General features: G+C 35.6%; 50 protein-coding genes, 1 tRNA gene and 1 pseudogene (1 of these 52 running past the window's edge). 30 read left to right on the top strand and 22 right to left on the bottom strand.

The genetic code is table 11. The features are described from left to right. On the top strand, positions 1-513 hold the 3' portion of the coding sequence (locus Q0Q99_RS12630; protein WP_293896599.1) for an NAD-dependent epimerase/dehydratase family protein. It extends 483 nt beyond the left edge of the window; the window shows 513 of its 996 coding nt (coding positions 484-996); its start codon lies off the left edge, out of view; the stop codon is at positions 511-513. On the opposite strand, the gene Q0Q99_RS12625 is transcribed toward Q0Q99_RS12630, so the two are convergent. Genes Q0Q99_RS12625 through Q0Q99_RS12615 form a run of 3 tightly spaced genes read right to left on the bottom strand, consistent with a single transcriptional unit; the run spans position 514 to position 2,996 of the window. Beyond that, a complete protein-coding gene (locus Q0Q99_RS12625; protein ID WP_293896596.1) occupies positions 514-918 on the bottom strand; it encodes a DUF4296 domain-containing protein in 405 nt (134 codons plus the stop codon). It lies immediately after the preceding gene. 10 nt (positions 919-928) lie between these two features. Beyond that, the gene (locus Q0Q99_RS12620; RefSeq protein ID WP_293896593.1) at positions 929-2,269 is read right to left on the bottom strand and encodes a dihydroorotase; all 1,341 of its coding nucleotides are present in this window, start codon (positions 2,267-2,269) and stop codon (positions 929-931) included. Between the two features lies 1 nt (position 2,270). Beyond that, positions 2,271-2,996: a polyprenol monophosphomannose synthase gene (locus tag Q0Q99_RS12615; protein ID WP_293896723.1), complete on the bottom strand. Its 726-nt coding sequence runs from the start codon at positions 2,994-2,996 to the stop codon at positions 2,271-2,273. A 101-nt stretch (positions 2,997-3,097) separates the two neighbouring features. Between Q0Q99_RS12615 and Q0Q99_RS12610 the strand changes: the two genes are divergently transcribed. Beyond that, complete coding sequence (locus Q0Q99_RS12610; RefSeq protein ID WP_367175047.1) at positions 3,098-3,787, top strand: DUF4271 domain-containing protein; 690 nt, start codon at positions 3,098-3,100, stop codon at positions 3,785-3,787. 10 nt (positions 3,788-3,797) lie between these two features. Further along, a complete protein-coding gene (locus tag Q0Q99_RS12605; RefSeq protein WP_293896717.1) occupies positions 3,798-4,547 on the top strand; it encodes a uroporphyrinogen-III synthase in 750 nt (249 codons plus the stop codon). 71 nt (positions 4,548-4,618) lie between these two features. Here the strand turns inward: Q0Q99_RS12605 and pckA are convergent, their stop codons facing one another. Both pckA and Q0Q99_RS12595 read right to left on the bottom strand, forming a co-directional pair. Further along, positions 4,619-6,244 carry a phosphoenolpyruvate carboxykinase (ATP) gene (gene pckA / locus Q0Q99_RS12600; protein WP_293896590.1) on the bottom strand — a complete coding sequence of 542 codons (1,626 nt, stop codon included), beginning with the start codon at positions 6,242-6,244 and terminating at the stop codon, positions 4,619-4,621. 81 nt (positions 6,245-6,325) lie between these two features. Then, positions 6,326-6,712 (bottom strand): DUF423 domain-containing protein, encoded by a 387-nt coding sequence (locus Q0Q99_RS12595; protein ID WP_293896587.1) that lies wholly within the window; start codon positions 6,710-6,712, stop codon positions 6,326-6,328. 137 nt (positions 6,713-6,849) lie between these two features. On the opposite strand from Q0Q99_RS12595, the gene Q0Q99_RS12590 reads away from it, so the two are divergent. From Q0Q99_RS12590 to Q0Q99_RS12575, 4 genes are all read left to right on the top strand, one after another. Continuing rightward, positions 6,850-7,611: a DUF3108 domain-containing protein gene (locus Q0Q99_RS12590; protein ID WP_293896584.1), complete on the top strand. Its 762-nt coding sequence runs from the start codon at positions 6,850-6,852 to the stop codon at positions 7,609-7,611. 2 nt (positions 7,612-7,613) lie between these two features. Further along, on the top strand, positions 7,614-7,940 hold the full coding sequence (locus Q0Q99_RS12585; protein ID WP_293896581.1) for a hypothetical protein: 327 nt from the start codon (positions 7,614-7,616) through the stop codon (positions 7,938-7,940). A gap of 11 nt (positions 7,941-7,951) precedes the next feature. Then, positions 7,952-9,325: a saccharopine dehydrogenase family protein gene (locus Q0Q99_RS12580; protein ID WP_293896578.1), complete on the top strand. Its 1,374-nt coding sequence runs from the start codon at positions 7,952-7,954 to the stop codon at positions 9,323-9,325. A 139-nt stretch (positions 9,326-9,464) separates the two neighbouring features. Beyond that, complete coding sequence (locus tag Q0Q99_RS12575; RefSeq protein WP_293896575.1) at positions 9,465-9,935, top strand: Lrp/AsnC ligand binding domain-containing protein; 471 nt, start codon at positions 9,465-9,467, stop codon at positions 9,933-9,935. Here Q0Q99_RS12575 and Q0Q99_RS12570 read toward each other — a convergent pair whose 3' ends face one another. Beyond that, positions 9,936-10,514 (bottom strand): hypothetical protein, encoded by a 579-nt coding sequence (locus tag Q0Q99_RS12570; RefSeq protein WP_293896572.1) that lies wholly within the window; start codon positions 10,512-10,514, stop codon positions 9,936-9,938. 605 nt (positions 10,515-11,119) lie between these two features. Further along, positions 11,120-14,005 carry a leucine--tRNA ligase gene (gene leuS / locus Q0Q99_RS12565; RefSeq protein ID WP_293896569.1) on the bottom strand — a complete coding sequence of 962 codons (2,886 nt, stop codon included), beginning with the start codon at positions 14,003-14,005 and terminating at the stop codon, positions 11,120-11,122. 372 nt (positions 14,006-14,377) lie between these two features. On the opposite strand from leuS, the gene Q0Q99_RS12560 reads away from it, so the two are divergent. From Q0Q99_RS12560 to Q0Q99_RS12525, 8 genes are all read left to right on the top strand, one after another. After that, positions 14,378-15,253: a permease-like cell division protein FtsX gene (locus tag Q0Q99_RS12560; RefSeq protein WP_293896566.1), complete on the top strand. Its 876-nt coding sequence runs from the start codon at positions 14,378-14,380 to the stop codon at positions 15,251-15,253. Positions 15,254-15,307: 54 nt separating this feature from the next. Then, the gene (locus tag Q0Q99_RS12555) at positions 15,308-15,553 is read left to right on the top strand and encodes a DUF3098 domain-containing protein (protein ID WP_293896563.1); all 246 of its coding nucleotides are present in this window, start codon (positions 15,308-15,310) and stop codon (positions 15,551-15,553) included. Further along, positions 15,553-16,350: an undecaprenyl-diphosphate phosphatase gene (locus tag Q0Q99_RS12550; protein ID WP_293896560.1), complete on the top strand. Its 798-nt coding sequence runs from the start codon at positions 15,553-15,555 to the stop codon at positions 16,348-16,350. The genes Q0Q99_RS12555 and Q0Q99_RS12550 overlap by 1 nt, the downstream gene beginning before the upstream one ends. Next, positions 16,350-17,051, top strand: a complete 702-nt coding sequence (gene truB, locus Q0Q99_RS12545; protein ID WP_293896557.1) for a tRNA pseudouridine(55) synthase TruB — start codon at positions 16,350-16,352, stop codon at positions 17,049-17,051. Before Q0Q99_RS12550 ends, truB begins: the two co-directional genes overlap by 1 nt. After that, positions 17,041-17,595, top strand: a complete 555-nt coding sequence (locus Q0Q99_RS12540; RefSeq protein ID WP_293896554.1) for a hypothetical protein — start codon at positions 17,041-17,043, stop codon at positions 17,593-17,595. Before truB ends, Q0Q99_RS12540 begins: the two co-directional genes overlap by 11 nt. A 79-nt stretch (positions 17,596-17,674) precedes the next feature. Beyond that, positions 17,675-18,382, top strand: a complete 708-nt coding sequence (pyrH, locus tag Q0Q99_RS12535) for a UMP kinase (protein WP_293896551.1) — start codon at positions 17,675-17,677, stop codon at positions 18,380-18,382. 6 nt (positions 18,383-18,388) lie between these two features. After that, positions 18,389-18,949: a ribosome recycling factor gene (gene frr, locus Q0Q99_RS12530; protein WP_293896548.1), complete on the top strand. Its 561-nt coding sequence runs from the start codon at positions 18,389-18,391 to the stop codon at positions 18,947-18,949. Positions 18,950-19,052: 103 nt separating this feature from the next. Then, positions 19,053-21,539: a DUF5686 family protein gene (locus tag Q0Q99_RS12525; protein WP_293896545.1), complete on the top strand. Its 2,487-nt coding sequence runs from the start codon at positions 19,053-19,055 to the stop codon at positions 21,537-21,539. Here the strand turns inward: Q0Q99_RS12525 and Q0Q99_RS12520 are convergent, their stop codons facing one another. Continuing rightward, positions 21,540-23,810 carry a cation:proton antiporter gene (locus Q0Q99_RS12520; protein WP_293896542.1) on the bottom strand — a complete coding sequence of 757 codons (2,271 nt, stop codon included), beginning with the start codon at positions 23,808-23,810 and terminating at the stop codon, positions 21,540-21,542. Between the two features lie 183 nt (positions 23,811-23,993). On the opposite strand from Q0Q99_RS12520, the gene Q0Q99_RS12515 reads away from it, so the two are divergent. The 4 genes from Q0Q99_RS12515 to Q0Q99_RS12500 all read left to right on the top strand — a co-directional run bounded on the left by Q0Q99_RS12515 (position 23,994) and on the right by Q0Q99_RS12500 (position 30,062). Further along, the gene (locus Q0Q99_RS12515) at positions 23,994-26,432 is read left to right on the top strand and encodes an MMPL family transporter (RefSeq protein ID WP_293896539.1); all 2,439 of its coding nucleotides are present in this window, start codon (positions 23,994-23,996) and stop codon (positions 26,430-26,432) included. Positions 26,433-26,462: 30 nt separating this feature from the next. Continuing rightward, entirely contained in the window at positions 26,463-27,896 is a 1,434-nt protein-coding gene (asnS, locus tag Q0Q99_RS12510) for an asparagine--tRNA ligase (protein ID WP_293896536.1), read from the top strand. An 84-nt stretch (positions 27,897-27,980) separates the two neighbouring features. Beyond that, positions 27,981-29,450: an RNA polymerase factor sigma-54 gene (rpoN, locus tag Q0Q99_RS12505; protein WP_293896533.1), complete on the top strand. Its 1,470-nt coding sequence runs from the start codon at positions 27,981-27,983 to the stop codon at positions 29,448-29,450. A gap of 6 nt (positions 29,451-29,456) precedes the next feature. After that, positions 29,457-30,062 carry a hypothetical protein gene (locus Q0Q99_RS12500; protein WP_293896530.1) on the top strand — a complete coding sequence of 202 codons (606 nt, stop codon included), beginning with the start codon at positions 29,457-29,459 and terminating at the stop codon, positions 30,060-30,062. Here Q0Q99_RS12500 and Q0Q99_RS12495 read toward each other — a convergent pair. The 5 genes from Q0Q99_RS12495 to Q0Q99_RS12475 form a co-directional block, all read right to left on the bottom strand. Next, positions 30,057-30,773 carry a porin family protein gene (locus tag Q0Q99_RS12495; protein WP_293896527.1) on the bottom strand — a complete coding sequence of 239 codons (717 nt, stop codon included), beginning with the start codon at positions 30,771-30,773 and terminating at the stop codon, positions 30,057-30,059. The two genes, Q0Q99_RS12500 and Q0Q99_RS12495, sit on opposite strands and share 6 nt — an antisense overlap. Before the next feature lie 23 nt (positions 30,774-30,796). Then, a tRNA-Ser gene (locus Q0Q99_RS12490) sits at positions 30,797-30,881 on the bottom strand. Positions 30,882-30,939: 58 nt separating this feature from the next. Then, positions 30,940-31,968, bottom strand: a complete 1,029-nt coding sequence (locus Q0Q99_RS12485; protein ID WP_293896524.1) for an asparaginase — start codon at positions 31,966-31,968, stop codon at positions 30,940-30,942. Then, entirely contained in the window at positions 31,958-33,094 is a 1,137-nt protein-coding gene (locus tag Q0Q99_RS12480) for a 1-acyl-sn-glycerol-3-phosphate acyltransferase (RefSeq protein ID WP_293896521.1), read from the bottom strand. The genes Q0Q99_RS12485 and Q0Q99_RS12480 overlap by 11 nt, the downstream gene beginning before the upstream one ends. Positions 33,095-33,159: 65 nt before the next feature. Further along, positions 33,160-33,930 (bottom strand): TatD family hydrolase, encoded by a 771-nt coding sequence (locus tag Q0Q99_RS12475; protein WP_293896714.1) that lies wholly within the window; start codon positions 33,928-33,930, stop codon positions 33,160-33,162. Between the two features lie 112 nt (positions 33,931-34,042). Between Q0Q99_RS12475 and Q0Q99_RS12470 the strand changes: the two genes are divergently transcribed. Then, on the top strand, positions 34,043-34,480 hold the full coding sequence (locus Q0Q99_RS12470) for a retropepsin-like aspartic protease (protein ID WP_293896518.1): 438 nt from the start codon (positions 34,043-34,045) through the stop codon (positions 34,478-34,480). Here Q0Q99_RS12470 and Q0Q99_RS12465 read toward each other — a convergent pair. Continuing rightward, positions 34,443-35,690 (bottom strand): TCR/Tet family MFS transporter, encoded by a 1,248-nt coding sequence (locus Q0Q99_RS12465; RefSeq protein WP_293896515.1) that lies wholly within the window; start codon positions 35,688-35,690, stop codon positions 34,443-34,445. The two genes, Q0Q99_RS12470 and Q0Q99_RS12465, sit on opposite strands and share 38 nt — an antisense overlap. 144 nt (positions 35,691-35,834) lie before the next feature. On the opposite strand from Q0Q99_RS12465, the gene Q0Q99_RS12460 reads away from it, so the two are divergent. Next, a complete protein-coding gene (locus Q0Q99_RS12460) occupies positions 35,835-36,263 on the top strand; it encodes a hypothetical protein (protein ID WP_293896512.1) in 429 nt (142 codons plus the stop codon). Between the two features lie 69 nt (positions 36,264-36,332). On the opposite strand, the gene odhB is transcribed toward Q0Q99_RS12460, so the two are convergent. Both odhB and Q0Q99_RS12450 read right to left on the bottom strand, forming a co-directional pair. Beyond that, positions 36,333-37,559 (bottom strand): 2-oxoglutarate dehydrogenase complex dihydrolipoyllysine-residue succinyltransferase, encoded by a 1,227-nt coding sequence (gene odhB / locus Q0Q99_RS12455; RefSeq protein WP_293896509.1) that lies wholly within the window; start codon positions 37,557-37,559, stop codon positions 36,333-36,335. Between the two features lie 123 nt (positions 37,560-37,682). Beyond that, positions 37,683-40,466 carry a 2-oxoglutarate dehydrogenase E1 component gene (locus Q0Q99_RS12450; RefSeq protein ID WP_293896506.1) on the bottom strand — a complete coding sequence of 928 codons (2,784 nt, stop codon included), beginning with the start codon at positions 40,464-40,466 and terminating at the stop codon, positions 37,683-37,685. A gap of 116 nt (positions 40,467-40,582) precedes the next feature. Between Q0Q99_RS12450 and Q0Q99_RS12445 the strand changes: the two genes are divergently transcribed. From Q0Q99_RS12445 to Q0Q99_RS12435, 3 genes are all read left to right on the top strand, one after another. Further along, a complete protein-coding gene (locus Q0Q99_RS12445; RefSeq protein WP_293896503.1) occupies positions 40,583-41,131 on the top strand; it encodes a hypothetical protein in 549 nt (182 codons plus the stop codon). A 241-nt stretch (positions 41,132-41,372) separates the two neighbouring features. Continuing rightward, positions 41,373-42,755: a tyrosine-type recombinase/integrase gene (locus Q0Q99_RS12440; protein ID WP_367175046.1), complete on the top strand. Its 1,383-nt coding sequence runs from the start codon at positions 41,373-41,375 to the stop codon at positions 42,753-42,755. Positions 42,756-42,856: 101 nt separating this feature from the next. Next, positions 42,857-43,477 (top strand): recombinase family protein, encoded by a 621-nt coding sequence (locus tag Q0Q99_RS12435; RefSeq protein WP_293896500.1) that lies wholly within the window; start codon positions 42,857-42,859, stop codon positions 43,475-43,477. 21 nt (positions 43,478-43,498) lie between these two features. Here Q0Q99_RS12435 and Q0Q99_RS12930 read toward each other — a convergent pair whose 3' ends face one another. After that, on the bottom strand, positions 43,499-43,702 hold the full coding sequence (locus Q0Q99_RS12930; RefSeq protein ID WP_367175048.1) for a helix-turn-helix domain-containing protein: 204 nt from the start codon (positions 43,700-43,702) through the stop codon (positions 43,499-43,501). Between the two features lie 207 nt (positions 43,703-43,909). Here Q0Q99_RS12930 and Q0Q99_RS12430 point away from each other — a divergent pair, with 207 nt between their 5' ends. Next, the gene (locus Q0Q99_RS12430) at positions 43,910-45,886 is read left to right on the top strand and encodes a kelch repeat-containing protein (RefSeq protein ID WP_293896497.1); all 1,977 of its coding nucleotides are present in this window, start codon (positions 43,910-43,912) and stop codon (positions 45,884-45,886) included. A gap of 120 nt (positions 45,887-46,006) precedes the next feature. On the opposite strand, the gene Q0Q99_RS12425 is transcribed toward Q0Q99_RS12430, so the two are convergent. Together Q0Q99_RS12425 and Q0Q99_RS12420 are read right to left on the bottom strand one after the other, a co-directional pair. Continuing rightward, positions 46,007-46,363, bottom strand: coding sequence for a hypothetical protein (locus Q0Q99_RS12425; RefSeq protein ID WP_293896494.1), 357 nt, complete (start codon positions 46,361-46,363; stop codon positions 46,007-46,009). Further along, positions 46,356-47,330: a polyprenyl synthetase family protein gene (locus Q0Q99_RS12420; RefSeq protein WP_293896491.1), complete on the bottom strand. Its 975-nt coding sequence runs from the start codon at positions 47,328-47,330 to the stop codon at positions 46,356-46,358. Before Q0Q99_RS12420 ends, Q0Q99_RS12425 begins: the two co-directional genes overlap by 8 nt. A 145-nt stretch (positions 47,331-47,475) precedes the next feature. Between Q0Q99_RS12420 and Q0Q99_RS12415 the strand changes: the two genes are divergently transcribed. The 4 genes from Q0Q99_RS12415 to Q0Q99_RS12400 are packed head-to-tail and all read left to right on the top strand — an operon-like array spanning position 47,476 to position 54,032. Continuing rightward, positions 47,476-48,072 carry a TetR/AcrR family transcriptional regulator gene (locus Q0Q99_RS12415; RefSeq protein ID WP_293896488.1) on the top strand — a complete coding sequence of 199 codons (597 nt, stop codon included), beginning with the start codon at positions 47,476-47,478 and terminating at the stop codon, positions 48,070-48,072. A gap of 9 nt (positions 48,073-48,081) precedes the next feature. Next, positions 48,082-49,428 (top strand): TolC family protein, encoded by a 1,347-nt coding sequence (locus Q0Q99_RS12410; RefSeq protein WP_293896485.1) that lies wholly within the window; start codon positions 48,082-48,084, stop codon positions 49,426-49,428. A gap of 10 nt (positions 49,429-49,438) precedes the next feature. Further along, on the top strand, positions 49,439-50,578 hold the full coding sequence (locus tag Q0Q99_RS12405) for an efflux RND transporter periplasmic adaptor subunit (protein ID WP_293896482.1): 1,140 nt from the start codon (positions 49,439-49,441) through the stop codon (positions 50,576-50,578). A gap of 4 nt (positions 50,579-50,582) precedes the next feature. Further along, positions 50,583-54,032 (top strand): efflux RND transporter permease subunit, encoded by a 3,450-nt coding sequence (locus tag Q0Q99_RS12400; RefSeq protein WP_293896479.1) that lies wholly within the window; start codon positions 50,583-50,585, stop codon positions 54,030-54,032. A gap of 65 nt (positions 54,033-54,097) precedes the next feature. On the opposite strand, the gene Q0Q99_RS12395 is transcribed toward Q0Q99_RS12400, so the two are convergent. Both Q0Q99_RS12395 and Q0Q99_RS12390 read right to left on the bottom strand, forming a co-directional pair. Next, positions 54,098-54,442: a membrane-binding protein gene (locus Q0Q99_RS12395; protein ID WP_293896476.1), complete on the bottom strand. Its 345-nt coding sequence runs from the start codon at positions 54,440-54,442 to the stop codon at positions 54,098-54,100. Positions 54,443-54,634: 192 nt separating this feature from the next. Beyond that, positions 54,635-55,627: a TlpA disulfide reductase family protein gene (locus Q0Q99_RS12390; RefSeq protein ID WP_293896473.1), complete on the bottom strand. Its 993-nt coding sequence runs from the start codon at positions 55,625-55,627 to the stop codon at positions 54,635-54,637. Positions 55,628-55,775: 148 nt separating this feature from the next. Here Q0Q99_RS12390 and aspS point away from each other — a divergent pair, with 148 nt between their 5' ends. Further along, positions 55,776-57,527, top strand: coding sequence for an aspartate--tRNA ligase (gene aspS / locus Q0Q99_RS12385; protein WP_293896470.1), 1,752 nt, complete (start codon positions 55,776-55,778; stop codon positions 57,525-57,527). Between the two features lie 24 nt (positions 57,528-57,551). Here the strand turns inward: aspS and Q0Q99_RS12380 are convergent. Continuing rightward, positions 57,552-57,671 (bottom strand): annotated as a pseudogene (locus Q0Q99_RS12380) (IS982 family transposase); the annotation flags it as partial.

The raw sequence follows: 57,671 nt of genomic DNA, 5'->3' as shown, positions 1-57,671 counted from the left end.
GAGATTTGGCGTGGTCAACAGGAAGGCTTGGATGTGGTAATTGTAAACCCGGGAATAATTTTCGGAGGCGGTTTCTGGAATCAGGGAAGTGGATTATTTTTCAGTGCTGTAAAAAAAGGATTTCCGTTTTATACTAACGGTTCTACAGCTTATGTTGGCGTTACTGATGTAGTAAAAATCATGATTCAATTAATGAAAAGCAATATTGCAGGTGAACGGTTTACGGTTGTTGCTGAAAACCTGACTTTCAAAGACGTTATTTCCCAAATTGCTGAAAATCTAAATGCTAAAAAACCTAAAATTGAAGCGAAACCTTGGATGACAACTGTAGCTTGGCGATTGGACTGGGTTGTTTCTAAAATTTTCAGAACCAAAAGAAAGCTATCAAAATACAGTGCAAATTCAATGCATTCTTCTGAATTTATCTCCAATGAAAAAATAAAAAATGCTTTGAGTTTTGAATTCCAAAGCATTGATAAATTAATTAAAGAAGTTATTTCTTTACAACAATAATTATTGCACTTGTGGCGTATCTGAATTTGAAGTGCTGTTTGGATTTGGCGGAACAGCTTGACCATTTTTCTTCAATTTGCCATCATTTTTCAAGGTTTCTGCATTCAGTTTTTCTTTAACTTTCTCAAACATTTTTTTGTATCCTTCAATATCGGAAGCATAATATTTATTGCTTTTGGCAAATTGAATACTGTCAATTTTATATTTTTTATAAATATAATCGTTCCCCATTTTCACAGTTATGCCACCATTGATATTTTGCGTTTTGATAGCTTCCAATAAAGATATATCATATAAAATATCAACCATTTTATCTTTAGCAATAAGGTTTTTGGGCTTTTCAACTGAATTACTATTGCAGCCAAAAAACAGCGCTGATAAACCTAAAAGAAGAATTTTTTTCATACTAAATTTTTTATCTGTCAAAAAGCAAACGCTTTCCAAATGGAATATCTTTTACTTTAAAATTTTGATAAACCAACTCGCCGTTCACAAAGGTATGCGTAATTCTTGATTTAAAATTATATCCCTCAAATGGCGACCAGCCACATTTAGCCAGTATATTTTCTTTCTTAACATTCCATGGCAAACTTGGATTTACAATGGTTAAATCAGCATAAAATCCTTCTTTTATAAAACCGCGTTTTTCAATTTTAAAAATTTTTGCCGGATTGTGGCACATTTTTTCTACAATTTTTTCTACAGAAATCTTTCCTTGATGATTGGCTTCAAACATAGCAACCACAGCATGCTGAACCAATGGTCCGCCAGAAGGTGCTTTTAAATAGTTTTGCTGTTTTTCTTCCAATGTATGTGGCGCATGATCAGTCGCAATAACATCAATTCGGTCATCAAGTAACGCTTCCCATAAAGCGGTTCTGTCTTCAGCAGTTTTTATGGCTGGATTCCATTTGATGAAATTGCCTTTTGTTTTATAATCTTCGTCTGAAAACCAAAGATGATGCACGCAAACTTCGGCAGTAATTTGCTTTTCTTCTAACGGAATTTTATTGGTAAACAATTCCATTTCTTTTGCTGTAGAAAGGTGAAAAACATGCAATCTAGCACCCGTTTTTTTGGCTAAGGCAATCGCTTTGGAAGATGAAATATAACACGCTTCGGCGCTTCTTATCAAATGATGAAATTCAATCGGAATGTCTTCACCAAACTGTAGTTTGTATCGTTCTAAATTGCTTTTTATAGTTGCTTCATCTTCACAATGCACCGCAATCAGCATCTTAGTTGAAGAAAATATTTTTTCTAATGCTTCCTGATTATCAACCAACATATTTCCTGTTGACGAACCCAGAAAAAGCTTAATTCCGGCAACATTCTTTGGATTTGTTTTTAGGATTTCCCCTAAATTGTCGTTGGTTCCGCCCATCATAAACGAATAATTGGCATAAGATGTTTTAGCGGCAATTTGATATTTTTCTTCTAAAATTTCCTGAGTAACCGCATTCGGAATAGTATTGGGTTGTTCTATAAAAGAGGTAATTCCACCGGCAACAGCAGCACGACTTTCAGAAACGATATCGCCTTTGTGAGTTAAACCCGGTTCGCGAAAATGAACCTGATCATCAATTGCTCCGGGAATAAGATAACTTCCTTCGGCATCAATTATTTTACAGTTGGATTTTTTTGGGCTAATACTTTCGGCAATTTCAACAATAAATTCGTTTTCAATCAAAACATCGCCTTCAAAAATAATTCCTTCGTTAACAATTTTGGCATTTTTAATTAAAACCGTATTCATATTATAATTGATTTAAAAACTTCTTAAACCGTAATGAAATAACTCCAAAAATAGCTTCTTTAATAATAGAGCCGCTCATTTTGGATTGTCCTTTTGTTCTGTCAGTAAAGATAACCGGAACTTCCTGTATATTAAAATTTTTGGCAAAAGCCCTGTATTTCATTTCAATTTGAAAAGCGTAGCCAATGAATTTTATTTTATCTAAATTTATTTTTTCCAATACTTCCCTGTGATAACAAATGAATCCGGCTGTAGCATCCATAATTTTCATTCCGGTAATCATTCGAACATACACGGAAGCAAAATAAGAAAGTAATACTCTGCTCAAAGGCCAATTTACCACATTTACACCCGTAACATAACGCGAACCAATAGCTAAATCTGCACCATTAGAATGACAAGCATCATATAGTTTTTCTAAATCATTTGGGTTATGTGAAAAATCAGCATCCATCTCGAAAATGTATTCGTAATGATGCTTCAATGCCCATTTAAATCCATGAACATAAGCTGTTCCCAGACCTGATTTTTTCTTTCTGACTGATAAAAATAATTTGCCTTGAAATTCATTTTGCAATTCGTTTACTTTTTCAGCCGTTTTATCTGGAGAATTATCATCGACAATCAAAACATGAAACTGTTTTTGTACCGAAAACACAGCACGAATAATACTTTCAATGTTTTCAATTTCGTTATACGTTGGAATAATTACAATGCCGTCGTTCATATTAACAGTAGTCAAACTTGGTTGCAAAAATAAACTTTTTATTAGTGTTGTATCTTAATAATTTTATAATAATTTAACAACTAAAAATTAGTAATTTTGCCATGATTATGATAGAAATTGTTTTACAGCCCAGAATTTTGGAACCCAAAGATTGGGCAACATGTCTGTTTGTTTTTTCGTTTATTTTAATTGCAATTACTAAAACTGCTTTTGAAACACGGTTTAGCGAGTTTTTGAGGATTTTAGTTTCTGATAAATATGTCAAAGTATATAAAGACACTTCCCACCTGATGAGTGGCTTTACAATATTACTTTTCCTGGTTCAAATAATTTCGTTTTCTTTTTTTATTCAACTTGCACTTTATCATTTTGGTTATGTGTCGAAAATGGAAAAAACCGATTGGGTCATTTTTCTGCGGATTTTTACTTTTTTCGGAATATTTGTGCTTTCTAAGTTTTTGATTGAAAAGATTGTTGCCGCCATTTTCAACATTGAAGAATTTGCGGAGCAATTTAATTTGCAGAAAGTGAGTTACCGAACTTTTGTTGGAATGATTTTACTGCCAATAAACATCTACCTATTTTACAACAATACTTCATCAAATATTTTGATTTACTGTATTATCATTGGGATTTTAATAATTAATTTGTTTTCTTATTTAGTTTCATTGAAGATTTATCAAAATTTACTCATAGGCAACTTGTTTTATTTTATTTTGTATCTTTGCGCACTCGAAATAGCGCCCTACTATTTTATATATTATTTGATTACAAAAAACTTAGCACATTAGAATGTCCAATTTGAAAGTGAAAACAATTTTGGTGTCACAGCCAGAGCCAAAAGTAGAGAATTCTCCTTATTTTGAATTACAACAAAAGCATAAGGTAAAAATTGATTTCCGCGAATTCATACACGTAGAAGGTGTAAGTGCAAAAGATATCAGAGCTCAGAAAATAGACCTTAATAACTTTACGGCAATCATTTTAAACAGCCGAAATTCTGTGGATCATTTTTTTAGAGTGGCGGAAGAAATGCGTTATAAAGTTCCCGAAGATTTAAAATATTTCTGCCAATCAGAAGCAATTGCCTTTTATTTGCAAAAGTATGTGGTTTACAGAAAACGTAAAATTTACGTTGGACAAAAAGACTTCGTGGACTTATCTCCATTAATCAAAAAATATAAAGAAGAAAAATTTCTTTTACCCGCTTCTGATCAATTAAATTATGATGTGCCCCAAACTTTAGACGCATTAAAAGTAGATTGGACGCAGGCAACTTTCTATAAAACCGTAATGAGTGACTTGTCTGATTTAGCAGATGTGTATTATGATGTGTTGGCATTTTTTAGTCCAACAGGAATTAAATCATTATTCAAAAATTTTCCAGATTTTAAACAAAACGATACCCGTATTGCTGTTTTTGGAAGCACTACCCAAAAGGAAGCTTTGGAACACGGATTGCGGATTGATATTTTAGCACCAACACCGGAAACTCCATCAATGACAATGGCTTTAGAAAGATATATCGCTGACGCCAACAAAGGAAAATAAACATAAATTTACAGTATAAAAAAAGCCATTCACGTAATTGAATGGCTTTTTCGTTGGTTAGGCTTGTTGATCTATAATTGCGGTCCGGCCTTTATTAAACTTTGGCCTTCTTCATTATCAATATACTGTTCAAAGTTTTTAACAAATAAGGATGCTAAGTTGCTTGCTTTCTTATTCCAATCTGTAACATTTTCGTAAGTATCTCTAGGATCTAAAATTGAAGAATTCACATCATGCAAAGAAGTTGGGACTTCTAAATTGAAAACCGGAACTGTTTTGGTTTCAGCATTTTCAATCGAACCATCTAAGATAGCATCAATGATAGCGCGTGTATCCTTTATAGAAATCCGTTTTCCTGTTCCGTTCCAGCCTGTATTAACCATATAAGCTTTAGCTTGGTTTTTCTCCATTTTCTTAACCAATTCTTCTCCATATTTTGTTGGATGCAATGTCAAAAATGCTTTTCCAAAACAAGCAGAGAATGTTGGTGTTGGTTCTGTAATTCCACGTTCTGTTCCGGCTAATTTAGCTGTAAATCCGGAAAGAAAATAATATTTAGTTTGTTCCGGTGTTAATTTTGAAACCGGAGGCATTACACCAAAAGCATCTGCCGTAAGGAAAATAACCTTATTGGCATGACCCGCTTTTGAAACTGGTTTTACTATATTGTGTATGTGATAAATTGGATAGGAAACCCTCGTGTTTTGAGTTACTGAAGTGTCTTTGAAATCAATTGTTCCATCTGTATTAACGGTAACATTTTCTAATAATGCATCTCTTTTGATTGCACCATAAATATCTGGTTCGTTCTCCTTGCTCAAATCTATGGTTTTAGCATAACAACCGCCTTCAAAATTGAAAACGCCTTCGCTATCCCAACCGTGTTCATCGTCACCAATTAATTCACGTTTTGGGTCGGTAGACAAGGTTGTTTTTCCTGTTCCCGAAAGGCCAAAGAAAACTGCTACATCGCCATCTTTACCTTTATTAGCCGAACAATGCATCGAAGCAATTCCTTGTAATGGTAAATAATAATTCATCATGGCAAACATTCCTTTTTTCATTTCGCCGCCATACCAAGTACCACCAATAATCTGAATTTTTTCAGTTAAATTAAAGGCAACATATACTTCGGAATTTAATCCATGAGCTGCGTAATCTTTAAAAGAAGTTTTAGAACCATTCATCACAATAAAATCAGGCTCACCAAAATTTTCAAGTTCAGCTTCTGTTGGACGAATAAACATATTGATAACAAAATGCGCCTGCCAGGCTACTTCCATAATAAAACGCACTTTTAATCGCGTATTCTCATTGGCGCCACAAAAGGCATCAACCACATATAATTTCTTGCCCGATAATTGATTGGTCGTGTTTTCCTTTAATGCTTCCCAGGTAGTTTGGGTTATAGGCTTATTATCGTTAGCTGCTTTATCTGAATTCCACCAAATAGTGTTTTCAGTAATGCTGTCCTTGACAATATATTTATCCTTTGGTGAACGGCCGGTAAAAACACCAGTCATAACATTTACAGCTCCAAGTTCTGTTAATTGACCTTTTTCAAAACCTTGTAAATTTGGATTTAATTCATCATTGTATAACTGTTCGAATGACGGGTTGTGAATTATTTCTTGGACATTTTTAATCCCATATTTCTCTAACGAAATCGATTTCGTTATTTGAGCGTAGTTCTCCATAGAAATTAGTTTGCGTTGCATAATCAATTAGGTAACAAATGTAAAAATTAAAATTTAGAAACTATTTTTTTTATTAAAATATTATTTTTTTGCTTTTATAATATTCCAAAACAGAATGCTCCAAGCCAGTATTAATAAGGCGCCGCCAATGGGTGTAACCAATCCAATAACCTTAAAATCAACTCCTGTTATTGCTTTTGTAGTCAATAAATAAATGGAACCAGAGAAGAAAATTACCCCAAAAATTACCAATTGAAAAACGATTTTTTTTGCTTTTTCATCAAGCAAAATATTTAGACCTAAAAACAATAGAAACAGTGCGTGATACATTTGATATTTTACTCCGGTTTCGAAAGCGTTAAGCTGGTCAACCGATAACTGTTTCTTTAATTCATGAGCTCCAAAAGCGCCTAGAATTATTGCTAAAATTCCCATAAAGGCTCCAACACTTGTTATTTTTCTTTCCATTCCTATAAGTCTATTACTAAAGCGCTAATTTATTCGTTATCTCAATACCATTGAAGAAAATTTCACGTTTCTTTTGTCTCGAAATTTCCATACTAACATTTTAAAAATTTTATATTTGCACCAATCAATTTTCAATCATGAAGAAAATATCTTTTATATTTTGTTACTTTTTTGTTTTCTGTTCTTTAGCAACCATGTATAGCCAAACTATAAAATCAGGCGAAAAACTGGTTTTTGCAGGTTCTTATAACATGAGTGGTTTGATGACGCAATTGGCGCAAGTTACAATGTCTACCGAAAATGTTACGACTGCCAAAAATACTTATTTACACCTGAGTTGCGAATTATCAACGTATAGCAAATGGGATTCGTTTTTCAAAATCAGGGATTTATATGAAACTTATGTAAATCCGGCGACTTTAAAACCAAGTTTATACAAACGAAACATTGACGAAGGTGGTTGGACCAAAAAAGAAAAATATGTATTCAAAGGCAACACGGTTAACAGCACATCGAAGAAAAGAAACAGGCCAGAAACTCAAAAAACATTTACCATTGGAGCATCAACACAAGATGTAATTTCTTTACTTTATAAAGTCAGAACCATGGATTTGAACAAGTTCAAAGTCGGGCAAACCCAAGCCTTAATGATTGTTTTTGACGAAAAGCAAATCCCTGTTACATTAAAATATATGGGAAAAGAAACCATAAATGCGGGAAATTTAGGCAGCAAAGAATGTTACAAACTATCAATTGGCGCTAAAACCGATGCCTTGAAAGGAAAAGACAAAAATTTAATCTGGCTTACCGCCGACTCAAAAAAAGTTCCGGCTTTGCTAAAGTTTAGCATTCCGGTTGGAACTGGGCAATTAACCTTAACCTCAGCAAGCGGAATTTAATCATGAGAAAGATACTTGTTGTTTTAGGAATTGTTTTGACTATACTAGCAATCATTTTTTCGGTATTTCCGCTTGATACTATTGCTTTTTTACCAATTGGATTGGCTATGATTTTTTGCTTGATACTGCTTAAAAAATCGCCGACAAATCAAAAAAAACTACCGAATATTTTATTACTTTTATGTGTACTTGCATCCTTATTTGTATTAGGGAAAACACTTTTGGTGAAAGACGAAGTGGTGAAAGATATCAAATTCGAAAAAGAAAAAATTGAAACCAAGAAAGAAGCAAAAAAAGAACTCGAAGATTTAGAAAAGGATTTGGAATAAAAAACAACAAGATGAGAAACATTTTAATCATTGGTGCCGGGCGTTCAGCGTCTTCTCTAATAAAATATCTTTTAAGAAAATCTACCCAGGAAGACTTAAATGTAACCATAGCAGATTTATCAATTGAATTAGCCAGAAGGAAAACATATAATCATCCAAATGCCAACCCAATTGCATTAGACATTAATAGTGTCGAACAACGCCAGGCCGAAATTCAGAAAGCAGATATCGTTATTTCAATGCTGCCCGCTCACATGCATATTGAAGTGGCAAAAGATTGCGTTACTTTCAAGAAAAATATGGTAACTGCCTCGTATGTTTCGGACGAAATGCAAAGTCTGGATGAAGCAGTAAAAGCCAACAACCTAATTTTTATGAATGAAGTTGGGCTCGATCCTGGTGTTGACCACATGAGTGCCATGAAAGTGATCCATGAAATTGAAGCCAAAGGTGGTAAAATGATTTTATTTGAATCATTTTGTGGCGGTTTGGTAGCTCCTGAATCAGATGATAATCTATGGAATTACAAATTTACGTGGGCGCCTCGAAACGTGGTGTTAGCAGGTCAGGGTGGTGCTGCCAAATTTATTCAGGAAGGAAAATACAAATATATTCCGTATCACAAATTGTTCCGCAGAACAGAATTTTTCCATGTGGAAGGTTATGGTAAATTTGAAGGATATGCCAATCGGGATTCATTAAAATACAGAAGTATTTATGGCCTTGATGATATTCTGACTCTGTATCGGGGAACAATCCGTAGGGTTGGTTTTTCTAAAGCGTGGAATATGTTTGTGCAATTAGGCATGACTGACGATTCTTATGTGATGGAAAATTCGGAGACGATGAGTTACCGTGATTTTATCAATTCCTTTTTACCGTTTCACGCATCCGATTCGGTTGAATTAAAAACGCGAATGTCACTTGGTATTGAACAAGACGACATCATGTGGGACAAATTGATGGAACTCGATATCTTTAACAAAAAGAAGATAGTTGGACTCAGAAACGCTACTCCGGCACAAATTTTAGAACGCATCTTAAACGACAGTTGGACATTACAAACTGAAGACAAAGACATGATTGTGATGTGTCATAAATTTGGTTACGAACTTGATGGCGAACGCAAACAAATAGATAGCAAAATGGTTTGCATAGGCGATGACCAAATTTATACAGCAATGGCAAAAACCGTGGGTTTACCAGTTGCGATAGCAACCTTGCAGATTCTGAATGGCAACATTAAAACGCCCGGCGTACAATTACCAATCAGAAAAGAAGTCTACGAACCTATCTTGAAAGAGTTGGCATCACATGGCATCGTTTTCCACGAAACGGAGATGCCTTATGTGGGTTATAATCCTGATAAATTGCTAGGTAATTAACAGGCCGTAAAAAAATTGACCACAAATTCCCAAATTTAAACAAATCAATAATTTGCGAATTTGCGATTATTTACTTTATAATGATATTAAGTTAAACATTTGAAGTAATATGCTACTTTTGATTTTCAAATGTAATCTAATGAAAATAAATCAACTACAAATAGAAATTGACGGCATCGATAAAGAAATCCTTCGCGATTTAATGGAAGACGCCCGAAAGCCGATATTGCAGATTGCCAATAAGATTGGTATTTCCGGCGCGGCTATTCACCAACGTTTGCGAAAGCTTGAAGATGCAGGCGTAATTGCCAGTTCGAAACTAATTGTAGATAATAAAGTTTTAGGTTATAAAACCATGGCATTTATTGGAATTTATCTCGAAAAAGCATCGAGTAATTCGGAGGCGGTGAAAGAACTTAAGAAAATACCGGAAGTTTTGGAATGCCACTATACAACAGGAAACTGGAGCATCTTAATCAAAATGATTTGCCGCGATAACGAACATTTGATGCAGCTCCTTAACAAAAAAATCCAACCTATTAATGGCGTTTCGAGAACTGAAACCTTTATTTCACTTGAGCAACAAATTGAAAGACAGATACAATTGTAATTAAACTTTAATGTGCCCCCAGTTTTCGCCGCGTTTAATTCGGCTAATCTGCATTTCACTTATTCCAAATTGTTTCGCTAACATCTTCATCCTCGTATTTTGATTGGGTTTATTCAGCAGCTTTTTTAGATAAATAACTTTTGTAGTAGTTAATTTTCTCCCATCTGCTTTTATGTTATGCTCAATTAGATTTCTCATTGAATTAATTACATGAGGGCTTTTCTTATAGTGTGCAAGCTTCTCTTCGTATGTTGCCCATTTTAGATTTTTTATCAAGTCATTATCCCGAACATAATCTAAATGCAATACATATTGTTGCTCTTCAGAAGTTTTTGGTATAAAAAGTTGTGCTACCAGTTTGTATATAAATACTGTCTTGTAACTTCTTTTTCCATTCACCGACTTTCCGTAACGAAAGGTCTTATAGCCATCTGAATAAGATCCTTTTAATTCGTTTGCATCTTTTAAGTTCTCAGAAAAACTTATGAGCCGTCCTCTGTTGGAAACAGCGTACCTAAATTTTAATGGAAAATCAGTTTCGATTTCCCGAAATTCTTCGTTTGTATAAAGTATAATCATCTATTTGTGGTATTTAGATATTCAAACTTACGAAAAAATTATTCTTTTAGGGTTAAATATCTTGAATAAACTCGCGAATAATGAGGCCTGCGGGAAATAGATTGTTAAAAGCATTCGATGAAATTCGTATTTTCTGGATTGTATTGGTTATTTCTTATCATTATAATGCCCTATCAATTACAAAAAACGCAACATATTGGATAAAAACCCCAATTAACCGCAAATAACCCCAACAAATAATAAAAAACCCCTTATCATTCGCAAAAAACCCCTGTTAAATACTTTTTCACCCCTATTAGATGGACAAAAACCCCAACTAATAAGGAAAAACCCCTCCTATCTCCTAAATCACCCCTATTATATTCTCAATCACCCCTACTAATTGAAAGAAACCCCTATTAAATCTTCATTCACCCCTATTGAATGGAGAAAAACCCCGGTTCGTTATTCTGTCACCCTAACTGATTAGTCTGCCACCCTAATTGGAGAGCATAAAATTTCGACTATGCTTGGGGTTATTTAGGATAGCCAACAAAAAACCCAAACTCTTTTGGAATTTGGGCTTCAATACTTCGCAAGCCAGTACAATGAGTGTGGCTTTTTATTTATCCTACCAGATTAATTACTTTTCCGGGAACGATAATCACTTTATTCGGTGTTTTGCCGTCTAATTGTTTGATGGTTCGTTCATCTGCCATTACGATTTCCTCTATTTGCTTTGGAGATAAATCCAATGGCAGTTTGATGGTAAAACGCATTTTCCCGTTGAAGGAAACCGGATATTCTTTTTCGCTTTCCATTAAATATTTCTCATTTACAATTGGAAAAGGAACTGTAGAAATCGTCCCGAAGCTTCGGGATTCGTGGCTTAATTGCGACCAAAGTTCTTCGGCAATGTGTGGTGCATAAGGAGAAATAACGATTGACAATGGTTCCAATATTTTTCTGTGGTTGCATTTTAGTGCTGCCAATTCGTTTACACAAATCATGAATTGTGATACTGAAGTGTTGAAGGAGAAATTCTCGATGTCTTCGGTAACTTTTTTGATGGTTTTGTGTAGTGATTTGTACATTTCGGCTGTTGGTTCATCGTCAGACACATTCAGACCTGTGTTGTCATCAAAATACAGGCGCCATAGTTTTTTCAGGAAGCCTGAAACTCCTGTGATTCCTGCAGTATTCCACGGTTTTGCCTGCTCTAACGGACCAAGGAACATTTCGTATAAACGCAAAGTATCGGCACCGTAATTGTTACAGATGTCGTCAGGATTGACAACATTGTATTTAGATTTGGACATTTTTTCGACTTCGCGGCCGACGATGTATTTGCCATTTTCTAATATGAATTCGGCATTTTTATAATCAGTATACAATGGATGATTTTTGAAAGCTTCGATGTCTAATTCGTTAGTGATGTCGTTTATAACCGCAAGATCTACGTGAATTGGGTGAACTTTTTCGGTGCCAATTAATCCTTTAGAATATAATTTCTTTGAATCTTCACTTCGATATACAAACGCACTCATCCCCAAAATCATTCCCTGATTGATCAGTTTTTTGAATGGTTCTTCGGTTGGTGCGTAACCCATATCCTTTAGGAACTTGTTCCAGAAACGGGAATATAGTAAATGTCCCGTTGCATGCTCGCTTCCGCCAATGTATAAATCTACGCTTTCCCAGTATTGTAATGCTTCTTGGCTTGAAAATTCGGCATCGTTGTGCGCGTCCATATAACGCATCCAGTACCAGGAGCTTCCTGCCCATCCCGGCATTGTGTTTAACTCTAATGGGTAAACTCCGTTTGAAGATAGCCCTTCTGCTGCGCTCAGGGTGACAAGTTCATTGGAGACAATTTTGTTGTTGATAGAATCCCAAGCCCAATCCGTCGCGTTTCCTAATGGTGGTTGTCCGTCTTCGGTTGGAAGGTATTTTTCTACTTCGGGTAAGATGATTGGTAAATATTTGGAGTCAATCATTTGCGGCATTCCGTTTACATAATACACCGGGAATGGTTCGCCCCAATATCTTTGTCGGGAGAAAACAGCATCGCGCAAACGGTAATTGGTTTTGCCTTTTCCGTGATGGATATTCTCTAGTTCTTCGATGATTTTTTTAGTTGCTGCTTTGTAGCCTAACCCGTTAAGGAAATCCGAATTTAAAAGTTCGAATCCTTCCTTATTCCCAAAAGCAGCTTCAGAAATATCTTTATTGAAAATGTTTTTGATTTCGGGCATTCCGTTTTGTCCGTTGAAGAAGTTTGCAAATGCATAATCCCTTTCATCCCCGGCAGGAACAGCCATTACAGCACCGGTTCCGTAACCTGCTAAAACATAATCGCCAATCCAGATGGGGATTAGTGCCTTAGTAAAAGGATGTTCGGCGTACGCTCCGGTGAAAACTCCGGAAATGGTTTTTACATCCGCCATTCTTTCGCGTTCGGAGCGCTTGGTCGTAGCTTCTACATAGCTTTCAACTGCGGCATTTTGTTCGTCAGTTGTGATTTGAGAAACTAATTCGTGCTCGGGAGCTAAGGTCATAAACGTAACTCCGAAAATGGTATCAGGACGGGTTGTGAAAACTTCGATTGTGGCTTGCGGATGGTTATCCTTTGACGGCACAGTGAACTTCACAGTTGCGCCAACAGATTTTCCAATCCAGTTGCGTTGTGATTCTTTTATAGATTCACTCCAATCGATGGTCTCCAATCCTTGCAATAATCTTTCGGCATAAGCTGAAATCCGCATCGACCATTGTGTCATTTTTTTACGAATAACAGTGTGACCGCCACGCTCGGAAACGCCGTTTATGATCTCGTCATTTGCCAAAACAGTTCCCAATGCTGGGCACCAGTTTACTTCGGTTTCGGCCAAGTAGGTTAATCGGTATTGAAGTAGTATTTTTTGTTTTTCTTCTTCTGAAAAAGCATTCCATTCGTTTGGAAAAAATATTGCAACATTATCATCACAAACCGCATTAACATTAGTATTGCCTCCCATTTCAAAATTTGAAATCAAAGTTGAAATGTCTTCTGCTTTATCGGTTTCCTTATTATACCAAGAATTGAACAATTGGATGAAAATCCACTGTGTATGTTTGTAGTAATCGGGATTGGATGTACGCACTTCACGACTCCAATCGAATGAAAGACCAATTTTGTCCAATTGCTCCCGGTAACGCGCAATATTTTCACGAGTTGTTTTTTCCGGATGTTGCCCGGTTTGAATTGCGTATTGCTCTGCGGGAAGCCCAAAAGAGTCGTAGCCTTGCGGATGCAGCACATTAAAACCTTTATGACGTTTGAAACGCGCGACGATATCAGATGCTATATATCCTAATGGATGGCCAACATGTAAGCCGGCACCTGATGGATATGGAAACATGTCGAGCACATAATATTTTGGTTTATCGGAATCATTAGAGGCAGCAAAAGTTTGATTTTCAGCCCAATACTGTTGCCATTTTTCTTCGATTTTTTCGTGGAAGTATTTCATTCGTCGTTAATATTGTTTTTTATCGGTCGAATGCTGTCGCTCTTCGAGCTCGAGTCATTTGAGTTACACAAAGTCGCAAAGTCGCAAAGTTGCTGGTGTTTATAAATAGTCAATTCGTTTACTTTTTTAGCCCCGATGGTAGTGGAAATCCTGTCATTGCGAAGACAATCATGATTAGATTTGCTTCGTTCCTCGCAATGACAGATTGCAACGGACAGCGGGAAAATGGTTTGCTGAAACTACAACAAACCATTCGCTGCTACAAAATTTAAGCGGCAAATTTACGTTTATTATAATAAAGTTAAAAGTTTGTACGTTATAAAGAAGAAAAACAATTTTCTTTATTATTTTTACCACATCAAAATCCAATTTATGTTATCATCATTTGAAAAATTTCAGAAACGCAGAGTTATTACCTCCTATTTTTCGGTTGTGTTGAGTATCTTTTTAGTGTTGTTTTTATTAGGGATTTTGGGACTTTTTGTAATTAATTCAAAACGATTATCAGATAATTTCAAAGAAGAGATTGCCATGACCGTTTTCTTTAAAACCGAAGCGGCCGATTCAACTATTGCAGCTTTTACAAGCGAATTGAAAACGGCAAAATTTGCGAAATCCTTTGAATATGTTTCAAAAGAAGCAGCAGCTAAGAAACACATGAAAGTAATTGGCGAGGATTTTATGCAGTTTTTGGGCGTTAATCCGTTGCAAAATTCTTTTGATATTCACCTGAAAGCAGAATATGTAACCAATCAGGGAATTGCAAAAATAGAAAACCGCCTGCGTAAAAACGAAATGATTGCCGACATTGTTTATGACAAGCAGTTAGTAACTTTGGTCAATGATAATATCAAAAATATTAGTATGTGGATTTTGATTATCAGCTGTGCTTTTGCCTTTGTTTCAGTATTGTTGATTAATAGTTCGTTGCGTTTATCAATTTTTGCCAACCGATTTATTATCAAAACCATGCAAATGGTTGGTGCCACTAAGTCATTCATCCGAAAACCGTTTATTCAGCGAAGTGTTTTTTTGGGGTTGATTGGTTCAGCATTGGCAATAATTGCTTTGATTATCGTATTGGCTTATATCCAGAACACGTTTCCAAATCTTGGTATTTTAGAAGATAAATTGGCCATAGGGGTAGTGCTTTTAGGAGTTTTGGTATTGGGCGTTGTGATTACCTGGATAAGTACTTTCTTCGCTACACAGCGCTTTTTGAATTTGAGAACGGATGATTTGTATTAGTAAGAGCCCTTCGACTGCGCTCAGGGTGACAAAATAGAAATAGACAATAGACATATGAAAAACAACGAGCAAAAACCTGATTTTCTTTTTGAAAAGGCAAACTATAAATTTCTGTTTATTGGAATTGCAGTTATCGCTTTAGGGTTTATTTTGATGAGTGGCGGCGGTAGTGATGACCCAACGGTTTTTAACGAAGAAACATTATTCAGTTTTAGGAGAATCCGTTTGGCACCAACGGTTGTTTTGATTGGTTTTGGGATTACGATTTATTCGATATTTAAAAAAACTAACGCTAAATAATGGATTATCTACAGGCTATTGTACTTGCCATCATAGAAGGAATTACCGAATTTCTCCCAATTTCTTCAACAGGCCACATGATAATTGCTTCGTCTTTTTTTGGAATTGCCCATGAGGATTTTACCAAATTATTTACTGTCGTTATTCAGCTTGGTGCTATACTTTCGGTGGTTGTTTTGTATTTCAAACGCTTTTTTCAAACGCTTGATTTTTACTTCAAATTGATTGTTGCCTTTATTCCTGCGGTAGTTTTTGGTCTGCTTTTCAGCAAAAAGATTGATGCATTGCTGGAAAATCCAATTACGGTTGCTGTTTCATTAGTATTAGGCGGAATCATTTTACTTAAAGTCGATGATTGGTTTACCAATAAAGAAGAAGCCCAAACCACAGACGAAATAAGTTATCTGACCGCCTTAAAAATTGGTTTGTTCCAATGTTTAGCTATGATTCCCGGAGTTTCCCGAAGCGGCGCGAGCATCATTGGGGGAATGTCTCAAAAATTATCGAGAAAAACAGCCGCTGAATTTTCATTTTTCCTGGCAGTGCCAACAATGCTTGGTGCTACGGTTAAGAAATGCTACGATTATTATAAGGATGGATTTGTATTATCGCACGACCAGATTAACTTTTTGATTATTGGAAATGTTATCGCTTTTATCGTAGCGATGTTAGCTATCAAATCGTTTATTGGCTATTTATCAAAACACGGCTTTAAGATGTTTGGTTATTACCGGATTTTCGCGGGATTAGCAATACTGATTATCCATTTCTGCATCTTAAAATTAACGACAATCTAATGACTGCGGAAGACTTTTTAGAAGGTCAAATCCTTTTGGTTGACAAACCTTTGAAGTGGTCTTCATTTCAGGCAGTGAATAAACTGAAATACATTTTAAAACGCCAATACAATCTTCCCAAAAAATTTAAAATTGGCCACGCCGGCACTTTAGATCCATTAGCTACAGGTTTGTTGATTGTATGCACTGGTAAATTCACCAAACGAATAACAGAAATTCAAGGTCAGGCCAAAGAATATACCGGAACAATTACAGTTGGTGCTACAACGCCTTCGTATGATTTAGAAACAGAAGTTGATGCCACTTTTCCAACGGAACACATTACAGCAGAATTAATTCAGGAAACTGTAAAACAATTCATTGGCGAAATTGACCAAAAACCACCTGTTTTTTCAGCCATAAAAAAAGATGGAAAACGATTGTACGAGCATGCACGCGAAGGTTCAGAAGTTGAGATTGCGTTTAGAAAAACTACCATACATGAATTCGAAATCACTAAATTTGATTTGCCTGAAGTTGAATTCAGAGTCGTTTGCAGCAAGGGAACTTATATTCGTTCACTTGCATATGACTTTGGAAAAGCACTAAATTCGGGAGCGCATTTATCGGCGCTGCGCCGGACAAAAATCGGAGATTATTTAGTAGAAAATGGCTTTTCTCCGGAAGAATTTGAGAAACAGTTTCAAAATTATGAAAATTAATGTTTCGTTATCTGTCTTGTTGTTTTGTTGTTTTGGTTATTCTCAGGAAGTGCCAAAAGATGGCGATATAGAAAAAACAAGTCTTACTTATGTAAAGTGTGACCTTTCATTTCCCATAAAAGCCAACCAACATGCTGGTGAAATTGATACATACACGGGTGAAAAAGAATATTGGTTTTTACCTGACGGAATCAGTGCACGAATTGGTTTTGGCGTAAAGCCACTTGACTGGATCAATATTGGCGCGAATCTCGGAATTGATTGGAAGGGAAGTAAATGCCTCGTAGTTGCGCCTGTATTTGCAACACTTAAAATATGTCCAAAAGTTGAATCTGATACGCGCATTTTTATCGAGCCCGGATTTGGAAGAGCGTTTGCTTTTGGTAAAAATGATTCAGGTTATTTCAAAAAAATAAGCATCGGAGCAGAAGATACTGATACTGGTTTAGGTTTGTATGTGGAGCTTTGCCAATACGGTTTTAGCAAAAACACCGCTGAAACAATAGGGAGCTTTTGTGTTGGTCTGACATTCAGGATACATTAATCCTTATGTGTAAATCCTTTTTTATCTTTTATCAATAAAAACAGAATATGTTTATATTTGCATCACTAAAAATAGCATAATGAAATACAAACGAATTCTTTTAAAACTTAGCGGTGAAGCTTTAATGGGCGAAAGACAATATGGGATTGACCCAAAACGTCTTGCGGAATATGCTGATGAAATTAAGGAAATTCATAGTAAAGGTGTAGAAATTGCCATTGTTATTGGTGGTGGAAATATTTTTAGGGGAATTGCCGGAGCAAGTAATGGTATGGACAGAGTTCAGGGTGATTATATGGGAATGCTGGCAACGGTTATCAACGGAATGGCTTTACAAGGCGCACTGGAAGATAAAGGAATGTTGACGAGGCTGCAAACGGCTTTGAAAATTGAAGCTATTGCAGAACCTTATATCAAAAGGAGAGCGGTGCGTCACCTTGAAAAAGGAAGAATCGTTATTTTTGGTGCCGGAACCGGAAACCCTTATTTCACTACAGATACGGCTGCGGTTCTTCGTGGTGTAGAAGTGCATGCTGACGTAATTTTGAAAGGGACTCGCGTTGATGGAATTTATGATTCCGATCCTGAAAAAAATGCAAATGCCATAAAATTCGATACTATTACTTTTGATGATGTTATTAAAAAAGGATTGAACGTAATGGATTCTACAGCATTTACTTTAAGTCAGGAAAATGCTTTGCCAATTGTAGTTTTTGATATGAATAAAAAAGGAAATCTATTGAAAATCTGCAATGGAGAAAATGTCGGAACGGTTGTAAAAATCTAATTAAAAATGGAAGAAATTGAATTTATTTTAGACAGTACAAAAGAATCGATGATTGGTTCTATTGCACATTTAGAAAAAGAATTTTTAAATATACGTGCAGGCAAAGCATCACCACAAATGTTGGGAAGTGTATTTGTAGATTATTACGGTTCTCAAACGCCACTAACTCAAGTGTCAAATGTGAATATTCCTGATGCGCGAACGATTACAATTCAACCTTATGAAAAAAGCTTGTTACAAGCCATAGAAAAAGCAATTATGGTAGCCAATATTGGTTTTAACCCTATGAACAATGGGGATATGATTATCATCAATGTACCTGCCTTGACAGAAGAAAGAAGACGTGATTTAGCAAAACAGGCAAAAGCAGAGTCGGAAGATGCGAAAATCAGTATCAGAAATGCCCGAAAAGATGCCAATACTGAAATCAAGAAATTAGAAAAAGAAGGTACCTCGGAAGATATTTGCAAAACGGCGGAAGACGAAATCCAAAAAATAACAGATGGTTTTATCCGGAAGGTCGATGAACATCTGGCAATCAAAGAAGCAGAAATCATGAAAGTGTAAGGCTGTTAATTCAACATTAAATCCGTCACGTTAAAATAAAATTTGACGAGGCGGATTTTTTTATTGCTATTTTTGTTAAATATTTTGTGCCAATTACTTTCAAATGAAGCGATTATTTATACTGTTTTTATTCTTCACGCTGACGCTTCAGGCACAATTTCAGGTCAATGGGATTATAAAAGATTCACAAACCAAAAAAGCGCTGCCATTTGCGACAATTACTACCGAAAATGGCCTTTCAACTATTGCCGATGTTGATGGGGAATTTAATTTTATTTTGACTTCTCAACCTGAGTCTTTGACGGTTTCCTATGTTGGTTATGAATCAAAAAAAATCTCACTATTTGAAATAAAAACTTTTTTTACATTGTATCTTTTGGCCAAAGTTGATGCTTTAAAGGAAGTAACCATTTCAAATGTTAATCCGGCCAATGCCATTATTACCAAAGTAATTCAAGAAAAGCAAAACAACAATCCACAAAAAAAACTGCATAGCTTCCAATTTAAATCGTATACCAAATTACTCGTAACGGCCAATCCGGATTCTATTTCCGGAAAAATTGACACCACGTTTGTGAATTCGGTTACCAAAGTCCAAATCAAGAAAATAGATTCGGCTAATTATAAATTTAAGAAGATTGTTGACAAACAACATTTGTTTCTGACCGAAAAAGTATCCCAATTTCAATTTGAAAAACCAGTTCTGAAAGAAACTATTTTGGGTACTAAAATGGCAGGTTTTAAGGAACCTATTTATGAGTTTCTGGGATTAAGTCTGCAATCGTTTTCGGTTTACGATAATAACTACGAACTTTTTGAAACCAAATACAAAAGCCCGATTTCTAACAATGCATTGAAAGAATATCGCTATAAGGTACTTGATACTATTACCATTGAAAAGCGTGATGTAATTGTGATTTATTTCAAAAATAAAATCAGCAGAAAAGGGCTTGAGGGATTGCTTTATATTGACAAAGAAAATCATGCTATTACTAAAGCTGTGATGCGGATTCGGGGTGTTTTGGACATTACAGGAATTCACGAATTTACTTATTTGACTGAAGAGAAAATTTGGTTCCCTATTCGGAAAAACTTTAAAATAGTTAAAGGAAAAAGTAAGGAACCTACCAAAATTTTGGGCGGACGAATTGAGTTTGCTGCCGAAAATGATGACACTAATTCAAAAAAGGCTGCCTCTGATTTTACTTATGTTTCATCAGAAATGGATGTTTTTGATTTAGCATTAAACACCAATCTGAAAATCAAAAAATCTTTCGTTGCCATCGAAGTTAAGAACAATGCCAACAAACGAGATGATACATTTTGGAAACAAAACCGAACCGATAGTCTAGACAGGCGAAGCGAACGCACTTATATAACTCTGGATAGTATCGTAACAAAAAGAAATATCGAGAAAAAAATCAAATATGGAAGAAAAATAATTAATGGTTATGTGCCGTTTGGCCCGATTGATTTGGATTTGCGTTATCTTTTGAGTTATAATAATTTTGAAGGATTTCGCATCGGGATTGGCGGAATTACCAATGATTCTTTTTCCAAAAAGCTTCGTTTTGAAGGCTATACTGCCTATGGCTTGAAAGACCAAACTATCAAATATAATTTAGGAACTGCAGTTAGGATTGGTAATTTCTCCAATACGTGGATTGGCGGTTCGTATACTGATGACGTGCGGGAAATAGCGAGTACCAGTTTTGCTACGGATAAAAGAATCTTTAAACTCTATGATCCAAGGCCAATCAACATTAGTACTTTTTATAATCACAAAACCTGGCGCGGATATATTGAAACCAAAATCATCCCAAAAACAGAATCAATTTGGCAATTTTCGCATAGCGAAATAAGTCCGTTGTTTAATTACACATTCAATTATGACAGCCATTTGTATCGTGATTTTACGATGTCAACCGCTATGTTTTCAATACAATGGAATCCTTTTAGCGATTTAATGCAAACGCCAAATGGCAAAATAGAATTTGAAAAACGGTATCCAAAATTCACTTTTCAGTTTACAAAATCCTTACCGAATTTCCTTGCTAATGATTTTGATTTTGGAAAAGTTGATGCCCGGATTGAGTATGAAAAAAAATATCTAAACGGGCAGAAATCGGCAGTATTACTTCAGGCCGGATATGCTTTTGGTGCATTGCCATTGACACATTTGTATAATACTTCTCCCAATAATTTAACTAAGGACAAACTTTTGCAAAGAATCACTATTGCCGGGAAAAACAGTTTTGAAACGATGTATTTCAATGAGTTCTTTTCGAGCGAATTTGTCATGCTACAATTCAAACATGGTTTTAAAAGAATAGAATTGTTCAAAAAAGTGAAGCCATCACTTGTTTTGGTCACGCGGATGGCTTGGGGAAATCTGCAACATCCCGAGCGACATCTTGGTATTGAATACAAAACTTTAGTAAAAGGTTTTTTTGAATCAGGTATTGAATTGAATCAAATATATAAAGGTTTTGGATTGACGGGATTTTACAGATATGGCCCAAACCAATTGCCTCGATTTGAAGATAATTTAGCTGTAAAATTGAGTTTTGTACTTGATTTAGGGTTTTAATTAAGGCTTAATAATCAAGACCGAAGGAATATCTGTTAGCCACGAAACTTCATCTTCGATTAGTTTTTTCCAGGTTTCTAAGCTAAAAATTATCAAATCCTGCTGTAGTAAAAAAGGCTTGTTGAGTTGGTCAGGATGAATTACCTCGATATTATCCTGATAATTTTGTTGCACTGCTGACAAAGCATTTTCTACGATAAAATTGTTTTTGGTATGTTCGTTGTTGTCCAAAAGCGTCACATGAGATTCGTTATTGTAAATCAATTTTTGTGCATAATCAATCAAAAAAACATCGCCAACGCTAAAAATCCCAACAAATACTTTTTTTATGTCGTGTATGTCCTTATCAATGAAAACTCCCAATGGTGTCTTGGTTTTGGAAATAATCAAACGTGTCCTATCATCAAAAGGTGAATTCTCAAACAACCCTTCTTTTCCTTTAAATTTATCCAGTAATCTGTCTGGGTTGATAATTCGTGTAGTAAAGCCGAGCACTTTCCCCAAGAGAGTTCCCTCAAAAATAGATTTTCCTAAACCTACCAATACTAAATCATATTTTCCTTGTTTGGCAATATTAGCAATATCGGTTTCTATATCACCGGTCGCTTTAAAAATAGTCGTAATTTCCTGTTTGAGTTTTTTAGATTCCTCCAGGATAGGTTTGAAAGTTTGTCGTTCGTATTCTTCCAGATTATAGGAATGCATCTCATCACTTATCGTTAAATGCATTGCTGTTACATTGGCGGTATCGGGCTGTTTCTTGGTAAGACTGTTTGCTAAACGAAGTAATGATTTTCCTTTTTCGTTGTTACCAAATGAAATAAGAATATTAAAGTCGGAGCTTTTTTTAACTTCAGCAGGAATAATGGTATTTTTTGTCTTAAAAATAAAATTAATGATATCCAATGCGGGTCCAGTCATAAAAGTAGTGACCAAAGCCATGATTACCATCATGGTAAATACTTTTGGCGAAAGCACACCTAATTCGTAACCGATGTTTAGCACTACTAATTCCATTAAACCGCGCGTGTTCATTAAGGCGCCAATAGTCAAACTGTCGCGCCAACTTTGTCCCACAAATTTAGCAGCCAAGGCGCTTCCGAAAAATTTCCCTACTACGGCAACCAGGATAATATATCCCGTTATTTTCCACAAATAAGGCTCATTGATTAAGCCAATTTCCGTTCGCAATCCCGTGAAAACAAAGAAGAGTGGCAATAATAAAATCACGGAAACATCCTCTATTTTTTCAATAAATATATTTCTGAATTTAGTTATGTCGGGCATTATTGCTCCCATCATAAACGCTCCAAATAGAGCATGAATGCCAATAATTTCACTCACATAAGAAGAAATGATTAAGGTTAAAAGGAAAATAGCAACAACCGACTTTTTGATGTTATTTTTCTTGGCATATAGATCTCCCACCCGCTTCAAGAATGGCTTAACAATAAAAAGCATAGCCAAAACGTAAATCAGCGCTAACCCAATAACATATAAGGAACTAATGAAGCTTCCCGCCTTCACTATAGCAATAACCACTGCTAAAATACACCATGCAGTAATATCGTCAGCGGCAGCACACGTAATTACAATAGTTCCTAATCTGGTTTTGTGGATACCTCGTTCCTGAACAATTCGGGCCAAAACCGGAAACGCCGTGATACTCATGGCGATTCCCAAAAACAAACTAAACGATAAAAATTCTATTCCCGGCGGAGCAAATTCGTGGTAGATATAATAGGCAAGTCCTATTCCCAGCGCAAAGGGAATTACAATGCTCGCATGACTTATTACTACAGCTTCGTTAGCTTTATTTTTTAAGACTTTTAAGTCAAGCTCCATTCCGATAACGAACATAAAAAGTATTAATCCAATCTGGCTTAGCAATTGAAGATTTCCAAGCGAATCCACAGGGAACAAAGCTTCTTTCATGTCGGGAAAATACAAACCAAAAAGCGATGGCCCGAGTACAATTCCGGCGATGATTTCACCAATTACGGAAGGCTGGCCAATCTTTCTGAAAATCCATCCAAAAATCCGGGCAACCAAAACAATGGTAATGATCTGAAAAAGTAATAACGCTAGCGGATGCTGTAAATTATGATAGAGCGAAGATAAGAACTGTGCCCATTGGCTGTCCGCCGATGATGGAGAAACAATTGTTCTCCCAACTTCCAGCAATTTTCCTTGTTCGACAATCCAATACATTAACCAAGTAAAACCACCAATAATGATCAGATAGAATAAAGTATTTTTTAAGTTTCTCATTCAGAAATTGTGACGTTATGCATACAAAGATGCTAAAAAACAATTTATTTTTTCCCTTTTTTTTTGGCAGTTAACAATTATTTAAAGTTCGGTCTTGAATCGGTTATAAATAATAGAAATCTTTTTAAAAACACTTCCTTTTTTAGCGGTTTTAATTACCTTTGCAACCGTTTTTATGCAGGAATGAAAAAGAAAATAAAAGTAGGATTTTGGGAATTTATAGCTGGAATTATTCTAAGAAACAGGATAGTTATAAGTATTGGAATTGTCCTGCTTACAATTTTCCTCGCGATGCAATGGAAGAATGTTGGCATGACTTACAACGAAGCCAATCTATTGCCAAAAAATCACAAAGCCAACAAAGATTATACGCAGTTCCTGAATATTTTTGGCGAAGAAGGAAATCTGGTCGTTATCGGAATTAAGGATAACACTTTTTTTACACCTAGCGCCTACAAAGCCTGGAACGAATTGATGACTAATTTAAAATCACACCAAGAGGTAGAATTGGTTGTTTCGTTGAATGATCTAAAGAAATTACAAAAAAACGATACGCTCGAAAAATTTGAATTGGTGCCGTTATTGGACCAAACAAAAACTACTGATCCGGTCTATCTAAAAGAAATAAAAAGACAGCTTTTTAACGATTTGCCTTTTTATGAAGGCTTGCTTTTTAATAAAAAAACGGGAAGTATTCGCTCTGCGATTTACATCAATAAGAAAGTTGTTAACTCTCCGGTTCGAAAAGAATTCATTATAAATGTCCTTGTTCCTGAAGTTGAAAAATTTGAAAAGACGACCGGAATTGACTTGAAAGTTTCGGGAATGCCATACATCCGAACTATTAACACCGAGAATATGAAAGGTGAAATAGGTTTGTTTATTGGAGCGGCTTTGTTCATCACTTCTTTGATTTTCTTTTTGTTTTTCCGTTCGCATCGCGCGACATTTATTTCAATTTGTATACTGATTGTTGGTGTAATGTGGTCATTTGGAACTCTGGGCCTTTTTCATTATAAAATCACAATCTTAACCGCAATTATTCCCCCATTAATCATCGTAATCGGAATAACCAATTGTATTTTCCTTATCAATAAATACCAGCAGGAAATCAAAACACATCGTAATCAGGCAAAAGCCTTACAACGTGTGATTTCAAAAATTGGGGTTTCAACACTGATGACTAATTTGACGACCGCAATTGGTTTTGCGACTTTTATGATTACCGGTAATGATTTGCTTTATGAGTTTGGATTGGTAACTTCAATCAACGTGATAACAGTATATCTTTTGACTTTAATGGTTGTGCCAATTGTGTACAGTTTTATGCCTTTGCCAAAAGAAAAACACTTAAATCACTTAAGCAAAAACTATCTTTCTTCTATTTTAAATTGGGTGGAAAGACACGTGAAATACAAACGAAAACTAATTTACAGCATCTACGGACTGTTGTTTATTTTCAGTTTAATTGGCGTTTCGCAAATGAAAGTTTCCGGAAGTTTGATTGGCGAAATGCCAAAAAGCGCTTCGTTTTTTAAAGATATTTTATTCTTCGAAAAGGAATTCAACGGTGTAATGCCTTTAGAAATAATGATTGATACCAAACGCAAAAAAGGCGTGATGAAAGCGTCAACTTTGCGAAAAATGGATGAATTACAAAAAACCATTGACAGTATTCCCGAACTTTCGAAACCGGTTTCCATTGTGAACCTGGTAAAATATTCGAAGCAGGCATTCTACAATGGTAATCCTGAATATTACGATTTGCCAACGTCGCAGGAACAGGCTTTTATTCTGTCATATGCCAAAAATGCAACCAAAGGTTCCAAAGACAATTTGATGAAAAGTTATGTGGATAAAACGGGACAATATGCCCGAATCACAACATTCATGAAAGACATCGGCACCGAAGAAATGGCAAAAATCGAAAAGAAATTACACACCAAAATCAATACTATTTTCCCAAAGGACCGATACGAAGTAACCTTAACCGGTAAAGCTTTGGTCTTCCAAAAAGGAACAACCTATTTAGTGGGAAATTTAGTCGAGTCGTTAATTTTTGCCATCTTACTTATCGCCGGTTTAATGGCGTATATGTTCCGTTCGTGGAAGATGATTTTTGCTTCGGTTGTGACCAATATTCTGCCGCTCTGCATTACTTCCGGGTTGATGGGTTATTTCGGAATTCCGTTGAAACCGTCAACTATTTTGGTTTTCAGCATCGCTTTTGGAATCTCTGTTGACAATGCGATTCAGTTCATGGCAAAATACCGTCATGATTTAATTCAGAATAAAGGAAAAATAGAAAAAGCGGTTGTGAGTGCATTACATGAAACCGGCGTCAGTACATTCTATACTTCGGTGGTTTTAATATTTGGTTTTGCGATATTTACGTTGTCAAGTTTTGGGGGAACGATTGCCCTTGGTGGATTGATTTCGGTAACGCTAACCTTTGCGATGTTTGCTAATTTGGTCGTTCTTCCGGCTTTAGTTTTAACGACTGAAAAATGGGGTGGCAAAACGAAACTAACCAAAAAAGAGCTTAAGGAAGAAGAGCTGAGCATTAATATTTATCGTGATAATAACGAAGAAGGTATTGATGAAATTACAGAAGAAGAATAATTTATATTTGCATCAGAAAAAGAATTAAAAATGAAACATACAAAAGTTAAAAGCTTACTAAACAGTGAAACAACACTTTCAACCGTAAATGCAAAAGGTTGGGTAAGAACTTTTAGAAACAATCAATTTATTGCGTTGAACGATGGTTCTACAATTAATAATATTCAGTGTGTTGTCGATTTTGAAAACACGCCGGAAGAAACCTTAAAAAGAATCACAACAGGAGCAGCTGTTTCGGTAACCGGAGCTTTGGTAGAAAGCAAAGGTGCAGGTCAGAAATATGAAATTCAGGTTTCTAAATTAGAAATCTTAGGTGATTCCGACGCAGAGAAATTCCCAATGCAGCCAAAGAAACATTCGTTGGAATTTCTACGTGAAAATGCGCATTTACGGGTTCGAACCAATGCTTTTGGTGCGATAATGCGAGTGCGTTCGGTTTTGGCTTTTGCGGTTCATCAATATTTTCAGGAAAAAGGTTTTGTTTATGTAAACACGCCTGTAATTACAGGTGCCGATGCGGAAGGCGCGGGAGAAATGTTTCAGGTAACATCGTTGCCATTGGATAATCTTCCCAAAAACGAAGAAGGAAACATCGATTACAAAAAAGATTTTTTCGGAAAACACACCAACCTAACTGTTTCCGGTCAATTGGAAGGTGAAACTTTCGCCATGGCTTTGGGTCAGATTTATACCTTTGGACCAACATTTAGAGCTGAAAATTCAAATACTTCACGTCATCTGGCGGAATTTTGGATGATAGAACCCGAAGTTGCCTTTAATGATTTGAATGACAATATGGATTTGGCAGAAGATTTTATCCAATACGTAATTAAGTATACGATGGATAAATGCCAGGACGATTTAAAGTTTTTGGAAAGCCGTTTGACAGAAGAAGAAAAATCAAAGCCACAAGCTGAAAGAAGCGAAATGTCATTGTTAGAGAAATTAAACTTTGTGTTAGAAAATAATTTTAAGCGTGTTTCTTACACTGAAGCTATTAATATTTTACGAGATTCAACTCCAAATAAAAAGAAAAAATTTAGCTATATCATCAACGAATGGGGCGCCGATTTACAAAGTGAACACGAACGTTATTTGGTAGAAAAACACTTTAAATGTCCCGTGATTTTGTTTGATTATCCGGCTAATATCAAGGCATTTTACATGCGTTTAAATGAAGATGGAAAGACTGTCCGCGCTATGGATATTCTTTTCCCGGGAATTGGAGAAATTGTCGGCGGTTCACAAAGAGAAGAACGTTACGAAGTTTTAGTTGAAAAAATGAAAGCACTCGGAATTGACGAAGAAGAACTTTGGTGGTATTTAGACACAAGAAGATTTGGTTCGGCGGTGCATTCAGGATTCGGACTGGGATTTGAAAGATTAGTACTTTTTGTAACCGGAATGACAAACATCCGCGACGTAATTCCATTTCCAAGAACGCCACAAAACGCCGAGTTTTAAAGTTGATGTGTTGATTCGGTTATTCGGTTATTTGTTTTTAACTTTACAGATAACCAAATCTATAAATACCCTAATAAACATAGAATGTTAAAGCAGTTCCTAAATCTAAAATTATCACAAAAACTATCACCTCAGCAAATCCAGTTGATGAAGTTGATACAACTGCCTACGCAGGCATTTGAGCAACGTTTGAAAGAGGAAATGGTAGAAAATCCGGCTTTGGAAACGGGCAGGGATGAGGAGCAGGAATTATATGAAAAGGATGAGTTTGACAACAATGAGGAATATGATGATTATGAAGGCAGCGAAAACATCGAAACCGACGAAATCAATATTGACGAATATTTAAGCAACGACGAAACACCCGACTACAAACTGCAGGCCAACAACTATAGCGATGACGATGAAGAACGACAAATGCCATTTGCAGCATCCACGAGCTTTCACCAGGATTTAATCAATCAGTTAAATACCTTTATATTAACAGATCAACAGCGCGAGATTGCCGAGTTCCTCGTTGGAAGTATTGACGATGATGGCTATTTGCGAAGGGATGTTCAGGATATTGTTGACGATATGGCTTTTACACAAGGCCTGTACACCGATGAAAAATCAGTTGAAAAAATTCTGCATATCATTCATGATTTAGAGCCTTCCGGAGTTGGCGCCAGAGATTTACACGAATGTTTGTTATTGCAACTTCGACACAAAACACCAACGGAATACATTGATTTGGCTATCAACATCATCGAAAACGAATTTGATGCGTTTACCAAAAAGCACTATGAAAAATTAATGGTGACTTATGAAATTTCGAAAGACCAACTTAAAAAAGCGATTGAAGAAATTGAAAAACTGAATCCAAAACCAGGTGGCGCTTTTGAAGTCAATAGCCGATCGGTAGAACAGATTGTTCCCGATTTTGCTATCCGTATAGTGGAAGGCGAACTGGAACTTACCTTGAACGGCAGGAATGCGCCAACTTTGCATATTTCAAAAGATTATCAGGAAATGCTTCAAACCTATAAAGATTCCAAAGACAAATCGCATTCGCAAAAGGATGCCGTGCAATTTATTAAGCAAAAACTGGATTCAGCTAAATGGTTTATCGATGCTATTCGCCAACGACAGGAAACGCTTTATGTAACTATGAATGCCATTATGCATTTCCAGCAGGAATATTTCCTTGATGGCGAAGAAACTAAATTGAAACCAATGATTTTGAAAGACATCGCCGATATGGTTGGGCTTGATATTTCTACTGTTTCCCGTGTCGCAAACAGTAAATATGTTGAAACGCCATATGGTACGAAACTGATAAAAGAATATTTTTCGGAATCAATGAAAAACGACCAGGGCGAAGATGTTTCTACGCTTGAAATCAAAAAAATCCTGAAAACGATTATCGAGGAAGAAGACAAAAGCAAACCTCTGCCTGATGATCGGTTAACCGAAATCCTAAAGGAGAAAGGCTATCCAATTGCGCGAAGAACCATTGCAAAATACAGGGATTTACTTGATATTCCTGTCGCAAGAATGAGGAAAAAGATTTAAAAAACTTTGAAAAAACTCCTCCCTTTTTTTTCGTATCTCTTCCACCCTATTTTCATTCCGCTTTTAGGAACTATTTTTTATGTTTTGCTCGAAGCCAAGTATTTTACTCTGCCTCAATATGTTATTCTTTTTTTGCAGATAATTATCATTACCTTCCTATTGCCAATTGCTTTTTTTTATCTGCTAAGAACTTTTGGAAAAATAGAGAATGTCATGCTTTCGGATATTTCGCAGCGCAAAATTCCTTTGTTATTGCAGATAATATTATTTGCCGTTTTAATTGAAAAAAGTATAACGATTGATCGGTTTTCAAGTCTATATTTCTTTTTTGTCGGAGGATTACTGAGTGCCATTTTTACATTTTTGTTGCTATATGTCAAATTGAAAGCAAGCATTCACATGATTGGCATCAGTTCGCTAACCATTTTTATAATTGGTTTGAGTATTCATAATCAAATCAACACCATAAATACGGTTACTTTTTTTGTACTAATGAATGGTGTTGTTGCTTCGTCACGCTTAGCCATGAAAGCGCATACGAATAAAGAATTGTTAGTTGGATTTTTGTGTGGCGTAATTCCACAAAGTATATTGCTCTATTTTTGGCTATAGAATATAAAACATGAGGCCAAAATTGGTAGTCTTCATATCAATCGACTGACCTTCCACTTTGGCTGAAGATTTAAATATAGGATTTAGTCCATAATAGAAATAAAAATTCCACGTATTCCAACCTGCGGCTACATAAACTCCATATTGAAATTGATTCAAATCTTTATTGTTGGATTGCTTAAAGTCGCCAATAGATGCCTTTGATTTATATTGGTCATAAAACAAATAACTCAATTTTACACCAGTATAAACTCGCCAGAATATATGGCTTTCCGGCTTAGAATCGCGCCATCTGAATTCTATCGGTAAATCAACAAAATGAAGTGATAATTTGTTTTTTGAAAAGGAAACATCAGAATCAAAAATCTGGTAAGTGTTAATTCCATTACTTTCCCTGATTCCTAAATTCTGACTGTAGATAGCTAACGTATAGCCGAAACCTGCCGCTATGGAAACTGTTCGCTTTTTATTAATTGGCATATCCCTTAAAAATCCAAAGGCAATTCCGGGAGAGAGTTTGTTCTGAGTAAGTCCATCCGGGCGATGCTGAAGAGCGTTGTAAGTAATATTTAAATAAAACTGATCTTCGCGATATAAAGAATCGACAGCATCAAAATTTATTTCATCCTTAACATCATTCTTAACTCCATTTTCCTGGGCAAAAATGCTTAGTGTGGTAAAAAATGTGAGGATGAAAAGATAGAATCTCATATAACCATTTTAGAGAAGAAAAGCAGAGAGGAAGGGATTCGAACCCTCGTTATGTTACCATAAACACGCTTTCCAAGCGTGCGCCTTCAGCCACTCGGCCACCTCTCTAATTGTGTTGCAAAGAACAGCAAAAAATTTGACTAAAAAAAGCACGAACGATAATTAGTTACTGCATTTCACCGCGTAACGATGTTTCAAATATAGTTTTGAAAACGGCTGGTGCCACATTTTGTCCTAACAAGTACATCAATTTTGTAATCCCGGCCTCTGTAGTGATATCCTTTCCGGAAATTACTCCGATTTTTTTTAATTGTGAACTGGTTTCATATTGCCCCATGTTAACGCTTCCGCCGGAACATTGCGTAACATTTATTATATATAAGCCGCTTTTAAAAGCTTTTTTTAAGGTTTGTATGAACCATTCTTCTGTTGGTGCATTTCCCGAACCATAGGTTTCAAGAATTATTCCTCTTAAATTAGGGATGGCGATTATGGCAGACAAAACAGATTCATTAATCCCTGGGAACATTTTCACAATCACCACATTGCTGTCCATTTTTTTATGAACCACTAATTTTTTGGCGGATTGCTTTGACAAAACCAAATTGGAATTTACATTCAAATGAACACCTGATTCTGCTAACTGTGGAAAATTGGGTGAAGCAAACGCATTAAAATGTTCTGCATTTATTTTGGTGGTGCGGTTTCCGCGGTATAATTTGTACTCAAAATACAAACAAACTTCGTGAATTACAGACTTTCCTTTTTGCTGTAACGATGCAATTTGAATAGCCGTTATCAGATTTTCTTTGGCATCTGTTCTCAAATCCCCGATTGGTAATTGTGAACCTGTAAACACAACAGGTTTATTCAGATTTTCGAGCATAAAACTCAATGCTGAAGCCGAATACGACATCGTATCCGAACCATGTAGCACAACAAATCCGTCAAAGCTGGCGTAATTGCATTCGATAATTTCTGCGATTTCCACCCATTTTTCCGGATTTATATTCGATGAATCAATAGGTTTTTTAAAGGAAATTGTTTCAATATTGCATTCCAAATGTTTGAGTTCAGGAATTTTTTGCAACAGTTTTTTAAAGTTAAATGCTTTTAAAACACCAGTTTCAAAATCTTTTATCATACCAATAGTTCCACCAGTATAAATTAAAAGTATGTTGGGTTTAGTCTGCATTCAAATATTTTGATTTATTCACCACAGGATTGGCATACATTGCTAAAAAGCTTTCAACCATTTGCGGATTATTTTCGTCAATTTTCATTTCCAGTCTTCGTTCAAACAGCGACTTTTCGTTTTCTGTGTAGCACTGGCTGTAGGTAGTTGATTTATTCAATAAATCGTAAGCAATATAATTTGTTGGCCAGAGTTTATAACTCTGCAAAATGGAGTCGTCAATAGCCTGCGCCAAAGCCTGAACCTGCTTATTGTTATTATCAAACTCCTGAGCTATACCATCAAGTTCTTTGTCTAATATATCCCCAACATGAATGTGAATGTGCTTCTTTTGTCCAATAATACCGCTTAAGAGCGTGACGAAATCTTCATTTTTTTCCTTTATGTAAACTTCATCATTGGCTTCGGCAATCAGCTGTGGCATTTTTAAGGCATCGGTTGGGTCGTATTCATATGAAATCGAAACCGGAACAATTTTTATTTTCTTAAAATACGCCATCAAACTAGCTTCATCTGAGCCCATTGCCAACATTTTCAATACGCCGGAATGTGTCGCATCATTACCATCTTTTGTTCTGCCTTCACGTTGGGCAATCCAAACGGAACGATTTTCACGCAATAATAATTGTCCAATATATTCCGACAGCAATTTAGAACTTTCCAACAACTCCCTTGGTGACAAACCACGTTGTACTAAAAAGTTTCTGTTGAGTTTTGACAGCGTTTTTAAAAAAGATTTTTTAACCAAATTATCCCCAATGGCCGATGCAGTCATCACTAATCCATGGTCAAACAATGCTACGTTTAACAACGAAGTGTCTAAAATAATGTCTCTGTGATTGGAAATAAAAAGGTAGGACACATTTGGTTCCAATTTGTCAAAACCTGAAGTGGTTAATCCTTCTGAACTCTTTTCGAGTACTTTTTGAACGGATTGATAGATGAAATTACATTGAAAATCACGTATGGAATGCGTTTTTTTGAGTTGGTTTTTCCAAACTTCTTCTTCCACGTCAGGAAAAGTAAAGCTCATCAACGCCTTCATCATCGGATGATTTACGGCAGATTGAATGGCTTCATTGACTTCGGTATCATAAAACGGTCGGATAGGGTCAAATTTTTGCATCTTGGCTTACAATTTAGCAGGAACAAATGAACAAAAAAAAAGTCGATTTTTATTAGATTTTTGAGTTAAATCCCAAAAACCTGTTTAGAATTTTCAGTTGTAATTCGGGCAATTTCTTCAATCGGTAATTGGTATACAGACGCTAATTTTTCGGCTACCAATTTGGTATAACTGCTTTCGTTTCGTTTGCCACGAAATGGAACCGGCGCTAAATAAGGCGAATCGGTTTCGAGAACAATATGTTTCAAATCGATTTTGTTTAAAAACTGGTCAATCTTTCCGTTTTTGAATGTAGCAACACCGCCAATTCCGAGTTTCATATTTAAATCGATTGCTTTTTTGGCCTGACCGAAATCACCAGCGAAACAATGAAAAATTCCAAATAAATCAGTTGCTTTTTCGCTATCCAAAACTTCAAAAACTTCATCAAAGGCATCACGGCAGTGTATATTGATTGCTAATTTATATTTTTTGGCTAACTGAATTTGGTGCTGAAAAGCGTGTTGCTGCTGTTTCAAAAAGGTCTTGTCCCAAAATAAATCAATACCGATTTCGCCAATAGCGTAAAACTTTCTTTTCTCCAATTCGTTTTCGACATGTGTCAATTCTTCTTTATAGCTTTCAGGCTTTACATAGCAGGGATGCAAACCCATCATCAGGAAAATGTTTTGAGGAAACTGTTTCTCCAACGCATACATTTTCTGTGTATAATTGGAATCTATGGAGGGTACAAAAAAACGGGAAACTCCGGCATCAATCGCGCGCTGAATCATTTCATTTCGGTCCTGATCAAATTCTTCAGAATAAAGATGCGTATGTGTATCGGTAAAAATCATTAGATAATATAATTCAAAGTGCCAAAGTTTATTAAAAAAATCCGTTCGGCAATGCCTCAGGTCAAAGTTTGCTGTTGATTTTTGAATTACATTTGACATCATTTTGCATTTTATGAAACAACTTCAGGAGATTCTAAAAAAAGAAAAATACAAGAAAATAAATTTCAAGGTTTCAAAAACACAGCATTTATTGATTAAGGCAAGCATTAATGGCGTTTCCGGAAATTTCATTTTAGACACTGGTGCTTCCAATAGTTGTGTTGGCTTTGAAGGCATTGAAAAGTTTGAATTAAAAGCCGGCAAATCGAAAACCAAAGCATCTGGTGCAGGAGCAACAGGAATGTTTACCCAATTGGCAAAAAATAATTCGATGCAGATTGGTCGATGGAAAACTGCCGATTTGCACTTAGTCATTTTTGATTTGTCGCATGTGAATGAGGCGTTGCAACAATACAAAGCCAAACCGGTTCACGGCATTATTGGTGCGGATATTTTATTGGAAGGCAAAGCGATTATTGATTATTCGAGCCATTGTTTGTATTTGAAGTAGCGTGTTTCTTCAAAGAGTAAATAGCGATAATAGTACTCAGCAACATCAAAAAACTTCCCAATAAAAACGGCGCGCCCGCAAATTGAAATGGTGCTTCTTTATGGGTAAAGAAATAAAAGGTATTAGTCATCATTGGCGGACCAATAATAGCAGAGGCGCTCATCAAACTTGCTAACGTTCCCTGAATTTCACCTTGCTCATTAGCCGGAACTTTTGCAGAAATGGTAGCCTGTAATGCCGGACCCGCAATGCCTCCTAAGCAATACGGAACTAGAAATACAAACATCATCCAGCTTTGTGTAGCAAAAGCAAAAAGCAACATTCCAATCGTATATAAAGCCAAACCGATATAGATACTTTTTTCATTCCCCAGTCTTGGGCTTGTCCATCGAATTAATCCGCCCTGCACAATTCCGACTAAAAGTCCAACTACGCCAAGCGAAATTCCGACCATTTTTTCATCCCATTTAAAACGATACATCGTGAAAAAACTCCAGTTGCTGTGAACAGCGTGCGAACCAACATACAAAAGAAAAATTGCCAAAATCAAACCAATTAATGATGGATACTTTTTTAGATTTAAGAATGCAGTAATAGGATTGGCGCGTTTCCATTCAAATTCTCGTCTGTTCTTTTTAGACAACGATTCAGGCAAAATAAAATAGCCATAAAGGAAATTCAACATACACAAAATTGCCGCAGCATAAAACGGAACTCTTGACCCAAATTGCCCAAGCAATCCGCCAATTACAGGTCCTATAATAAATCCCAAACCAAAAGCAGCACCAATCATTCCAAAGTTCTTTGCTCTGTTTTCAGGTGTGCTTACATCAGCAATATAGGCAGAAGCAGTTGTAATGCTTGCACCTGTTAAACCTGCAATAATTCTTCCGACAAATAGCCAAACTATAGTTGGTGAAAAAGCCAACAAAAGATAATCCAGTGCAAAAGCGAAAAGTGAAATCAAAATAATCGGACGCCGTCCATATTTATCACTCAAATTTCCAATTAAAGGAGCGCAGACAAACTGGGTTATGGCATATGCAAAAGTAAGCCATCCTCCATATTTTGCGGCTTCACTGATATCGCCATGAATAAGTTCTTCAATTAATTTGGGGATAACGGGAATGATAATTCCCCAACCTGTAATATCGATAAGCATCGTGATAAAAATAAATCCGATTGCTGCTTGTTTTTGGTTTTTCTTCATAGCGCATAAAAATACAAAAAACATAAAACAAATAACAAATAGATTTTTGCAGTTTATCACTTCAACAAATAATTAAGAATATGCTTGCTTTATTAAAGTTAATTTTTATTTTCACAATCAATAACATTATAAAAACAAAACATTATGAAAAAATTATTTTTATTCGTTTCTGCAGTTGCATTAACTGTGTCATTAAACTCATGTTCAAGTGATAGCGGTGGCGGAAGCTCAATGAGCATGAAAGTTGGTGGAGTTAAAAAAAGCTTTAAAACAGTAGCGTATTCATCTGCTGGAACAACATCAGTGTATGGTTATATCGGTAACATTGACACTCCAACTGAATCAGTAGATTTTAATGTTGAAGCTGGTACTGGTGCTGATAAAATCACTGGATTTTATTATGACAACACTACAGATAGCTACTCACCAGTAACTTTTACATCAAATGTTACAAAAAATAGTGCAAGCTCGGTTAAAGGAACTTTTTCTGGAACTTTAGAGCCGTTCTCTGGTGGTACTAACGTAGTTATTACTGAAGGTACTTTTTCTTCTAGTGTAACTGCAGCTCCATAATATCATTTTAAACACTTAAAAAAAGCCGTTTAGAAATTCTAAACGGCTTTTTTATTTAATAGTTATTTATTAAAGTTCCAATGCTTTCTTGACATTGTTATCCATTAATAATTCTTCTGGTTTTTCTAACGCTTCCTTCACAGCCACTAAGAATCCAACCGACTCACGCCCATCAATGATTCTGTGGTCATAAGACAATGCTACGAACATTACTGGTGCAATAACGATTTGACCCTTTTTTACAATTGCTCTTTCTACAACATTGTGCATTCCAAGAATTCCTGATTGTGGCGGATTGATGATTGGCGTGCTCAACATGCTTCCAAAAACACCACCATTTGAAATGGTAAAAGTTCCACCAGTCATTTCATCAACCGTGATTTGTCCGTCACGGGCACGAATAGCCAATCGTTTGATTTCAGCTTCAATACCTCGAAAAGATAGAGTTTCAGCGCTTCTCATTACGGGAACCATTAATCCTTTTGGGCCTGAAACTGCTACAGAAATATCACAGAAATTGTATGATATTTTTTCCTGACCGTCTATCATTGAGTTAACGTCAGGATATAGTTGTAATGCTCTGGTGACTGCTTTAGTAAAGAAGGACATAAAGCCCAGTCCTAAACCATGTTTGGTCTTAAATTCTTCCTTGTATTGTTCTCGCAAAGCATAGATTGCGGTCATATCCACTTCGTTGAAAGTTGTCAACATCGCGGTTTCATTTTTAGCAGCTACCAAACGTTCTGCAACTTTACGCCGCAACATTGATAATTTTGTTCTTTCCGAACCACGATTTCCGCCAGTTGGTGTTCCCATTGAAGGCACTGCATTTACGGCGTCATCTTTGGTAATTCTTCCGTCTCTTCCGGTTCCGACAACATCAGATGGCTGGATGCTTTTCTCGTCTAATATTTTTTTAGCCGCCGGCGATGGTGCCTGAGCAGCGTATGTTTTGGTAGCTACGGGAGCAGCTTTTACCTCTTCTTTTTTTGGAGTTTCTGCAACTACTGGCGCAGTTTTAACTTCTTCTTTTGCAGGAACTGAAACAGTTGGTTTAGCAGCATCAGTATCAATTAAACAAACAACTGAACCAACAGCAACTGCATCGCCTTCTTCGGCTTTAAGTGTGATTATTCCACTTGCTTCTGCTGGTAATTCCAAAGTTGCTTTGTCTGAATCAACCTCAGCTATGGCTTGGTCTTTTTCTACATAGTCGCCATCTTTTACTAACCAGGTAGCGATTTCAACTTCTTTTATCGATTCTCCCGGTGATGGGACTTTCATTTCTAAAATCATAGTTGTATATTTTAGTTTGTGTTCTATTTTATGTTTTTTCTAGCCCTGATGGAAGTGGTATCCTTTTGCTGGCTTCTTCAGCCAGTAAAAGATATAACGGACAGCAGGATTAGCTTCTAATTATTATCTAAATAAATTTTTATCAAATACCATTCTGATGGCATCGGCATGACGTCTTCTGTCTCGTGTGTGACTTCCTGCTGCCGGTGCGGCATAGGCTTTAAGCGATGCCAATCTCCATTTTACTAAATCGAAATTCATCAACATATAGCTGTAAGCTCCCATATTCTTTGGTTCTTCCTGTGCCCAAACGAAATCGTCGGCATTTGGATAATTTTTGATTATTGCTTTCAACTGCTCGGTTGGCAACGGAAATAATTGTTCGATACGAACCAAAGCTACATCATTTCTGCCTTGAATTTCTCTTTCGGCAAGAATATCATAATAGAATTTTCCGGTACAGAAAACTACGGTTTTTACTTTTTTCTTATCTACAGATTTGTCATCAATCGTTTCCTGGAATTGTCCTTTGTATAATTCCTCACGCGTTGAAACACATAGCGGATGGCGCAACAAACTTTTTGGTGTAAACACAACAAGAGGTTTACGGAATTTTGTTTTCATCTGACGGCGCAACAAGTGGAAGAAATTCGCAGGTGTTGTGCAATCAGCCACGAACATATTGTGACGCGCACAAAGTTGCAGATAACGTTCCATACGTGCCGAAGAGTGCTCTGCTCCCTGGCCTTCATAACCATGAGGCAACAAAAGAACGATACCGTTTTGGTTGTTCCATTTGTCTTCACCGCACGAAATATATTGGTCAATCATGATTTGGGCACCATTGGAGAAATCCCCAAATTGTGCTTCCCAAATTGTCAATGCATTTGGATTGGTCAAGGCATAACCGTAATCAAATCCTAAAACACCATATTCTGAAAGCAGGGAATTAAAAATATTGAACTTCCCTTTTTTATCTTTTATTGTATCCAAAAGAACAACTTCTTCTTCGCTGTCTTCAACTTTTACAACAGCGTGACGATGTGAAAATGTTCCTCTTTCTACATCTTGTCCTGATACGCGAACATCATAACCTTCGGTCAATAATGAACCGTAAGCTAATGTTTCGGCGGTTCCCCAATCGATGACATCGTTGTCATACATGGTTTTTCTATCGGTAACAATTTTTGAAATTTTGCTGATGAATTTTTTATCAGATGGCAATGTAGAAACCGAAACGATGATTTCATCTAATTTCACTTTGTCAAAAGTTGTATCAACTTTTTTCAACATCTCATCGTCAGAAACCTGAACATATCCTTTCCATTCGTCCTGCAAAAATGGTTTGATAATAGTTAAATGTTTTTTGCGGGAAGCCTGCAGATTTTCATCCAGATTCTCTTTGTATTCGTTTTCTATTTTGGTCAAATAGGCAGCATCAACGATTCCGGCAGCAATTAATTTCTCTGCATAAATCTCTCTTGGATTTTGATGTTTTGCTATCAATTTGTATAAAACAGGTTGGGTAAAACGTGGCTCATCGCCTTCATTGTGACCATATTTTCTATAGCCTAATAAATCAATAAACACGTCCCGACCAAATTCCATACGGAAATCTAAAGCAAAAAGTATCGCGTGAACAACCGCTTCTGCATCATCTGAATTTACGTGAAGTACCGGCGACAAAGTAACTTTAGCAACATCAGTGCAATAAGTTGACGAACGGGCATCTAAATAATTGGTCGTAAATCCAACTTGATTGTTGATTATAATATGAATCGTTCCTCCGGTTTTGTATCCGTCAAGCTGCGCCATTTGAACAATTTCGTATACAATTCCCTGTCCGGCAACGGCAGCATCACCGTGAACGGCAATTGGCAATATTTTTGAAAAATCGTTAGGGAAATATTTGTCTTGTTTGGCACGGGTAATTCCTTCAATAACAGCTCCAACAGTTTCCAAATGCGAAGGATTCGGCGCCAGATTGATATTGATTTTTTTGCCTGTTTTTGTTTTTCTTTCCGATGTCAGACCTAAGTGATATTTTACATCGCCATCAAAGTATTCCTGGTCGTAATCTTTCCCGTCAAACTCTGAAAAAATATCTTGTGTTGGTTTGTGAAAAATATTGGCAAGTATGTTCAATCTTCCCCTGTGTGCCATTCCCATTACAAATTGCTCTACACCTTTCTCGGCTGCAGCATCAATCAAAGCGTCTAATGCCGGAATAATGCTTTCCCCACCTTCCAGTGAGAACCGTTTTTGACCCACATATTTCGTGTGCAAAAAATTCTCAAAAGAAACCGCTTCGTTGAGTTTTCCTAAAATATGTTTTTTTTGTTCGTTATCGAAATTCGGAAGATTATCATTTATGTTTATCCTATCCTGAATCCATTGTATAATCATTGGATTTCTCATGTACATGTATTCGATGCCAATGTGTTGGCAATACACATTTTTCAGATGATTTAGGATTTCCTGAAGTGTCTGAGGTTTGTGTTCCAAAATTTTAGCGGCATCAAAAACCGTATTTAAATCGGCTGCCGACAAATCAAAATTTTCTAAGTCCAATGTTGGCGTAAAAGTCCTTCTTTCCCGAACGGGATTAGTTTCCGTAAAAAGGTGTCCGCGCGTTCTGTAACCATCTATTAGTTTCAGAACATTAAATTCTTTTTGAAGTTTGTCTGAAACTTGTCCATTTTGAGGAACACTGGCGGCATAAGTAGCCAATTCAACCACCGAAGCCTCGGTAGCATTTTCTTCATTAAAAGTCGTCATTCCAAAGTCGAAACCTTGAAAAAAAGCTCTCCAACTTGGCTCAACGCTATCTGGATTTTGAAGGTATTGTTCGTATAAATCGGCGAAAAATTCGGTATGTGCTGCGTTTAAAAAGGAAAACCTATCCATAAAATATAATTGAATGTCCGGATTTGTATAATAGTTTGGCAAAAGTACGATAAATGCATAAAATTATTAATTATTTTAAATACTTTTATCTTTTAAAAATTTAATCGAAAAGATCCATGAAATCCTCTATATTAATTGGTTGCACGAAAACAGTTTTTCTATTAGTTCTTCTCCTATTCACTTGCCCATTTTATGCGCAGGAGAAACCTTTGCCCAAAGCTAAAACCGGCGATTTTTGGAGTAAAGTTCAGGTTGGTGGAGGCTTTGGATTAGCGATTGGCAATGATTACACTGACATAACAGTTGCACCAAGTGCCATCTACAATTTTAATGAACATTTTGCCCTTGGTTCCGGTTTACAATATAGTAATCTGAAACAAAAACACTATTATTCTTCGAATGTTTATGGCGGAAGTTTGATTGGATTATATAATCCGATAGAGGAAATTCAGCTTTCATTAGAGTTAGAAGAAGTAAGTGTCAATAACCAATACATGGATTTGGGAGGCAATTTAAAAGAAAGTTTTTGGAACACCGGTTTGTTTGTTGGCGCCGGTTATCAGGAAGGGAATGTAACGCTTGGCGCGCGTTTCAACGTGCTTTTTGACAAGAACAAAAATGTTTATGGCGATGCGTTTATGCCGTTTGTAAGGGTGTTCTTTTAAAAGAAGCCCAACGCGCCGCCTGGCCCTCTTCGCTAAAAATACCCACTAGGCATTTTTTTAACGCTCCATCCTATTCCTAAACCAAACTTTCTATTAGCATTTATAAAAACATATATAATTAACAATCAATTATATATGTTTTTTGTTTTACAACTTTATCATGCTTAAACGACACAAAAACGACACCAATTATTTTGTTTTAGTTTAAATTTCCATACTTTTGAATTAAGAAATTAAGCAAATGACAAAATCAATAATCCTCCATCAAATAAACACAGAAAACAAGGGAACCCTTTTTATACGTTTTTTTGACGGACACGGAAACAAAAAACTTATATCGTTAAAATTCAAAATGTTTAAAAAGGATTTTGAAAAATCATATAACAAAGAATTTTTATTGTTTAGCAGAAACCAAAATTTCAATCATACTGAAATCAACAATAAAATCAAAGAATACGAAAACTATAACCCTTTTTTACAAACTTATACTGGAACAAATCTTTCTTTAACTGACTATTTCAGTAAGGAAATTAATAACACTACTAAACAATCAACCAAAACCACAAATAAATATGTTTTAAATTCATTAAAAGAATTTAGGAAGGTCGTGTACTTTGAAGACTTAAATCTGGATTTTATGTCAGCGTATAAAAATTTCCTTACTCATAAAAGAACTTCAAAACCTTTAAAAAATTCAACTATAAAGAAATACATTACCGTAATAAAAACAATTTGCAATAACGCAAAACGACAAGGGTATAAAATAAACGAGAGTACTTTTGATTTTAAGATTGGTAAAGATGAAAGAATTAACAATAAAGTTTTAACCAAAGAAGACATCGAAATAGTAAACAATATTAGTAAGGATCAAAAGTATTTTGTTGAAAAGAACTTGTTTCTATTCTCTTTGTATGGACAGGGTTTAAGAATTTCCGATAGTTTATTTATTAAAGCAGAAAATTTCAAAAATTCCCACATAGAAATTGGAATGACAAAAACTAAAAACAACATTCATATCCAATATTCGGATAAAATTATGGATGTTTTAATGGATGTTTTAGATGCCCCAAATCCAATAAAAAAATTCAAATTACAAAACGCAAAGATTTACTTAATACAACAAACAGAAGAAACCTTAACAGAGAGATATTCCGGCGACACAAAGAAAAAAAAACAAGTTCAAAAAGAGATTTTAAATAATTTGCTGAAAAACAAATATGAGGAATTTAATGTCAAGGAAAATATATTGAAAACCATAAGAGATAACTACAAACCAAATGACTTTATTTTCAAAGGATTATTAAATGAATACTATTGTAAGAACTCAAACAAGGTTGAAATTGATTATGACGCATGGAAAAGTTCCCAAAATGCAATTAAAGGTTTCAATCAACGATTAAAAGTTATGGCAAAGTTGTATAAATTATCCGTTGGAGATAATATTAGTTCTCATTCCGCTAGATATACCTTTGTAAATCTTCTGTTGGAAAAAAATACAAACATTTACTTGATAAGTAAGGCACTTGGGCATTCAAGTCTCGGAATAACAGAGAGATACATCAAACGAAATTTTGGAGCAGAAAGACTAAACATAACACAAACCTTATCAAACATTTTCGATTAAATTGTACCATACCACAAAGTGTATCATTTTAATCAATAAAGTTATGGTTTAACGATACACTTTCCGTATCTTTGTAATATAAAATATTAAAACGATACACTATGAAGGTGGTTATATATTCAAGGGTTTCAACAAATAGTCAGGATTACAAAAGACAAACAGAGGAATTGCTAGAGTTTTCAAAAACTATGAATTATGAGGTTGTTTCTATTTTTGAGGAAAAGATTTCCGGAGGCAAAACAAACGAGGAACGTCCAGAACTTATGAAAATGATAAACTTTATCAAGTACAATGAAATTGATAAAGTTCTTTGCTGGGAGTTAAGTAGATTAGGAAGAAACACTATTGAGGTTCTTAAAACTATTGAGTTGTTAAACGAAAATTGTATATCCCTTTATATTAAAAATCACAACATCGAAACCTTAAACGATAAATGTGAAATTAACCCAATGTCCCAGTTCTTAATTCAAATCCTAACTTCGGTTAGTGAAATGGAAAAAACTCAAATTCGACAAAGGATAAAATCGGGTTATGAAAGTTTTAGAAAAAATGGCGGGAAAGTTGGAAGAAAGGAAGGATTTAAGAAAGATAATGAAACCCTTTTAGCTGAACACAAAGACGTTGTTAAATTATTGAAACAAGGTTATTCGGTTAGAAAGACAATGAAATTAACGGATAAGAGTAGCGGGACTATTCAAAAGATAAAAAAGATAATTTCCTAACAAAGAAAACCCCAAAATACATCAAACCTCTTTATCAAACTCAAACATTAAAGACATATCAACGGACAAACCCTTTGATAATGATTTGATAGTACATATTGTTGGATTTATTACACCTCTTTCAATTCGAGTAATTTGTGGTAATGAAACTTCTGCCAAATTAGCCAGTTCCTCTTGGGATATACCTTTTCCCTCTCGCATTTTTTTTAAATGTTTCCCAAACAATACTAAATACTCTTTGTCCTTTGTGTATATCAATTCTTACAGGGTATTACTCTGTAAAATTGGTTTAATCATACATGATTTATCTAATCATGTATGATTAGTTTGAAATTAATCTTTATATTTATCGCAAATAATCAAGTAGTTGAAACAATTAATGTTTTATATTAGTTGAGGGTTTTCCTCTTATTTTTAATAAAAAATTTTACAATGAAAAAAATTTTACTTTTAATAGGGTTTGTTTCCCTTACAATGAATGCGCAAGCTCCTTCTATCCAATGGCAAAAAACATTAGGTGGAACTGGATATGATAATGCCAATAGCATTCAACAAACAGCAGACGGAGGTTATATAGTAACTGGCAATACTCAATCTAATGATGGTGATTTAACAGGAAACCATGGCGGTCAAGATGTCTGGGTAATGAAACTTAATAGTGTAGGTACTATCCAATGGCAAAAAACATTAGGAGGAACAGGAAATGAAACCTCCAATAGCATTCAACAAACTACTGATGGCGGTTATATATTAGCAGGATCAACAACTTCCAATAATGGTGATGTATCTGGAAATCATGGCAGTAATGACTTTTGGGTGGTAAAACTTAATAGTGCGGGTATTATACAATGGCAAAAAGCTTTGGGGGGATTATCAAATGACCAAGGTTATAGTGTTCGACAAACCTCGGATGATGGTTATATCGTAGTAGGTTCTACTACCTCTGTTGATGGTGATGTAATTGGTGGTGTTTCAGGTAATGCTACAGATATTTGGGTAGTGAAACTTAATAGTGTAGGAGATATAACTATGCAAAAAAAATTAGGAGGGTTAGGTAATGAGATTGCTTATAGTGTTCAACAAACCTCTGATGGTTATTTATTAGCAGGTTCTACTGATTTAAGTAGCAATACTTTTGTAGTTGGAAATGGTGGTTATGATGCGTGGGTAATGAAAATTAACAATAGTGGTTCAATCATTTGGAAAAAAGCTTATGGAGGAAATAGTGATGATTATTTTTATAGTATTCAACAAACTACCGATGGTAATTATATATTAGCAGGTTCTAGTGATTCTAATAATGGTGATGTAACTGGAAATCATGGAGGTGATGACTTTTGGGTAGTGAAAATTTTCAGTTCCAATGGTGATGTACAATGGCAAAATTCATTTGGAGGAACTGGGGGTGAAAAAGCTAAAAGTGTACAACAAACGACCGATGGAGGTTATATAATAGTTGGTGCTACAGACTCTAGCGATGGTGATTTAGCAGGAAATAATATAGGAGTAGGAGGTGCTAATACTTGGATTGTGAAACTATACAATAATGGAACTTTACAATGGCAAGAAACATTAGAAGGAAGTGGAGCTGAAATAGGCAATAGCATTCAACAAACCACAGACGGAGGTTATATAATAGCAGGTTTTACAAATTCTAATGATGGAGATGTAATAGGAAACCATGGTAATTTTGATGCATGGGTGGTAAAATTAGAACTAGACCCTACGCCAACAGCAGGATTTTGTCAAGCATTTACTTTTTCAGATTTGAATAATATGAATATAGCTAGGGGACTTATATCTTCTACTACCGACGGCAGTAATATTTATGTCTGTAATGGCTTTTCCCCAGCAGTAAATTATACCACTCAAATCGAAAAATACAATATCGCAACCAATACGTGGTCTGTCTTTTCAAACACCAATGCAGGATTAAGATATTCTTCGGCAGAAGTAGTTGGAAATAAACTTTATGTTTTCAATGGTATTCCAAGTAGTACAACCTTCAATAATAAAATGGAAGTAATAGATTTAACTACTGGTGTTGTTACTTATTCAACTGACAATCCATCACCAGTTTATTCCGCAGGTTCATCGGTTTGGGATGGTAAAATATATTCATTTGGAGGTACTGGTAGCTCTGGAAATTCAGCTAAATTATATGTTTTCGATCCTCTATTGCAAACTTGGACACAATTAGCAGATATGCCCCAAGCCAAACAATGTAAAGGAGAAATAATCAATGGTAAATTATATGTCATTGGTGGTTTTGATGGCTCCTCTTTGACAGGAATTGATTGTTACGATATTCAAAATAATACCTGGTCTCACTTGATGGATATGCCAGCAAGTAATTCAGCAAATGCCACTTCTGTTTTTCAAAATAAAATATGGGTTATTGGAGATTAAATGACTAAAAATAGGTTTTGTATATAAATGTATTTACAAAATTAAATCTTTAAAACGACACTAAAAACGACACATAATAAACAATTGGATTTTATATTATTGATTTACAATACTTTATAATTAAAAGCGATTTCTAAACCAAACTTTCATCCATTCCCGTTTTAAAATCAGGAAAGAAACTTGTTCTGAAAGTTCAACCAAATCGGAACCATCCAACTGCTTTATCGTTTCTTCGGGGACATCAATGATATAAAGCAGATTTAAATATTCTGCAAATTTATATTGAATCAGGCGGTAAATTTTTTCGTGTAACTGTACTTTCAACTCTTGCGCTGAAGTACTTTTCGGAAAATCAATTGCTTCGTTTGCCAAGTTGAAATCCTTGTTGATTTGTTCAATTAGTTTGGAATATAGGTTTTCTTTCTCGGCTTCCGAAAGTAAATCATCAGTGGATATTGGAGCAACAAAACTAGACATTTCGGCTCATTAAATTTTCGCCAAAAGTTTTGAGAATCACTTTTTTATCATTCCCAATATTCATCTGATTCAATGTTTCCAGCGCTTTTAAAGTATAATTTTCAATGGCTTTCTGAGTGGCTTTTGATGCTCCTGTTTGATTAAAGATTTCCTTAACCGAATTGATTTTATCCATATTTTCATTTGGCTGAATAGAAAATAAATGCAACAATTGCTCTTTTTCATCAGCTGTTGCAAACTCCATTGCTTTAAGATACAAATAGGTTTTTTTATTTTCGATTATATCGCCGCCAACTTGCTTTCCAAAAGTTTCGGGATTGCCAAAAGCATCTAAATAATCATCCTGTAGCTGAAACGCAATTCCCAAATTCAATCCGAAATCATAAATCGCATTTGCATTTTCTACAGAAGTTTCTGCAACTATAGCGCCCATTTTCATGGAAGCACCAACTAAAACTGCGGTTTTACACTCAATCATTTTCAGATATTCGGCAATTGTAACATCGTCACGCGTTTCAAAATCGACATCGTATTGTTGCCCTTCACAAACTTCCAAGGCTGTTTTACTGAATAATTTTGCTAATTCCCTAAAAATCTTTGGTTCATATTCTTCAAAATACTGATACGCTAAAATAAGCATTGCATCGCCTGAAAGAATTCCGGTGTTGAGATTCCATTTTTCATGCACCGTTTCATTTCCTCTTCGCAATGGCGCATCATCCATAATATCGTCATGAATAAGAGAAAAATTATGAAAGACCTCTACGGCAGTAGCTGCTGCCAATGCTTTTTGGCAATCAACATCAAAGACTTCGGCACTCATTAACGTCAAAACCGGACGCAATCTTTTTCCGCCAAGCGAAAGAATATATTGAATTGGTTCGTATAGATTTTTTGGCTCTTTTCGTAAAGCTAAGGAATTAAAATGGGCTGTGACTATGTCCTGATAATAGGTTATCGCGTACATGAAATATATTTTCGGCTAATTTAGGTTATTCTTACCGCATTACAAAAGTGTGTTTCGCCAATGTTAAATTTACGTTAATACATTGGAAACTATTTTAGTGTTACAAGTTTCCAACTTACTTTTGCGCCATAATTTAAACCGTATCATGAAAGATAAAATCATCAAAAAAGCGACCGACATGTTCTTAAAACTTGGCTTTAAGAGTGTTACTATGGATGATATTGCGTGTGAGATGTGTATTTCCAAAAAAACAATTTACAAATATTTCAGTAACAAGGAAAGATTAATTGAAGAGGGAACTGAAGTCATACACCAAAAAATCCATGCATTAATGGAAGAAGTGATTTCTCAAAATCACAACGCCATTGCCGAAAATTTTCAAATGCGCGAAATGTTTAAACAAATGTTCCAGTCTTTTGATCATTCGCCAGCGTACCAACTTAAAAAGCATTATCCTGAGATTTATGACAAAATGATTTGCAATGAAATTGAAGACTGCAGTCAGATGTTTCGTCAGAATATTGAAAAAGGAATTGTTGAGGGTTTGTACCGCAAGGAAACAGACATTGAAGCTTCGGTGAAATTTTACTATACTTTGATTTTTTCGATAAACGAAAATACAATGATGGAAAAAGATGCTTACGAACTTGAAGCCAAAGCGCTCGAATACCACACCAGAGCTATTGCAACTCCAAAAGGAATTTTAGAATTACAAAACCAATTAAATAATCTCAATACTTAATCATCATCTATGAAAAACAAATTTATACTAATCATTCTAATTTTTGTGGGCATTTTAAAGGCACAGGACAAAAATGAGAGTTATTCTTTTAGCCTGCAACAAGCTATTGATCATGCGCTTGAGCATAATTATTCGGCAATCAATGCTAATAGAGATATCGCATCTGCCAAACAGAAAAAATGGGAAACAACTGCTGCCGGTTTGCCACAAATTAGCGGAAGTGCTAACTATCTGAATAATTTCGATTTTACGTTACAAGGAATCTCCGGAAATGCTTTTAATCCTTCCGGCAGTCCTGACGATATAAGTTTGGTAGCCTTTGGTACAAAACAATCAATGAATTCGGGTTTAACATTGAGCCAGTTGCTTTTTGATGGTTCCTATATTGTAGCACTTCAGGCCGCAAAAACTTATTTGAGATATTTTGAAAACGCGAAGCAGAAAACCAACACCGAAATTCGTGAAATGGTTGTTAATGCTTATGGAAATGTATTATTGGCCGAAGAAAGTGTAGCCATTCTAGAAAAAAACAAAGCTACTTTATCAAAAACTTTAGGCGATACAGAAGAAACTTTTAAAAACGGTTTGATTGAAGAGGAAAATGTGGAGCAGTTGCAAATTACGTTGGCCTCTATCAATAGTAACCTAAGCAACGCCCAAAGGTTGCAAAATGTAGCTATGAAAATGCTGAAGTTCACTTTAGGAATGGAAATCAACGACGATTTGACGCTGACAGATAAATTAGACGCGCTTTCATTATCCAATTTGGAATTGGCGTTTAGTCAAGATGAATTCTTGGCAACCAACAACATCAATTATCAAATTGCAACGAACTTTACGCAGCAACGTTCGTTAGAATTGAAGTTGCAAAAAAGCAAAGCTTTGCCTTCGCTTGGTGCCGCTCTTAACTTTGGTTACAATTCATTTTCTAATGATTTTTCATTTGCCGATAAAGACCAAAAATGGAACAAATTTTCAAATCTTGGTGTAAGTTTAAGTGTTCCAATATTCAGCAGCTTTGGAAGACAGGCTAAAACCCAACAGGCTAAAATTGCTTTGGAGCAAGCCAAAACGCTTCTTACGCAGACAGAGCAACAGTTGAAACTACAATATGAAAAAGCGAAAAGTGAATACGAATTCAGCGTTGAAGAATATGCAACAAACAAAAGTAATCTAAACTTAGCTGAGCGTATCGAAAGAAAACAACAAATCAAATTTACCGAAGGCTTATCGTCAAGCTTTGACTTCAGCGAAGCACAAAGACAATTGTATACCGCACAACAAAACTACCTGCAGTCGATGGTGAATATCATTAATAAAAAAGCAGCTTTAGAAAAAATATTAAACAAAAACTAACCTTTCACAAATGAGAAAAATAATTATATTATCTGCACTGTCACTAGTACTTTTTGCCTGTTCCAACGGAGCAAAAACTGAAAGTATTGACGATTTAATCAAAAGCAAAAACGTGAAAGCGTTAAATGAAAAGAAAACCGCACTTCAGGCAGAAATTGCCAAAATTGAAGTTGGCTTAGCAACTTTGGATGTTAAAAAAGAAGAGGCTTTGGTTTCGGTTTTAACTGTAAAAGACACTATTTTTAATCACTATCTAGACATTCAGGGAAATGTTGACACCAAAGAAAATATCCTTGTCCAACCTGAATTCAGCGGAATATTGACTTCGCTTACGGTCAAAGCTGGTGACAGAGTTTCAAAAGGCCAAGTTCTTGGACGAGTTGACGATGCGGGAATGAGTTCACAATTAGCAAGTGCCGAAAACCAATACAATTTATCTAAAACAACATTTGAAAGACAAAAAAATCTTTGGGACAAAAAAATCGGTTCCGAAATTCAGTATTTACAAGCACAAACGCAGATGGTTTCTGCCCAAAAACAGGTTTCACAGATTAGGGCTCAACTATCAAAAACAGTTATCCGTGCGCCATTTACAGGAACAATTGACGAGGTTTTTGTAGAGAAAGGTCAAGTTGTCGGACCAAGTACAACGGGTTTAATGCGGATTGTAAACCTTGGAAACATGTATGTTTCAACTTCAGTTCCTGAAACCTACATCGGAAAAATAAAAGTCGGTGATCAGGTTGATGTTTATTTGACTTCGTTAGGAAAAACCTATAAAGGAAAAGTACGTCAGGTGGGAAATTTTATCAACCCAAACAACAGAAGCTTTGGTATTGAGGTGAGCGTTCCGAATCCGGAAAACTTGTTGCGCCCAAATCAGGTTGCAAAGCTTAAAATCACAGATTATACAAGTAAAGATGCAATTGTAGTTCCAACCAATGTAATTCAGGAAGATGGAAAAGGCGACAACTATGTGTATGTTTTGGAAGGAAGTAACGGCAAAATCGGAACAGCCAAAAAAGTAGTTGTTACCATTGGGAAATCGTCGGATAATGTAACCGAAGTTTTAAGCGGTTTATCTACAAACGACATTATTGTTACAGAAGGTGTGAATACAATTTCAGAAGGAATGAAACTTAATTTCTAAAAACATGTCACACAAAAGCAAAGAATTTAGTATATCAAGTTGGGCTGTCGACAATCGTGTCACGGTTTATATTCTGACCTTATTAATCGTAATCACCGGTGTTATTGCCTATGTTACGATGCCGCGTGAAGATTTTCCGGAAATCATTGAAAACAAAGTATACATCTCATCCGTTTTCCCGGGAAATTCAGCTGAAGATGTAGAAAAATTGATTGTCAAGCCGCTTGAAAAAGCAATTAAGAATATCAGTGGCGTTGATAAAGTAACCGCAAGTTCGTTTCAGGATTACGGAATGATTGTGGTTGAGTTTAGCGATAAAATAGGAATTGAAGAAGCCAAAGTCAAAATAAAAGACAAAGTTGATATTGTAAAAGCCGATACTGATTGGCCCAATCTGGACAACGGAAGTAAGGTGGAACCAAGTGTTTTTGAATTAAATATTTCGGAAGAAGTGCCGATTTTAAACATCAACATGCAAGGAAATTACACCACTCAACAGTTGAAAGACTACGGTAAAAAACTGCAGGACGATATTGAAGAAATTTCGGAAGTCAAGAAAGTCGACATTCTTGGTGTTGATGATAAAGAAGTAGAAATCGCTGTCGATATATTCAAAATGACTGCGGCACAAGTTTCGTTTGACGACATTCAAAATGCGGTGAAGTATGAAAACATGACGCTTTCGGGCGGAAATTTAACATCGCAAGGTTCACGAAATAACATCAGAATTGTTGGTGAAATTAAAGATCCAAAAGAACTCGAAAATGTCATTGTAAAACACAATAACGGAACTGTTTATCTAAAAGACATCGCTACAATATCCTTTAAGGAAAAAGAAAAAACCACCTATGCGCGTGAAAAAGGTGAAGAAGTTGTGATGTTAAATGTGAAAAAACGTTCGAATCAAAATATGATTTCTGCTATTGATCAAGTAAAGGAAAAAATCAAATTGGCACAGCAAAATTACTTGCCAAAAGATTTGAAATTAAAACTGACCAACGACCAATCATCCCGTGTGGAGCATCAGGTTGATGAGTTGTCGAACCACATTATTTTCGGAATTGTCCTGGTGATGATTGTGCTGATGTTTACTATGGGATTACGAAATTCGTTATTCGTTGGGGCAGCAATTCCATTGTCGATGATGATGGCATTTACCATTCTTTCTGCATTTGGTTTGACCTTGAATACGATGGTTCTCTTCGGATTGGTGATGGGATTGGGAATGCTTGTTGACGACGGAATTGTAGTTGTTGATAACGTTTTTGCCAATATGAAAAAAGGAATGCCGAGAATTCAGGCGTCTAAAGTTGGTATTGGCGAAATTGCCTGGCCGGTTATTTCCTCTACAGCAACAACTTTAATGGCGTTTTTACCATTCGCGCTCTGGCCTGGAACGATGGGTAAATTCATGAAATATTTCCCGATTACGCTAACCATAACATTGAGTGCTTCGCTATTCGTTGCAATGGTTGTAAATGCTGCCATGACTGGTGGTTCAATGGATATTGAAGATAAAAATGTTACTAAAAAATCAGCTAAAACCTATTCTATAATCTTCACAATTATTGCTGTGATATTTGTATTGCTTGGCAATATTTACGATTCGAAATTCGCGAGAGCGATTGGACATTTAGCGATAATTTCACTTGGATTAATGTGGTTGTATAAAATCAAATTATACCAATGGACACAGGATTTCCAACATAGCTTTTTTCCAAAAATGGAGAAGAAATACCAAAGCTTCTTATCAAAAATCTTAACCGGAAGAAATGCCTGGATTGCGTTGGGAACTATAATTGGAATGTTATTTTTATCATTCGCACTATTGAAAGTTTTCCCGAGAAAAGTATTGTTCTTCCCTGATAATATTCCGAATCAGGCGATTGTATATATCGAATATCCGCAAGGAACAGACATCGAAAAAACAAACAAAGCAACCACATTTGTAGAAAAACAAGTGATTGGCATTTTGAGCAAATATATCGATCCAAAAACAAACGAAAATTTCTTAGCAGAAAGTATCGTTTCTCAAATTGGTATTGGTGCCGGAAATCCAAATGTTGATGCCGGGAATTCTTCTGAAACGCCTTTTAAAGGAAAAGTAACAGTGAATTTCTCCGAGTTTAAATTCAGAAGAGGTTATAATACTTCTGATGTTTTAGAAGAAATCAGAGCAAAAGTTAAAGGAATTGCCGGTGCAAATGTAACGGTTGAAAAAGATGCCAATGGCCCGCCAGCTGGTTATCCAATCAGTATTCAGTTAACCGGAACCGATTATGATGTGATGCTAAAAGAAGCTGACAAAATGATTGCTTTTGTTGACTCTAAAAACATTCCGGGAATTGAAAAATTGAACGTTGACGTTAATAAAGAAAGTCCGGAACTTGAAGTAAAAGTAGACAGAGTTAATGCCGGAAGCGTTGGTGTTTCTACAGGTCAGTTAGGTTTTAACTTGCGTCGTTCAGTTTACGGACAGGAAATTTCGACATACAAAGAAGGCGATGACGATTATAACATCGTGGTTCGTATGCAGGAAGATCAGCGTAAAAGTGAAAACATCCTTTTCAATCAGTCAATAACGTTCAGAAATCAGAGTAACGGACAAATTGTTCAGGTTCCGATTTCGGCAGTGTCACAAACCGAGAAAACGAATACGTACAACCAAATCAAAAGAAAACAATACAAACGAATCCTGACTATTTATTCAAATGTACTGACAGGTTTTAATGGGGACGAAATTACCAAACAAATCGGCAGCGAACTGAACGGCTACAAAATGCCAAAAGAGGTAACCTATTCGTTTTCGGGCGTGCAGGAAGAACAAGGAAAAAATCAAAGTTTCTTATTTTATGCGCTGTTCCTGGCAATGGCCGGAATCACCCTAATCATCGTGCTTCAATTTAATTCGGTGTCCAAAACTATTGTGATTTTGTTTACGGTAATATTGAGTTTCAGTGGTGTTTTCTATGGCTATATCATTGCCAATATGGATTTCGTAATCCTGATGACAATGATGGGAATTATTTCCCTGGCCGGAATTGTGGTGAAGAACGGAATTGTATTAATGGATTTCTTTGTCTTGCTTTTGGATAAAAAAATGGCCGATAAAGGTGTTGAATCGCACAACGATTTATCGCTCGACGAAATAAAAGAAGTAATCATCGAAAGTGGAAAATCGCGTTTACGTCCGGTGTTATTAACCGCACTGACAGCAGTTTTGGGATTAATTCCGTTAGCAATTGGATTAAACTTTGACTTCTTCGGATTGATAACCGATTTGAATCCGCACTTATATATGGGTGGTGACAATGTTATTTTCTGGTCGCCATTGGCATGGACCATCATTTTCGGATTGACATATGCTACAGTATTAACTTTAGTAATGGTTCCGGTAATGTTCTACTTAGTGAAAAGAACAAAATACTGGATTAGAGACAGAAGAGCAGTGTAAATGGATTATAAAAATAAAAGGGAACTCAATTTGAGTTCCCTTTTACATTATAATAATAACTTTTTTTAATTTCTAACTAATGCATCCTGTTTCCAAGATTTAACCGAAGCTACTCTGCTATTAGAATAATCTACTTCGCTTAGTGACTTATCGCTCCAGAAAAACCATTTCCCGGTTTTTTCTCCGTTAGCATATTCTCCAATTGATTTTTTATTTCCATTAGTATCATAAGCAACCCAACTTCCTTCTAATTTGCCATCCTTAAAATGACCCTGTTGCTGGATTTGACCATTATCATAATAGTAAGTCGCTTTTACCATGTTACCTTCTTGTTCCAAAACTGGTTTCGCTGTTTGTGCAAAAGTTAATGCTGATATTGCTAAAGCACCAATGATCATTATCTTTTTCATAGTTGTAGGTTTTAAGTATTCATAATTACATAACAAATGTATATATTATTTTACATTAAAAAAACTTTTACTTAACAATTTGGTAACATTGAGTGAAAATTTAACATTGGGATTTTTTTAAAACACAAAATCCAACCTCTTAATTACTAAGAAATTGGATTTTTAAAGTTCCTGGTGAGCAATTTTGCTCTGCTAATTCAGTAACGAATCTAATAGTTTTTGTAGTCTTGGGTCAGAAGGTCTTGCGGCATCAGCATCTACAACTTTTCCGTATGGATCAATTAATAAAAATCTTGGAATCGTATTCACCTCAAATGCTTTTATAAAATCAGAAACTGGAGTTTTTCCTGCATATAATTGAGTTCCACCCAATCCTTTTTCTGTTACAAACGTTTTCCATTTCTCGTGATCTTTATCCGCATCAACAGAGACACTCACGAATTCTATGTTTTTCGCGTGATATTTTTCTTCAACCAATTTTAATGACGGAATTTCAGCACGACAAGGTCCGCACCAAGTTGCCCAAATGTCTATGTAGACATATTTTCCTTTTAAGCTTTCTAAAGTTGTTTTTCCTCCGGCATGATTTTCAAAATCAAAGTTAGGTGCCGCAATATTATTTAATTTCTTTTTTGCTTGTGACATAGAATAATACTGCTGTAATTCGGCAATTTTTGACACATTATTCTTCTTTTGAAGTGCAACAAAATTAGAATCTAATTTCGCTTTTTCTAAATGAATCAAATCAGAAGCTATAATTTCATTGACTTGCTTCGTAAATTCTTCTTGATTTGATTTTAGTAACGATTCAAAATTAATTTTACTATCTAATAAAGTGCTTTTCGCTAAATAATTGTTTTCGGTTGCTCCATTTCCCGAAAAAGTAATGGATTCATCAAACATCGCAGCATCCATTTTTAAATCTAAATCATATCCGGGTTTTAAATAAAGGTCGGCATATTCAACTCCATCAAACATTTGATACATTCCTTCTTTTGTTTCAAACGAATCATTAAAAGCGCCTTCTTTGTTTAATTTAATTTCTTTTACAATAGTGTTATTGTCTTTTATAAATAATACATCACTGTTTTTGTTTGAAATTTTTCCGTGAAATAAAACTTTCTGTTGCGAGAAACTAGTGGTTGTGTAAACTATTGAAAGTAAAAGCAAAAATATATTTTTCATGATAGATAAAAATTTAAATTAATAATTCAAAAATACTTTTTTATTTCATCTAAATCAGAATTTTAACACAATTTTTCTCGGATAATTTGGATTGAAGAATTCAACGTTAATTTGATTTTTGTTTTTACTTTTGCAAAAAATTATTCTAATGTACAGAAGTCATAATAATGGTGAATTAAACGCCACTCATATCAATAAAGAAGTAACGCTTGCGGGCTGGGTTCAAAAATCCCGTGATAAAGGATTTATGATTTGGGTTGATTTGCGTGACCGTTACGGAATTACGCAATTAATTTTTGACGAACAACGAACTGATAAAATTGTTTTTGAAAAAGCTAAATCGCTCGGAAGGGAATTTGTAATTCAGGTTAAAGGAACTGTTATTGAGCGTGAATCTAAAAATGCCAATATGACTACTGGTGATGTTGAAATCCTGGTTTCAGAATTAAACATTTTAAACTCAGCTATAACGCCACCCTTCACGATTGAAGACGAAACTGACGGTGGTGAAGACATCAGAATGAAATACCGCTATCTCGACATCCGAAGAAATCCGGTTAAAAACGCATTGCTTTTCCGCCATAAAGTGGCTATGGAAGTTCGAAAATATTTATCTGATTTGGATTTTTGCGAAGTTGAGACGCCGTATTTAATCAAATCTACTCCGGAAGGCGCGAGAGATTTTGTAGTTCCGAGTCGAATGAATCAAGGGCAGTTTTATGCTTTACCACAATCGCCACAAACCTTCAAGCAATTATTGATGGTCGGCGGAATGGACAAATATTTCCAAATTGTAAAATGTTTCCGTGACGAAGATTTACGCGCTGACAGACAGCCAGAGTTTACTCAAATCGATTGTGAAATGGCATTTGTTGAACAGGAAGATATTTTAAATGTTTTTGAAGGTCTGACACGCCATTTATTAAAAGAATTAAAGGGAGTTGAAGTAGCACAATTTCCAAGAATTACCTACGATTACGCTATGAAAACTTACGGAAATGACAAGCCCGATATTCGCTTTGACATGAAGTTTGGCGAATTAAACTCCGTTACTCAACATAGAGATTTTGGAGTTTTCAATTCAGCTGAATTGGTAGTCGGAATTGCCGCCCCCAATTGCGCTTCATTTACAAGAAAAGAAATCGACGCGTTAATTGATTGGGTTAAACGTCCACAAATAGGCGCATCCGGAATGGTATATGTAAAATGTGAAGAAGACGGAACGTTTAAATCTTCAGTTGATAAATTCTACGACCAAGACGATTTAACCAGTTGGGCAAAAATTATCGGAGCCAAAGCAGGCGATATGATATTTGTGCTTTCCGGCCCAACCGATAAAACCCGTACACAGCTTTCGGCACTTCGTATGGAATTGGCAACACGTTTAGGACTAAGAAATGCGGAAGTTTTTGCGCCATTATGGGTTGTTGATTTTCCATTATTGGAATGGGATGAGGAAAGTGGTCGATATCATGCGATGCATCATCCGTTTACGTCTCCCAAACCGGAAGACATGAAACTGATTGAAACCGAACCAGGAAAAGTTCGCGCCAATGCATATGATATGGTGTTGAATGGAAATGAAATTGGTGGTGGATCAATTAGGATTCACGACAAAGAACTGCAAAGCAGGATGTTTTCACTATTAGGGTTTTCTCAGGAACAAGCTGAAGATCAATTTGGTTTTTTGATGAATGCTTTCCAGTTTGGTGCGCCGCCACATGGTGGATTAGCATTTGGACTTGACAGATTAGTAGCAATTTTGGGTGGACAGGAAACAATTAGGGATTTTATCGCTTTCCCGAAAAACAATTCCGGTAGAGACGTTATGATCGATGCCCCTTCGGCAATTGATGAAACTCAGTTAAAAGAATTATGTATTAAATTGGATTTAAAGTAATTAATATTAACCCGTTGGGTGTAATTAAATAATTTGATTTTTAATATTGTTTATTGGTCTATCAAATATGAATTTATTGATATATTGAACCAAAGTTAATGCTGTTATTTTAGCTAAAATTCTTGTTTTAAATCCTTCAAAAGA

Source organism: Flavobacterium sp. (genome assembly GCF_025352425.1).
GTDB lineage: Bacteria > Bacteroidota > Bacteroidia > Flavobacteriales > Flavobacteriaceae > Flavobacterium.
Note: the sequence above shows the minus strand (reverse complement) of the source record. Positions and strands in the feature narration are given on the sequence as shown.

Coding starts and splice junctions, on each gene's coding strand:
- Q0Q99_RS12625 (WP_293896596.1), bottom strand. CDS start 918: ATGAAAAAAATTCTTCTTTTAGGTTTATCAGCGCTGTTTTTTGGCTGC.
- Q0Q99_RS12620 (WP_293896593.1), bottom strand. CDS start 2,269: ATGAATACGGTTTTAATTAAAAATGCCAAAATTGTTAACGAAGGAATT.
- Q0Q99_RS12615 (WP_293896723.1), bottom strand. CDS start 2,996: ATGAACGACGGCATTGTAATTATTCCAACGTATAACGAAATTGAAAAC.
- Q0Q99_RS12610 (WP_367175047.1), top strand. CDS start 3,098: ATGATTATGATAGAAATTGTTTTACAGCCCAGAATTTTGGAACCCAAA.
- pckA (WP_293896590.1), bottom strand. CDS start 6,244: ATGGAGAACTACGCTCAAATAACGAAATCGATTTCGTTAGAGAAATAT.
- Q0Q99_RS12595 (WP_293896587.1), bottom strand. CDS start 6,712: ATGGAAAGAAAAATAACAAGTGTTGGAGCCTTTATGGGAATTTTAGCA.
- Q0Q99_RS12590 (WP_293896584.1), top strand. CDS start 6,850: ATGAAGAAAATATCTTTTATATTTTGTTACTTTTTTGTTTTCTGTTCT.
- Q0Q99_RS12585 (WP_293896581.1), top strand. CDS start 7,614: ATGAGAAAGATACTTGTTGTTTTAGGAATTGTTTTGACTATACTAGCA.
- Q0Q99_RS12580 (WP_293896578.1), top strand. CDS start 7,952: ATGAGAAACATTTTAATCATTGGTGCCGGGCGTTCAGCGTCTTCTCTA.
- Q0Q99_RS12575 (WP_293896575.1), top strand. CDS start 9,465: ATGAAAATAAATCAACTACAAATAGAAATTGACGGCATCGATAAAGAA.
- Q0Q99_RS12570 (WP_293896572.1), bottom strand. CDS start 10,514: ATGATTATACTTTATACAAACGAAGAATTTCGGGAAATCGAAACTGAT.
- leuS (WP_293896569.1), bottom strand. CDS start 14,005: ATGAAATACTTCCACGAAAAAATCGAAGAAAAATGGCAACAGTATTGG.
- Q0Q99_RS12560 (WP_293896566.1), top strand. CDS start 14,378: ATGTTATCATCATTTGAAAAATTTCAGAAACGCAGAGTTATTACCTCC.
- Q0Q99_RS12555 (WP_293896563.1), top strand. CDS start 15,308: ATGAAAAACAACGAGCAAAAACCTGATTTTCTTTTTGAAAAGGCAAAC.
- Q0Q99_RS12550 (WP_293896560.1), top strand. CDS start 15,553: ATGGATTATCTACAGGCTATTGTACTTGCCATCATAGAAGGAATTACC.
- truB (WP_293896557.1), top strand. CDS start 16,350: ATGACTGCGGAAGACTTTTTAGAAGGTCAAATCCTTTTGGTTGACAAA.
- Q0Q99_RS12540 (WP_293896554.1), top strand. CDS start 17,041: ATGAAAATTAATGTTTCGTTATCTGTCTTGTTGTTTTGTTGTTTTGGT.
- pyrH (WP_293896551.1), top strand. CDS start 17,675: ATGAAATACAAACGAATTCTTTTAAAACTTAGCGGTGAAGCTTTAATG.
- frr (WP_293896548.1), top strand. CDS start 18,389: ATGGAAGAAATTGAATTTATTTTAGACAGTACAAAAGAATCGATGATT.
- Q0Q99_RS12525 (WP_293896545.1), top strand. CDS start 19,053: ATGAAGCGATTATTTATACTGTTTTTATTCTTCACGCTGACGCTTCAG.
- Q0Q99_RS12520 (WP_293896542.1), bottom strand. CDS start 23,810: ATGAGAAACTTAAAAAATACTTTATTCTATCTGATCATTATTGGTGGT.
- Q0Q99_RS12515 (WP_293896539.1), top strand. CDS start 23,994: ATGAAAAAGAAAATAAAAGTAGGATTTTGGGAATTTATAGCTGGAATT.
- asnS (WP_293896536.1), top strand. CDS start 26,463: ATGAAACATACAAAAGTTAAAAGCTTACTAAACAGTGAAACAACACTT.
- rpoN (WP_293896533.1), top strand. CDS start 27,981: ATGTTAAAGCAGTTCCTAAATCTAAAATTATCACAAAAACTATCACCT.
- Q0Q99_RS12495 (WP_293896527.1), bottom strand. CDS start 30,773: ATGAGATTCTATCTTTTCATCCTCACATTTTTTACCACACTAAGCATT.
- Q0Q99_RS12485 (WP_293896524.1), bottom strand. CDS start 31,968: ATGCAGACTAAACCCAACATACTTTTAATTTATACTGGTGGAACTATT.
- Q0Q99_RS12480 (WP_293896521.1), bottom strand. CDS start 33,094: ATGCAAAAATTTGACCCTATCCGACCGTTTTATGATACCGAAGTCAAT.
- Q0Q99_RS12475 (WP_293896714.1), bottom strand. CDS start 33,930: ATGATTTTTACCGATACACATACGCATCTTTATTCTGAAGAATTTGAT.
- Q0Q99_RS12470 (WP_293896518.1), top strand. CDS start 34,043: ATGAAACAACTTCAGGAGATTCTAAAAAAAGAAAAATACAAGAAAATA.
- Q0Q99_RS12465 (WP_293896515.1), bottom strand. CDS start 35,690: ATGAAGAAAAACCAAAAACAAGCAGCAATCGGATTTATTTTTATCACG.
- Q0Q99_RS12460 (WP_293896512.1), top strand. CDS start 35,835: ATGAAAAAATTATTTTTATTCGTTTCTGCAGTTGCATTAACTGTGTCA.
- odhB (WP_293896509.1), bottom strand. CDS start 37,559: ATGATTTTAGAAATGAAAGTCCCATCACCGGGAGAATCGATAAAAGAA.
- Q0Q99_RS12450 (WP_293896506.1), bottom strand. CDS start 40,466: ATGGATAGGTTTTCCTTTTTAAACGCAGCACATACCGAATTTTTCGCC.
- Q0Q99_RS12445 (WP_293896503.1), top strand. CDS start 40,583: ATGAAATCCTCTATATTAATTGGTTGCACGAAAACAGTTTTTCTATTA.
- Q0Q99_RS12440 (WP_367175046.1), top strand. CDS start 41,373: ATGACAAAATCAATAATCCTCCATCAAATAAACACAGAAAACAAGGGA.
- Q0Q99_RS12435 (WP_293896500.1), top strand. CDS start 42,857: ATGAAGGTGGTTATATATTCAAGGGTTTCAACAAATAGTCAGGATTAC.
- Q0Q99_RS12430 (WP_293896497.1), top strand. CDS start 43,910: ATGAAAAAAATTTTACTTTTAATAGGGTTTGTTTCCCTTACAATGAAT.
- Q0Q99_RS12425 (WP_293896494.1), bottom strand. CDS start 46,363: ATGTCTAGTTTTGTTGCTCCAATATCCACTGATGATTTACTTTCGGAA.
- Q0Q99_RS12420 (WP_293896491.1), bottom strand. CDS start 47,330: ATGTACGCGATAACCTATTATCAGGACATAGTCACAGCCCATTTTAAT.
- Q0Q99_RS12415 (WP_293896488.1), top strand. CDS start 47,476: ATGAAAGATAAAATCATCAAAAAAGCGACCGACATGTTCTTAAAACTT.
- Q0Q99_RS12410 (WP_293896485.1), top strand. CDS start 48,082: ATGAAAAACAAATTTATACTAATCATTCTAATTTTTGTGGGCATTTTA.
- Q0Q99_RS12405 (WP_293896482.1), top strand. CDS start 49,439: ATGAGAAAAATAATTATATTATCTGCACTGTCACTAGTACTTTTTGCC.
- Q0Q99_RS12400 (WP_293896479.1), top strand. CDS start 50,583: ATGTCACACAAAAGCAAAGAATTTAGTATATCAAGTTGGGCTGTCGAC.
- Q0Q99_RS12395 (WP_293896476.1), bottom strand. CDS start 54,442: ATGAAAAAGATAATGATCATTGGTGCTTTAGCAATATCAGCATTAACT.
- Q0Q99_RS12390 (WP_293896473.1), bottom strand. CDS start 55,627: ATGAAAAATATATTTTTGCTTTTACTTTCAATAGTTTACACAACCACT.
- aspS (WP_293896470.1), top strand. CDS start 55,776: ATGTACAGAAGTCATAATAATGGTGAATTAAACGCCACTCATATCAAT.